The organism is Granulicatella adiacens ATCC 49175 (genome assembly GCF_025150565.1).
Lineage (GTDB): Bacteria > Bacillota > Bacilli > Lactobacillales > Aerococcaceae > Granulicatella > Granulicatella adiacens.
Genome location: NZ_CP102283.1, coordinates 230686 through 288356, shown reverse-complemented (window position 1 = coordinate 288356; position 57671 = coordinate 230686). Strand labels below are relative to the sequence as shown.

General features: G+C 38.0%; 63 protein-coding genes and 3 pseudogenes (2 of these 66 only partly in view). 11 read left to right on the top strand and 55 right to left on the bottom strand.

All coding sequences use genetic code 11. The features are described from left to right. Window positions 1-645, top strand: partial view of a LysR family transcriptional regulator gene (locus NQ540_RS01525; RefSeq protein WP_005607546.1) — the 3' portion only. Its footprint begins 246 nt before the window's first position; only the last 645 of its 891 coding nucleotides appear in the window; its start codon lies off the left edge, out of view; its stop codon occupies window positions 643-645. Window positions 646-910: 265 nt separating this feature from the next. Here the strand turns inward: NQ540_RS01525 and NQ540_RS01520 are convergent, their stop codons facing one another. Next, the gene (locus NQ540_RS01520) at window positions 911-1906 is read right to left on the bottom strand and encodes a Fic family protein (RefSeq protein ID WP_005607547.1); all 996 of its coding nucleotides are present in this window, start codon (window positions 1904-1906) and stop codon (window positions 911-913) included. A 202-nt stretch (window positions 1907-2108) separates the two neighbouring features. On the opposite strand from NQ540_RS01520, the gene NQ540_RS01515 reads away from it, so the two are divergent. Both NQ540_RS01515 and NQ540_RS01510 read left to right on the top strand, forming a co-directional pair. Further along, window positions 2109-2630, top strand: a complete 522-nt coding sequence (locus tag NQ540_RS01515) for a hypothetical protein (protein ID WP_005607549.1) — start codon at window positions 2109-2111, stop codon at window positions 2628-2630. Between the two features lie 12 nt (window positions 2631-2642). Next, entirely contained in the window at window positions 2643-3161 is a 519-nt protein-coding gene (locus NQ540_RS01510; RefSeq protein ID WP_005607551.1) for a transcription repressor NadR, read from the top strand. A 41-nt stretch (window positions 3162-3202) separates the two neighbouring features. On the opposite strand, the gene NQ540_RS01505 is transcribed toward NQ540_RS01510, so the two are convergent. From NQ540_RS01505 to NQ540_RS01485, 5 genes and pseudogenes are all read right to left on the bottom strand, one after another. Then, the gene (locus NQ540_RS01505) at window positions 3203-4216 is read right to left on the bottom strand and encodes a DNA/RNA non-specific endonuclease (protein ID WP_005607553.1); all 1014 of its coding nucleotides are present in this window, start codon (window positions 4214-4216) and stop codon (window positions 3203-3205) included. A 205-nt stretch (window positions 4217-4421) separates the two neighbouring features. Next, window positions 4422-5033, bottom strand: coding sequence for an LPXTG cell wall anchor domain-containing protein (locus tag NQ540_RS09760; protein WP_223429390.1), 612 nt, complete (start codon window positions 5031-5033; stop codon window positions 4422-4424). Window positions 5034-5117: 84 nt separating this feature from the next. After that, a pseudogene (locus tag NQ540_RS01495) lies at window positions 5118-9215 on the bottom strand (beta-N-acetylglucosaminidase domain-containing protein); the annotation flags it as partial. Window positions 9216-9476: 261 nt separating this feature from the next. Next, a pseudogene (locus tag NQ540_RS09755) lies at window positions 9477-9584 on the bottom strand (YSIRK-type signal peptide-containing protein); the annotation flags it as partial. Window positions 9585-9805: 221 nt separating this feature from the next. Next, window positions 9806-10330 (bottom strand): NUDIX domain-containing protein, encoded by a 525-nt coding sequence (locus NQ540_RS01485; RefSeq protein ID WP_039849283.1) that lies wholly within the window; start codon window positions 10328-10330, stop codon window positions 9806-9808. Window positions 10331-10764: 434 nt separating this feature from the next. Between NQ540_RS01485 and NQ540_RS01480 the strand changes: the two genes are divergently transcribed. The 3 genes from NQ540_RS01480 (at window position 10765) to NQ540_RS01470 (ending at window position 12891) form a co-directional block, all read left to right on the top strand. Continuing rightward, window positions 10765-11418, top strand: coding sequence for a hypothetical protein (locus tag NQ540_RS01480; protein WP_005607561.1), 654 nt, complete (start codon window positions 10765-10767; stop codon window positions 11416-11418). Between the two features lie 153 nt (window positions 11419-11571). Beyond that, window positions 11572-12198 carry a hypothetical protein gene (locus NQ540_RS01475; RefSeq protein ID WP_039849236.1) on the top strand — a complete coding sequence of 209 codons (627 nt, stop codon included), beginning with the start codon at window positions 11572-11574 and terminating at the stop codon, window positions 12196-12198. 36 nt (window positions 12199-12234) lie between these two features. Then, complete coding sequence (locus NQ540_RS01470; protein ID WP_005607566.1) at window positions 12235-12891, top strand: hypothetical protein; 657 nt, start codon at window positions 12235-12237, stop codon at window positions 12889-12891. Window positions 12892-12947: 56 nt separating this feature from the next. Here the strand turns inward: NQ540_RS01470 and NQ540_RS01465 are convergent, their stop codons facing one another. The 27 genes from NQ540_RS01465 to NQ540_RS01335 form a co-directional block, all read right to left on the bottom strand. Next, window positions 12948-13505, bottom strand: a complete 558-nt coding sequence (locus NQ540_RS01465) for a GNAT family N-acetyltransferase (RefSeq protein WP_005607567.1) — start codon at window positions 13503-13505, stop codon at window positions 12948-12950. Further along, window positions 13493-13777, bottom strand: a complete 285-nt coding sequence (locus NQ540_RS01460) for a rhodanese-like domain-containing protein (protein WP_005607569.1) — start codon at window positions 13775-13777, stop codon at window positions 13493-13495. Before NQ540_RS01460 ends, NQ540_RS01465 begins: the two co-directional genes overlap by 13 nt. Before the next feature lie 36 nt (window positions 13778-13813). Then, on the bottom strand, window positions 13814-14383 hold the full coding sequence (locus NQ540_RS01455; protein ID WP_005607572.1) for a DNA-3-methyladenine glycosylase I: 570 nt from the start codon (window positions 14381-14383) through the stop codon (window positions 13814-13816). Between the two features lie 217 nt (window positions 14384-14600). Next, window positions 14601-15635, bottom strand: a complete 1035-nt coding sequence (locus NQ540_RS01450) for a S66 family peptidase (RefSeq protein WP_005607573.1) — start codon at window positions 15633-15635, stop codon at window positions 14601-14603. A gap of 43 nt (window positions 15636-15678) precedes the next feature. Continuing rightward, window positions 15679-16149: a GNAT family N-acetyltransferase gene (locus NQ540_RS01445; protein WP_005607575.1), complete on the bottom strand. Its 471-nt coding sequence runs from the start codon at window positions 16147-16149 to the stop codon at window positions 15679-15681. 2 nt (window positions 16150-16151) lie between these two features. Beyond that, on the bottom strand, window positions 16152-16691 hold the full coding sequence (locus tag NQ540_RS01440; RefSeq protein ID WP_005607577.1) for a putative immunity protein: 540 nt from the start codon (window positions 16689-16691) through the stop codon (window positions 16152-16154). 67 nt (window positions 16692-16758) lie between these two features. Further along, window positions 16759-18006 carry an MFS transporter gene (locus NQ540_RS01435; protein WP_005607579.1) on the bottom strand — a complete coding sequence of 416 codons (1248 nt, stop codon included), beginning with the start codon at window positions 18004-18006 and terminating at the stop codon, window positions 16759-16761. Next, on the bottom strand, window positions 17996-18856 hold the full coding sequence (locus tag NQ540_RS01430; protein ID WP_005607580.1) for a CPBP family intramembrane glutamic endopeptidase: 861 nt from the start codon (window positions 18854-18856) through the stop codon (window positions 17996-17998). The genes NQ540_RS01435 and NQ540_RS01430 overlap by 11 nt, the downstream gene beginning before the upstream one ends. 3 nt (window positions 18857-18859) lie before the next feature. After that, entirely contained in the window at window positions 18860-19465 is a 606-nt protein-coding gene (locus NQ540_RS01425; RefSeq protein WP_005607582.1) for a TetR/AcrR family transcriptional regulator, read from the bottom strand. Window positions 19466-19724: 259 nt separating this feature from the next. Continuing rightward, complete coding sequence (locus NQ540_RS01420) at window positions 19725-20045, bottom strand: TfoX/Sxy family protein (RefSeq protein WP_005607584.1); 321 nt, start codon at window positions 20043-20045, stop codon at window positions 19725-19727. A gap of 55 nt (window positions 20046-20100) precedes the next feature. Further along, window positions 20101-21006, bottom strand: coding sequence for a DUF4300 family protein (locus NQ540_RS01415; RefSeq protein ID WP_005607586.1), 906 nt, complete (start codon window positions 21004-21006; stop codon window positions 20101-20103). 51 nt (window positions 21007-21057) lie between these two features. After that, window positions 21058-21846 carry a C39 family peptidase gene (locus tag NQ540_RS01410; RefSeq protein ID WP_005607589.1) on the bottom strand — a complete coding sequence of 263 codons (789 nt, stop codon included), beginning with the start codon at window positions 21844-21846 and terminating at the stop codon, window positions 21058-21060. 352 nt (window positions 21847-22198) lie between these two features. Then, window positions 22199-23533: an Nramp family divalent metal transporter gene (locus NQ540_RS01405; protein WP_005607591.1), complete on the bottom strand. Its 1335-nt coding sequence runs from the start codon at window positions 23531-23533 to the stop codon at window positions 22199-22201. A gap of 259 nt (window positions 23534-23792) precedes the next feature. Beyond that, window positions 23793-24791 carry a LacI family DNA-binding transcriptional regulator gene (locus NQ540_RS01400; protein WP_005607593.1) on the bottom strand — a complete coding sequence of 333 codons (999 nt, stop codon included), beginning with the start codon at window positions 24789-24791 and terminating at the stop codon, window positions 23793-23795. Window positions 24792-24838: 47 nt separating this feature from the next. Further along, the gene (locus NQ540_RS01395) at window positions 24839-25210 is read right to left on the bottom strand and encodes a hypothetical protein (protein ID WP_005607594.1); all 372 of its coding nucleotides are present in this window, start codon (window positions 25208-25210) and stop codon (window positions 24839-24841) included. A gap of 110 nt (window positions 25211-25320) precedes the next feature. Next, entirely contained in the window at window positions 25321-26034 is a 714-nt protein-coding gene (locus tag NQ540_RS01390; RefSeq protein ID WP_005607596.1) for an MgtC/SapB family protein, read from the bottom strand. A 2-nt stretch (window positions 26035-26036) separates the two neighbouring features. Next, window positions 26037-27728, bottom strand: a complete 1692-nt coding sequence (locus NQ540_RS01385) for an ABC transporter permease (RefSeq protein ID WP_005607598.1) — start codon at window positions 27726-27728, stop codon at window positions 26037-26039. A gap of 11 nt (window positions 27729-27739) precedes the next feature. Next, complete coding sequence (locus NQ540_RS01380; protein ID WP_005607600.1) at window positions 27740-28750, bottom strand: ABC transporter ATP-binding protein; 1011 nt, start codon at window positions 28748-28750, stop codon at window positions 27740-27742. A gap of 105 nt (window positions 28751-28855) precedes the next feature. Then, window positions 28856-29944 carry an extracellular solute-binding protein gene (locus NQ540_RS01375; protein ID WP_005607602.1) on the bottom strand — a complete coding sequence of 363 codons (1089 nt, stop codon included), beginning with the start codon at window positions 29942-29944 and terminating at the stop codon, window positions 28856-28858. A 34-nt stretch (window positions 29945-29978) separates the two neighbouring features. Beyond that, complete coding sequence (locus NQ540_RS01370) at window positions 29979-30641, bottom strand: DUF1868 domain-containing protein (RefSeq protein ID WP_039849237.1); 663 nt, start codon at window positions 30639-30641, stop codon at window positions 29979-29981. A 144-nt stretch (window positions 30642-30785) separates the two neighbouring features. Next, entirely contained in the window at window positions 30786-31796 is a 1011-nt protein-coding gene (gene galE / locus NQ540_RS01365; RefSeq protein ID WP_005607605.1) for a UDP-glucose 4-epimerase GalE, read from the bottom strand. 12 nt (window positions 31797-31808) lie between these two features. Then, a complete protein-coding gene (gene galT / locus NQ540_RS01360; RefSeq protein ID WP_039849238.1) occupies window positions 31809-33284 on the bottom strand; it encodes a UDP-glucose--hexose-1-phosphate uridylyltransferase in 1476 nt (491 codons plus the stop codon). 55 nt (window positions 33285-33339) lie between these two features. Beyond that, complete coding sequence (locus NQ540_RS01355; protein ID WP_005607608.1) at window positions 33340-34086, bottom strand: PP2C family serine/threonine-protein phosphatase; 747 nt, start codon at window positions 34084-34086, stop codon at window positions 33340-33342. Beyond that, a complete protein-coding gene (locus NQ540_RS01350; RefSeq protein ID WP_039849239.1) occupies window positions 34076-36181 on the bottom strand; it encodes a glycosyl hydrolase family 28-related protein in 2106 nt (701 codons plus the stop codon). The genes NQ540_RS01355 and NQ540_RS01350 overlap by 11 nt, the downstream gene beginning before the upstream one ends. Before the next feature lie 188 nt (window positions 36182-36369). Next, window positions 36370-36777, bottom strand: a complete 408-nt coding sequence (locus NQ540_RS01345; RefSeq protein ID WP_050755107.1) for a hypothetical protein — start codon at window positions 36775-36777, stop codon at window positions 36370-36372. Between the two features lie 29 nt (window positions 36778-36806). Beyond that, window positions 36807-37622, bottom strand: coding sequence for a YhfC family glutamic-type intramembrane protease (locus tag NQ540_RS01340; protein ID WP_005607614.1), 816 nt, complete (start codon window positions 37620-37622; stop codon window positions 36807-36809). Continuing rightward, window positions 37619-38344, bottom strand: a complete 726-nt coding sequence (locus NQ540_RS01335; RefSeq protein WP_005607616.1) for a MerR family transcriptional regulator — start codon at window positions 38342-38344, stop codon at window positions 37619-37621. Before NQ540_RS01335 ends, NQ540_RS01340 begins: the two co-directional genes overlap by 4 nt. 216 nt (window positions 38345-38560) lie before the next feature. Between NQ540_RS01335 and NQ540_RS01330 the strand changes: the two genes are divergently transcribed. From NQ540_RS01330 to NQ540_RS01320, 3 genes are all read left to right on the top strand, one after another. Next, window positions 38561-39601, top strand: a complete 1041-nt coding sequence (locus NQ540_RS01330; RefSeq protein WP_039849240.1) for a bifunctional glycosyltransferase family 2/GtrA family protein — start codon at window positions 38561-38563, stop codon at window positions 39599-39601. A gap of 70 nt (window positions 39602-39671) precedes the next feature. Next, a complete protein-coding gene (locus tag NQ540_RS01325) occupies window positions 39672-40562 on the top strand; it encodes a phosphodiester glycosidase family protein (RefSeq protein ID WP_156780477.1) in 891 nt (296 codons plus the stop codon). Further along, complete coding sequence (locus NQ540_RS01320; protein WP_005607622.1) at window positions 40543-40935, top strand: hypothetical protein; 393 nt, start codon at window positions 40543-40545, stop codon at window positions 40933-40935. The genes NQ540_RS01325 and NQ540_RS01320 overlap by 20 nt, the downstream gene beginning before the upstream one ends. Before the next feature lie 38 nt (window positions 40936-40973). On the opposite strand, the gene NQ540_RS01315 is transcribed toward NQ540_RS01320, so the two are convergent. From NQ540_RS01315 to NQ540_RS01245, 15 genes are all read right to left on the bottom strand, one after another. Next, the gene (locus NQ540_RS01315; RefSeq protein ID WP_005607624.1) at window positions 40974-42482 is read right to left on the bottom strand and encodes a hypothetical protein; all 1509 of its coding nucleotides are present in this window, start codon (window positions 42480-42482) and stop codon (window positions 40974-40976) included. Window positions 42483-42485: 3 nt separating this feature from the next. Continuing rightward, window positions 42486-43121, bottom strand: a complete 636-nt coding sequence (locus NQ540_RS01310) for a hypothetical protein (protein WP_005607626.1) — start codon at window positions 43119-43121, stop codon at window positions 42486-42488. An 11-nt stretch (window positions 43122-43132) separates the two neighbouring features. Continuing rightward, entirely contained in the window at window positions 43133-44137 is a 1005-nt protein-coding gene (locus tag NQ540_RS01305; protein ID WP_005607628.1) for a DUF6994 family protein, read from the bottom strand. A gap of 20 nt (window positions 44138-44157) precedes the next feature. Continuing rightward, the gene (locus tag NQ540_RS01300) at window positions 44158-44808 is read right to left on the bottom strand and encodes a hypothetical protein (RefSeq protein ID WP_223429382.1); all 651 of its coding nucleotides are present in this window, start codon (window positions 44806-44808) and stop codon (window positions 44158-44160) included. A 266-nt stretch (window positions 44809-45074) separates the two neighbouring features. Continuing rightward, a complete protein-coding gene (locus NQ540_RS01295; protein WP_005607631.1) occupies window positions 45075-45467 on the bottom strand; it encodes a hypothetical protein in 393 nt (130 codons plus the stop codon). Next, entirely contained in the window at window positions 45454-45666 is a 213-nt protein-coding gene (locus NQ540_RS01290; RefSeq protein WP_005607633.1) for a helix-turn-helix transcriptional regulator, read from the bottom strand. The genes NQ540_RS01295 and NQ540_RS01290 overlap by 14 nt, the downstream gene beginning before the upstream one ends. Window positions 45667-45825: 159 nt before the next feature. Further along, the gene (locus NQ540_RS01285) at window positions 45826-46641 is read right to left on the bottom strand and encodes an AAC(3) family N-acetyltransferase (RefSeq protein ID WP_005607635.1); all 816 of its coding nucleotides are present in this window, start codon (window positions 46639-46641) and stop codon (window positions 45826-45828) included. Between the two features lie 10 nt (window positions 46642-46651). Beyond that, window positions 46652-47098 carry an NUDIX hydrolase gene (locus tag NQ540_RS01280; RefSeq protein WP_039849241.1) on the bottom strand — a complete coding sequence of 149 codons (447 nt, stop codon included), beginning with the start codon at window positions 47096-47098 and terminating at the stop codon, window positions 46652-46654. A 148-nt stretch (window positions 47099-47246) separates the two neighbouring features. Continuing rightward, the gene (locus NQ540_RS01275) at window positions 47247-47810 is read right to left on the bottom strand and encodes a hypothetical protein (RefSeq protein ID WP_005607639.1); all 564 of its coding nucleotides are present in this window, start codon (window positions 47808-47810) and stop codon (window positions 47247-47249) included. Window positions 47811-47876: 66 nt separating this feature from the next. Beyond that, window positions 47877-48668: a hypothetical protein gene (locus NQ540_RS01270; protein WP_005607641.1), complete on the bottom strand. Its 792-nt coding sequence runs from the start codon at window positions 48666-48668 to the stop codon at window positions 47877-47879. A gap of 206 nt (window positions 48669-48874) precedes the next feature. Further along, the gene (locus tag NQ540_RS01265; protein WP_005607643.1) at window positions 48875-49399 is read right to left on the bottom strand and encodes a cysteine hydrolase family protein; all 525 of its coding nucleotides are present in this window, start codon (window positions 49397-49399) and stop codon (window positions 48875-48877) included. A gap of 51 nt (window positions 49400-49450) precedes the next feature. Continuing rightward, the gene (locus NQ540_RS01260) at window positions 49451-50017 is read right to left on the bottom strand and encodes a hypothetical protein (protein WP_005607645.1); all 567 of its coding nucleotides are present in this window, start codon (window positions 50015-50017) and stop codon (window positions 49451-49453) included. 181 nt (window positions 50018-50198) lie between these two features. Then, entirely contained in the window at window positions 50199-50816 is a 618-nt protein-coding gene (locus tag NQ540_RS01255) for an SAP domain-containing protein (protein WP_039849287.1), read from the bottom strand. 85 nt (window positions 50817-50901) lie between these two features. After that, entirely contained in the window at window positions 50902-51726 is an 825-nt protein-coding gene (locus NQ540_RS01250) for an ADP-ribosylglycohydrolase family protein (RefSeq protein WP_005607648.1), read from the bottom strand. Window positions 51727-52002: 276 nt separating this feature from the next. Further along, window positions 52003-52740, bottom strand: a complete 738-nt coding sequence (locus NQ540_RS01245) for a LysR family transcriptional regulator (RefSeq protein ID WP_005607650.1) — start codon at window positions 52738-52740, stop codon at window positions 52003-52005. A 108-nt stretch (window positions 52741-52848) separates the two neighbouring features. On the opposite strand from NQ540_RS01245, the gene NQ540_RS01240 reads away from it, so the two are divergent. Then, a complete protein-coding gene (locus tag NQ540_RS01240) occupies window positions 52849-53367 on the top strand; it encodes a DUF4865 family protein (RefSeq protein WP_005607651.1) in 519 nt (172 codons plus the stop codon). Between the two features lie 45 nt (window positions 53368-53412). Here NQ540_RS01240 and NQ540_RS01235 read toward each other — a convergent pair whose 3' ends face one another. The 5 genes and pseudogenes from NQ540_RS01235 to NQ540_RS01215 form a co-directional block, all read right to left on the bottom strand. Further along, window positions 53413-53550: a hypothetical protein gene (locus tag NQ540_RS01235; protein WP_005607653.1), complete on the bottom strand. Its 138-nt coding sequence runs from the start codon at window positions 53548-53550 to the stop codon at window positions 53413-53415. A gap of 74 nt (window positions 53551-53624) precedes the next feature. Beyond that, window positions 53625-54167 carry a GNAT family N-acetyltransferase gene (locus NQ540_RS01230; RefSeq protein ID WP_039849243.1) on the bottom strand — a complete coding sequence of 181 codons (543 nt, stop codon included), beginning with the start codon at window positions 54165-54167 and terminating at the stop codon, window positions 53625-53627. A gap of 139 nt (window positions 54168-54306) precedes the next feature. After that, a complete protein-coding gene (locus NQ540_RS01225; RefSeq protein WP_039849244.1) occupies window positions 54307-54705 on the bottom strand; it encodes a VOC family protein in 399 nt (132 codons plus the stop codon). Window positions 54706-54750: 45 nt separating this feature from the next. Further along, window positions 54751-55008: pseudogene (locus NQ540_RS01220) on the bottom strand (recombinase family protein); the annotation flags it as partial. A 37-nt stretch (window positions 55009-55045) separates the two neighbouring features. Further along, entirely contained in the window at window positions 55046-55435 is a 390-nt protein-coding gene (locus tag NQ540_RS01215) for a bleomycin resistance protein (protein WP_005607663.1), read from the bottom strand. A 765-nt stretch (window positions 55436-56200) separates the two neighbouring features. Between NQ540_RS01215 and NQ540_RS01210 the strand changes: the two genes are divergently transcribed. Beyond that, window positions 56201-56365: a hypothetical protein gene (locus tag NQ540_RS01210; protein ID WP_005607666.1), complete on the top strand. Its 165-nt coding sequence runs from the start codon at window positions 56201-56203 to the stop codon at window positions 56363-56365. 66 nt (window positions 56366-56431) lie between these two features. Here NQ540_RS01210 and NQ540_RS01205 read toward each other — a convergent pair whose 3' ends face one another. Both NQ540_RS01205 and NQ540_RS01200 read right to left on the bottom strand, forming a co-directional pair. Continuing rightward, window positions 56432-56848 (bottom strand): helix-turn-helix domain-containing protein, encoded by a 417-nt coding sequence (locus NQ540_RS01205; RefSeq protein WP_005607670.1) that lies wholly within the window; start codon window positions 56846-56848, stop codon window positions 56432-56434. Between the two features lie 31 nt (window positions 56849-56879). Next, window positions 56880-57671, bottom strand: partial view of an alpha/beta fold hydrolase gene (locus tag NQ540_RS01200; protein WP_005607672.1) — the 3' portion only. The gene runs 267 nt beyond the window's last position; 792 of the gene's 1059 nt are visible here — the last part of the coding sequence; its start codon lies beyond the right edge, outside the window — the gene reads right to left on this strand; it ends in the stop codon at window positions 56880-56882.

The following is a 57671-nucleotide window of genomic DNA, read 5'->3' as shown; positions in this document are numbered from 1 at the left end:
GCTGTAAAGAACACTCATGATGGACGTATTAAAATCGGGATTACCGCAGCTCTTTCGCGTTTCTTCGATTTAACAAAACATATTTCATCGCTAGAAGAGATTTTCAAAACTGAAATCGGCTTATTAGAAGATGGCTCTAAAGAAATCACAAAGAAAATCATTTCGAATAAATTAGATATTGCTTTATTCGGAACGAGTAAAGAAGTTTTTAGCAGCCAAATTGATTTGAAAAAAATCGCAACTTTCCCGTTTAAATTAGCCGTTTCTAAAAAACATCCGCTATCAAAAGCTTCTCACGTTCATCTCTCACAAGTAGAAAACGAGAAATTTATCCTCTTTAATGAACATTTTATTCATCATGAAGTATTCTGGAAATTTATGAATTCATACGGAATCATCCCAAATATATTGGCCGAAGTTAGCGATATTCAAGGATTCGAAAACTTTATCCAACAAAAAAACACTATTGGACTTCTCGTTGACTTCTTAAAACTGGACCATATTCATTTAATTGAACTGGACGAACCAGAACCTGTCCAATTTTATTTATATTTAGCCAAACAAAAAAATGGAAAGATTACAGATGAGGCATTTAATGAGATGGAGTTGTATATTAAAAATCAAATATACGCTTTAAAAAATTAATTCTAATAGGCTACGTATTCACTTTAAAAGACAATAGATGCGAAAAGGAACCTTTTATCGAGGTTCCTTTTTCATTGTTTTTTTTAATTGTTGCAGTGACGGATAGGCTGCTCCGTTAAATAAACCCTTTATACGATGTCCCCTCCGTTAACCGTCACCAGTTCTAAGAAAGACCTAGTATAATGAAACGCACCTAAAAGTTAAACAAAAGATCTGACTTTCAGGGTGTTTTTATGAAATGAACTTATGAGGAGACAGTTTGAATCTAAATAGAATCTAATGAATATAACTTTCCTTTCGTACTTCCGCTAGAAGTCAGCAATCCAACTTTGACAAACAACGATAAGTAGCGTCGAACGGTTGCGGCACTGAGCCCTGTGAGTTCTTGTACTTGCTGATTACCGATATTCCCATACTGTTCAAGATAGGCCTTTACTTGTTCAAAGACTTCTCGCTCTTTTGGTTTTAAGGATTGCAAAACGATATACTCCGTATTTTCTTCTTCGATACGGTCTTGCACTTTCACCTCTTCCAATGTTTCCAAAATCACTTCAAGCATAAACTCAACAAAGACCGTTGCGTCATTCTCCTTGTTACTGATAGCGAGCGCATCATAATACCCTTGCTGATGCGCATGAATCACAGACTCAATCGGAAGCCATTCGAATAGCGGATTCCAACGACTCAAAATCAAACTTTGCCACAATCGCCCCATACGACCATTTCCGTCTTCAAATGGATGGATCATCTCCAGTTCAAAATGAACGAGACATGATTTCACCAAATCCAACAGCTGACTATTCTTTGCCCAGGAGAATAACTCTTCCACAAGACCTGGAACAAATTGCGGACGTGCGCCTATGTGAACCAGTCGTCCACTGGCATCATAAACACCGACATCACTCAAGCGAAAATGCCCGGGATGTTTCACAAGACCGTGTGTTAACAACCGGTGTGCCTCCAAGAAATCCTCCACACTATACGGATCCATCGAAAAGACCCGTTCATATGCCTCATACGCATTTTGCACCTCATGAATATCCTTTGGTGATCCAAGCACCCTGTGACCCTCGATAATATCTGTCACTTGTTCAAGTGTCAAACTATTATTTTCAATTGCTAGCGAGGACTGAATCGAGCGAATTCGATTCTCCTTACGTAATAATAGCGGACGTTTCTCGATGGAATAGGTTGTCAGAAGTTCTGCAATATTGTGTACTAGCCCTAACATCTTCTCTGTGATTTGAAAATTCGCTTGCATCCCTCTCACCTCTCTTTTCTTTATTGTACTGATATTTTTCGAAAGAATCAAGCGAATTATGAGCGGAATATAAGCGAAAAATAATCTCGTATCGAGATTTCCTTTTCATTTATTTTTGAAAAGGGAGTTTTTGCTATTGATTTATTGTATACACAGAACTATACTACTGTATATACAGTAAATAAAAAGGAGTTTTATTCTGATGAAAAATGTTCGTTTTATGACACTTACCGCACTATTAACCGCGATTGCTATTTTTATTCCTATCGCGATGCCACTGAAATTGGTGATTCCACCAGCTTCATATACCCTCGGAAGCCACGTTGCAATTTTTATTGCAATGTTTATCAATCCGTGGATGGCCATCTTCGTCGTTCTTGGTTCCTCATACGGGTTCTTTATCTCTGGTGCTTATCCGCTCGTGATTGTCTTCCGTGCGTTGTCACATATTCTCTTTGCGACACTGGGGGCCTTTTTCTTACAAAAGCATCCAAAGACGCTTGAAAACCGCAAAGCATCCTGGATTTTCAACTTCGTCCTTGCGCTTATTCACGCAGTTGGTGAAGTATTGGCATGTGTGCTCTTCTACTCGGTTTCAGGGACAGATCTTCAAAGCATGTTTTACGTCCTCTTCGTCCTAGTCGGATTTGGTACAGTGATTCACAGTATGGTAGACTATGAATTAGCACTAGTGGTGTATAAAGTTTTACAAAAAAGACGTTAAAAGAGGTCTACTATGCCAAAAGAAAGAAAAGCAGAGTTATTAAAACTCTTGAAAGGAGCTCCAAAACCGCTCAATGGTCAAAGCTTAGCGGAACATTTCCACGTTACCCGACAAATTATCGTTCAAGACATCGCGCTTCTTCGTGCTGATGGGGCAACGATTCTCTCGACCAATCGTGGATATGTCTACAAGGAACAAGAGAGCTCGCCGTACGTTCATCGTCTCTTCAAAGTCAAACACGATACCGAGGCTATTGAAGCCGAACTGTTAGCGATTGTCGATAATGGAGGTCGTGTCCAAAATATTCAAATCGACCATCCAGTCTACGGTGAAATTCAGACACTTGTGAAACTGACCTGTCGCCGCGACGTCCAACACTTCTTGGAACAAATCCATCAAGAAGACTTTCGCCCTCTGTCATCCTTAACAGACGGCATACATTATCATCTAGTTGAGGCTGAAAACCAACAAGACCTCGACTATATCGAAGATGCCCTTGATAAATTAGGGTATTTAGTGAAGGAAGATTAAATGAAATGAGCGCCACTCAATTTGTGTGGCGCTCATTATACTTATGGTCTGTATCTCTTTTCTTTAGACGTATGAACTTTCCCCTGGCGTTTTGCTTCTGCCTCTGTCATTTCTACAACATTCTTTTTGTTTGTGTTTGCTGGCATGTTTTCCTTATAGTACCAATAAACATCTGACTTACCTTTTTTAGCTACATAGACTGTAATATACTCTTCTTGATTTACCGTCGTTTCAGTCACCACTTCTGTCTGAGCAACAGTAGTTTCAACTTTCTTCTTAGCAAATAATGGTTCCGCATTCCCCGTTGCATAGTCAATTTTTGCATTTGGTGATGTATTCTCCAGAATTACATGAGTTACACCATCATCATCTGTTTTCTCTTGTTTGGTCCCAAAAGAAATCTTCATCAAAGTTCCATCACTTTTTATTCCCGCATACTGCAATTCAACTTGACGTGGAATCAATTCATCCCCTTGGTAGATTGGCGTTACTTTATAATCTAACCAATCATTCGGATGCGCATTAATCCAATCCGCAAGATTATTCTCATAGAACAACATTGCAGTTTGATTTGCGGAATCCTTGTCAGACAAGCTTCCCGTATTTAATAAGGCTGTCATCGGTGTTAAATTACGCAACTCGTTATCTAGTCCGCTGAATTGATATCCAACTAAATGACCGCGATTCATAAGCCATGCTTCTTTCCCACTCCCCGAATCATCAATCGGCATCTTATAATTATGCCATCCAACTGGATCCACACTAATTTTTGGTTCTCTCTTGGCTTTTGGCTTATCTTTAATATTCAGTTGAATATGTGCTGACGTAGAACGCTCCAGTTTATCCAGTTCTCCCAATACCAATTGTTTCTCCTTCTTAAAAGGAAGCAAAGAATCTGGTAATTTAGCAGGTGCCACTGTCGTTGCTTCAACGGTCGTGACTTTCACTTCCGTCTCTGTCGTTGACTTCGCCTCTTCTTTATGCCCCCCACATGCTGCTAAAGAAACACCAGCCAGAATCAATAACCCCAATTTCCAATTCGAATGAATCTTCACCCTAATTCCCCCTAATATACTTTATTAAAAACTCCCTATTTAATTTCAGTATAGACCTCCCTCAACTCGAATACAATAGTGGTTTTGACTTATTTTTGAGTTATCCCATTACAAAATATACCTTGCGAAGATGTTTTCTGAATCTATATGAAAAGACCTAGCTTTTTCAGCTAGGTCTTTTCTCTTACTGTCTTACTTTTTGAGATTACGCTTCTTCTTTCCCTTTTTTATAGAACAATGTTCCAAGAGCAAGCGCTAAACTTGCGACAAAGAGAGAAGTGTTTGCATCGCTTGTTCCAGTAGCTGGAAGTTGATTTGCAACAGCTCCATTGACGGTTTCAGGTTTAGCAACTGGTTTTTCACCTGCTGGAGTCGTTCTACCTGGTTCTCCGGAAGCTACTGCTGGAGGTGTAGAAGGAGTTGTAGGAGTCCACGGCGTTACTGGCGATGTTGGACTCGTCGGTGCCGTTGGTGTTGTCGGTGCTGTTGGGTTCGCTACAGCCACGGCTCCTTTATACACAACTGCGTAAACACTGAAGTGAGTCGTATTAAAGGTTACTTTTCCATCTTTTTGAGTAGATGCTAGAGCTTCCAATCGTTTTTCAGGAGTAATGTAGTAAATCGTTTCTACTTCAGCATCAGCTTTCACTGGAACCGTCACAGCAACTGTTCCATTTGGCTGAACAAAGCCACCTGCCTTTCCTCCTAAACGAATATCATACGCATCATATTTTTTGCCATCCAATGTTTGATCAAGAACCTTTTGAACTGCTAAGTCTTTCACTGGTTCTAAGGCGGTAGTTGACCCCGAAATCATCACACCTGTAGCCTCGTCTTTCAACTCTCGTTTAGCGACAGTCGAATCAATTGGCGTTAATGGCGTTACTGGTTTGTCTGGTTCAGGCTGTTGAATTTCATCTGGAGTGACTTCTTTAGTAAAGGTTGATAATTCGTAGAACTCTGCAGGTCCACCTTCCCAAGAAACTTTCACGTCAAGAATTCGTGGATTTTCTCCTGGAAGTGCAAATGTTTGGAAGCTAGATTTTACTTTGCCCAGTTCTTTCCACACAGATTCTCCTGCTTCATTCAATGTACGCACTTTGACTTTTACAGTGGTTCCTTCTGGGACATCTGCAATTAAACGAACGTGATTTACAGCCGTTTCTTCTGATAAGTGGTAAACCAGTTCTCCCTTATTCTCTGTTGTCGCATAACTAGTTAATACATTTCCATCCGTTAAATGTTTCTTCAAGTTATCTTTGTCTTCTGTTCCACTTCCTGTCACTGTAGGATTATTTTCAGGATTGATAAACTCACCATCATTGATTTCGATTTCGCTAAAGCCTAAGAAACGTGCATTATAATCCGCTGTAAAGAGCACACGCATAAACTTAGCAGTAACTGGTTTATCCAGAACTCCTTCAATATAACGGTTTCCAGGTTTAGCCGCATCATGTGTCCAACCATCCGTTAGAGAGTTGTCACGAATTTCATTTTCGACCCCGTCACCCACTGTAACCACATCGGTCCAGTTCTTACCATCTTCACTGACTTGGATCTTACCATCTCGTAAATAATTCCGTTCCGCATCTTGGATGTATGCACGAATCTTCTTCACTTGACGAGTGGTACCGAGTTTCATCACGATTTCACCATTTTTACGTTGATAATCGGAAAACTCAACGAAATTGTTGTAATCTCCATCAAATAATTGACCTATATTGTGAATGCGACGTACGTCATTTGCTCCATAATATTGGTGGATGCCCATTGTGGTTGATTGAAGTTCGGTTGGTTCCACTTCTTTTGTCTTCACAATTAACTTACCAGCAGGAAGTGCTTGGTCTTTATCCGTCTTATTCACGAGACGAACATAACGAACGAAGGTATGTTCTGGCAATTCGTCTGCACGATACCATTCGACTTCATTGGCAGAGTACTCTAGTGTTAATCCTGTTTCTCCTGCATCTTCCAGAGTAATCGAAGAAGCTTCATGTAGGCGGTCTAATTTCATTCCAAGATATCCATTTGCTGGAATATTGGTTCCTTGAGGTAATGTCATTTCATAACGTCCACGGCTATCAGCGACTGGCGTTTCCTTCAAGCTATCCACACTTGTAACGGTCAAATCCGTATTTGGAGTGAAAACATCTACCGTGAAGTCCGCGATTCTCCACCATTTATTCAAGGTTTGTGTATTGCGAACACGCACAAATTGCGCTGTAAATTCTTTGATAATATCACTCGTTCTTTCTCCAGCTAATGTTTGAAGCGTCGTCCAATTAGTTCCGTCTGTCGAATATTCGATGACACCCGCTGCTAACTTGTCGCGTTCTCCTTGAACAAGGTGTACTCGTTTGATAGCTTTAGCAGCCCCTAAATCCATTTGTACCCAAGCATTTTCTGGGGTGACATTGGTTTGGTTTGCATGTGCCATCATAGATTCTGTTGTCGCATTTCCATCTTGCATTTGAACGACACTAGTTCCATATTTATATACTAGATTAGAACTTAAAGTGATATTTGCTTTTACCTTCTTGCTACCCGTTTCTAGTGGTCGATTGACGGCGATTTCGCGCATGGCAAGCCAAGCATTATCCTTTTTAGCAGTTGCACGCATCCGAACGGCTTGTGCAGTAATATCCAGATTATTGAATTCAAGGGTACGCTCTCTACCTGTATAGGCTGGAGTCGTGAGCGCTACCCAATCCCCTTGCTCATTTTGATATTCAACAACGGCATTACCGAATGTGTAGTTATCGGCCGTCTTGGTTCCTGTAGCAAATCCGAGCGTATGAATCTTAATCGCTTTGTTGAAACGTAATCCCACATAGTCATCTCGTTCAATTACGGTTGTCGTCTTCACAATTACATGTGTATCGTAATCTCCGTCTGTGACTTCAGCAAGTCCGCCTTCAGCACCCGCACGGTTTGTAATAAATGTAGTTACCAGTTTGTCTGGGCGAAGCATCGTCTGAATATGCGTTGCTAAATATTCTTTGAGATTATTAATAAACGGGCGAATATGTTGAACGCCAAATTCAGCACGTTCATAGTGATCTACATAGAAGAATGCATAACTAATGGATTGGTCATAATGCTTCAATCCTGCGTAGTAGTTATCCCACACTTTCGCATCATTCTTTTCTGCCAGTCCTTCTGTTGCCGTTAATAGGGCTTCGAGCGCATTCATTTGATCTACTGTATTGTCTAACCAATAGTGAATTTGGTGAATAAGTTTCTTATCTGCTTTTTCTTTTAGAAGAATTGCGTCAGCTTTCAATTGGGCAAAAATTTCTTTTAATTCTTTTCTTTCTACATCCAAGTTTTGACCTGACTTCAATTTGTTATAAAAGGCGGTCAATTTAGGTGCAAGTTCTACTGACTCTTCTAATTTTGTAACATGAGGAGGTCTGTTTTGGTTTCGCATATGTTTTCCAAGTTCGCGGAAGGCTTTGGAAACTTCACTGTCTTTAAAATTACCATTGACCACATAGTTAAAGGCGGTGTCATTAATTTGTTCTGCTTCTTGTGCACTTCTCCATTGCTTCCAGCCGTATTGAGCCATATCAAAGAGTGCTACTTTGGAAGCTTCTGATTGTTGCATTGGATTCAGCATAATTCCATTTGAAAGCGACAAATCAACATTTGGATGCAAGAATTTTTCTCCGCCACCAAGAATTAAGTGTTGTTTTGTATTGTCATTACATGGCCAGTTAATCCAGAAGTGAATTGGACGATATTTCTTTCCACCTTCTGTCAAATTTCGTTTCAAGTTCGTTAAGAAAGTTTGATCCACAGCTCCCCATACTTTCCCACCTGTCAATGTTAAATGGACTGTTTCTGGAAGGTGTTCGTTTAGTGTACGAAGTTCATCCTCTGTCCCTTGTCCCATATACCAAGCAGGCACAAAAATCATATCTTTACGAAGACCGCTATATGTTTTTTGTTTTTCCGTTAACCAATCTGTCAAATCACGCATTAAACGGATATAGCTATTGTATCCACCGACTGGCCAAGCCGCATCATCGGCAAGCACCCCAAATTCACGAACCCCTGCATCGAGTAATTGTGTAAATTTATTTTTGATGACAGAAAGATCTTCTTTATATTTCTCGTCGTTTTCAAAGCGCATTTTGTTATGCATGAATGGATGGATTGTCCATACATAGCGTGTCTTCGTTTCATTTCCGACACGAGCTAAGTCCCGAATTTCTGCTAGTTTTTCCTCTGGGTATAAGTCGCGCCACTTTTTGTTGTGATATGGATCGTCTTTTGGTGCGAAGTAGTATTGCGTTAATTTTAAGTCGCCACCATATTTCATTAAATCTTCGCGGTTTTCCTTCGTCCAAGGATTGCCATAATATCCTTCAATAAACCCACGATTCTTCGCTTCGGCATAGTCTTCTACCGTCACATCACGAAGAACAGGAGTTGGTGAATCTTTGAGCATGTGTTTCAAGGTTGTAAGGCCAAAGAACACCGCGTCTGTGTCTTTTCCGACAATGGATATTTTATTGTTTTTGACTTGTAAAACATAGGCATCAATTTTATTGTATAAATTTTTTGAAACATCTTGAACTTCTTTTTCAGCTAGTGAAGATTCCCCATGAACCCCTAGGAAGATATTCGTATATCCTTCTGCTTCTTTTTCACTTGTTGTATAAGAAACTTGATTCGCTTGTAAAATTTCTTTTGCACGATTACGTGTATAGATATCTAAACTATCGCTAAATACCAGATTTACTTTCCCTTCTAGTGCAGTTACCCCTTCTCCATAAGTGACCTTTTGTGGTGTTGGGAATACAGTATATTCCTTTTTCGTCACTTCTTTTTTTGCCGCATCGATTTCTGCTTTCGTTGCTGGCTTATCTGCTGTAAATTGGTCGGCTTTCTCCACCGTTCCATTTACTTCACGTGGCTTCGTTGTTGCTTCTGTTGCTGTATTCGGTGTCGTTGTCGTTGGAGCTTCTGTAGCAGTTACCTCTTCCGTTGGTTTAGCCTGCGTTGCAACGGTTGTCGCTTCTGCTTCAGTTGGCTTAGCTGTTTCTTCTTTTGAGGGTTGAGTTTTCCCGGTCTCAGATGCGGCCGTTCCTTCTTTTGGAGTAGCGGCAGCTTCCTCTTCCGCTTTGTTTGCTTGCCCCTCTTTTTCTGCCTTTTCAATCGCTTTTAATACTTCGTCCGGCAATTGGTTTAAGGAAGGTGCCTCACTAATAGCCCCATTTTCGGTGCTTGGTTCCCCTTCGACCTCTGCTGCTAAAGCAACCGGAGATGCAAAAAAAGTAGCCCCAATCATTACTGAAGCGACTCCTACTGAAAATTTGCGAATACTGTACTTACATTTTTTATCAAAAAATCTCTTACCCATAAGATTTTCGACTTCCTTTCGTTTTATTTTTAGTAAGCGTTTGCAACAAAACCTAAAACAATCCCTAACCTTATTGTTTACCGATTTATATGCACCTTTAATATAGCAAAACCAACTGGTAGTTACAAGTTGAATTTGTGATTTTATTAAGAAAATAATCGATAAAAAAAGTAACCATGAATAGGCTTCCCCTACTATGATTACTTTTTCTTCTTTTCATTTTATTTTACGCCACTTAACCATTTCCTTGCCCACTCAAGAACGGGTAATTCGCGGTTTGCAAGAAGGACTCCCCATGGTTTAGAAGCACACTTTTGATACTCAGAAACGGCCTCTTCATAAGTCATCTTTAATGTCGACAATTGAAATTCCTCTTGTTCTTCTGGAGTCATATCGGTTTCTCCGAAAGACTTGATCTGGCAAAGATAGTAATGATTTACATTATGACGATGAATCTGATTATAGTAGTCGCTAACTAGACCAATTGTACAAAGGATTTCTACCTTGACCCCCAGTTCTTCCTTTAGTTCCCGGTGGATGGCTTCTTCTGTTGACTCTCCTTCTTCTACACCTCCGCCAGCTGTTTCAATAAAAACGCCATTCCCGAAGATATCATCGCGGTGTACCCGCACGAAGTAAAAATACCCCTCTTCGTCTACCACAATGGCTCGCACAATTTTTCGATCATGCGTAATCGTCGTCTGCTCCCACTGCGTATCTTCTAATGTTAATGCTAATTCCTTCACTGCCAAACTCACTTTCTATAGTATTCCTCTACGTAAATATCATTAATAACACAAATAGTACAAGAAATCCAACACCTAGGATTAACTCAACTTGCCCAACTCGAATCGCATCTGTATCCTTTTGGCTCCCCGCCTTCTTCCGTGCTTTGAAATCATTGATGAGACTATACTGCTTTTTGAACAAGATGAGATATCCAAAAAGGCAAAAGGTTATCCCGATAACAAATAGGATAATTTTTAACAGGTGCATAAGTCTCACCTCATCATTAATCGTAGTTCTATTATACCATCTATTGAAATAAGCTGTTATCTTATTTCCTCTCTAATGGTTAGGGCTAACTTTTATCAAAGCAAATAAACTAATGTCTGAACTTTTAAAAAATCTTAAAAAATGATACACTAATGCTATAAATTCATATTTTAGGAGTGTAACGATGAAAAACAAAATCTTATTAGGCTCTGTTACTGTTCTTTCTGCACTTGTGTTTGCAGCATGCGGTAACTCTACTAAAGAAACAAAAGAAACGACGACCGTACAAACAACGGAAGCTGTTAAAGAAACAACCACGCAAGCAACCACTCAAGCGCCGACAACAACTGGAGCTTCTTCAGAAGAAAAAGAAATCTCACTCAACGACACTCAACGTGTTGGACGAGACGACGCTGGATACGTCAATGTTCCTAAAGATTGGGTCAACTTTAAAGATGTGAATGGTGGCCCACAATTCCAGTACTCAGCACTCGATGGGTACAACATTATTACATTAAATGGATTCACTCAAGATCAAGCAAAACCTGGTGAAGGAGAAACTTGGGGAGCAGAGATGATTGCCAATCGTCTAGCGGCTAACTGGAGTGGTCAACAAAATGTTGATAAAATCCAAGGTACTAAAACAAAAGTATCCGGAATGGATGCTTACCTCTTACAACTCTTAATGAAAGATGGAAAATACTACTTTACTTGGATTTTTGAAAAAGGGGATAAAGTCTATACCGCTTCTTTTGAAGGAGACAAAAAGACGATTGTAACGATGATTTCACTTATCGAACAAACTTGGGGTCTAGATCCTAAGAATCCTGGAAAATAATCACTAGCAACCTAAAAGAGACTAGTCCACGCGATTAGTCTCTTTTGTTATCCCCTATCTATCCTCATCTTTTGTAAAATGTTTTTTATTTAAATTCAATCCGTACCGTGATATAATACAAATATAATAAATCTGTTGAGGAGAACAACTATCTTGAAAAACAAAATTTTATTAGGTTCCGTAACGCTTCTATCTGCGTTAATGGTAGCGGCTTGCGGGAACGGCGAAAAGAATGCAACGGAGACAACCGCAGCGCCAACAACCCAAGCAAATACAACGGCAACTGTAACGACTACAACAACTGCTCAGTCTTCTAACGTAAAAGAAATCTCACTTGCAGACACTCAACGTATCGGAAATGCGGATACTGGTTATCTCAATATCCCTAAAGACTGGACCAAGAATAGCGAAAATAAAGTACAATATGTTTCACCAGATCAGTATAATGCTGTGGCACTATACAATTTCACTAAAGATAAAGTAGAACTTGGAAGCGGTGAAACATTTGGTGCTGAGTTAATGGCTAATCGTACATACGCTAAGTTTAAAAACTCAAAAGAAGTCGACCAAATAAAAGGTGTAAAAGCCAAATTCGCTGGCGAGGAGGCTTTCTTACTTAAAGTCCTATTTACAGATGGTAAATACTACCTCTGTTGGTTTTTCCAAAAAGGTGAGATAATATACGCCATCGAAGTCGAAGGTTCTGAGGATATGCTTAATGCTTTAAGACCTGTGATCGAACAGACTTGGAGCTTAGAGGCAAAAACTCCTGGACAATAATCAAAAATCTGAACTAAATGAAGGGGATTAATTATTATGAAAAACAAAATTTTATTAAGTTCTGTAACGCTTCTATCCGCATTAATGGTAGCGGCTTGCGGGAACGGAGAAAAGAAAGCAATAGATACTGTTGCAACACCAACTACTGAAGTCGCTAAAGAAACTACGGCTACACCTACTACAACTGCTCCAACAACAACTGCTGGCGCTTCTTCTACTACTAAAGAAGTTTCACTTTCAGATACTCAACGCGTTGGCCGTGAAGCATCTGGTTATGTCAATGTTCCTAAAGATTGGGTCGCATACCAAGATAAAAATACTGGTTCTCAATTCCAGTTTTCTTCACCAGATAAATACAATGTATTATCAATGAACTCCTACACTAAAGACTCTGTCAAACTTGCTAACGGAGAAACCTTTGGCGCAGAGTTAATTGCGAATCGTTTGTATGACCACTGGCAAAATGACAAACAACAGACTAGTCTACAAGGCTCAAGAGCTAAATTTGCTGGAGAGGATGCCTACTTAATGAAAATTGCATTCTCTGATGGTAAATACATGTACGAATGGGTCGTTCAAAAAGGCGAGAAAGTATACGCGCTTGCAATAGAAGGTACAGCCGATACGATTAATAGCTTAAGACCAATTTTAGAACAATCATTTGGCTTAGATCCAAAAACTCCTGGAAAATAATCACTACTTGCATATTAAAAGAGACTGATTCGCGTAATCAGTCTCTTTCTTTATTGTTATGCTCTTGTAGTCCACTCTTCGCGTAAAATTCCATATTTTACGCTGTCATAATACTGTCCTTGATAGTAACGGACTTTACGGATTTGACCTTCTTTTAGGAACCCTAATTTCTCAGCAACGGCCATCATCGCGCTGTTCCCACTCCAAGTCGTCAGGCCAATATGTTCGAGCGCATCGATTTCTTGGAAAATAGCATCCACCCACTTCGTCAGCGCGTTCGTTGCAATTCCCTCGCCCCACAACTGATCGTCATAAATCACAATCCCAATTTCTAGCCAGCGAGTAGCTTCATCCACCCATGTTTTTGAAACCATCCCCACAGGCAGGCCTCCAGCGACAATACATCGGCAATCTTCGCTCATTAAAAAGTTCGCAACCAAGCTCGCTTCAAAACTTTTGGCATCGTCAAACTTGCGATAATCATTAAAATACGGTGCGTTCCACTTCGTCCACTCTGGTTGATCCGTAGAAAAACCAATCTTCCAAATCTCTTGCAGAAAGCTTTTGTTAAATGGCTCTAGTTGAACTTCGGTCGTTTTCTTTAAGCTTGCCACTGATTCATGCCACCTTCAACATTCGTCACGTCAAAGCCTTTTTCTTCCAAAAATTGACAAGCCCTTGCTGAACGCATGCCCCCTTGGCAGATAACGTAGTATTTTTGCTCTGGATTTAATGTTGCATACTCTTGTTCCAACGTACTTAGAGGATAGTTCTTTGCTGTTGGAATATGTCCGTCTTGAAATTCTTCCTTTTCTCGTACATCTAACACCGTGATTTCACTTGTTTGGTATAATTCTTTAAACTCGTTTGCAGCGATTTTTTTCATGTTTCTCCTTCACCTTTCTCCTATTCAAAATAAATTTTAATTCTTCCCTACCCTTCTAAACTCACAGTCCAGAAGGTGGTCATTTACCATCCCTACCGATTGCATAAATGCATAAATAATAGTAGAGCCAATAAATTTAAAGCCTCTTTTCTTCAAATCTTTACTGATTTCGTCCGAAAGCTCCGTTTTTGCGGGGACTTCTGTTATGGATTTCCAAGAATTGATGATTGGGGTATGATTGACAAATCCCCATAAATAGTCGCTAAACGACCCAAACTCTTCACATATCTTAAAGTAAGCTTTGGCGTTGTTCGCAACAGATTTTACTTTCAATCGATTTCGGATGATTTCTTTATTTTGAAGGAGCTCAGCTTCCTTGTCTTCATCATAGTTCACCACAATGTCTGGATCAAAGTTATCAAAGGCTTTACACAACCCTTCCATTTTTTGAAGGATCGTAGACCAACTAAGGCCTGCTTGCATCCCTTCTAAACAAAGCATCTTAAATAATTCCTTATCGTCAAAGATAGGGATTCCCCACTTTTCATCATGATATTTTTGTTCAAGTAGACTTTGGTTAGCCCAATCACATCTTTTTGTTTCCATATTTACTCCTTTTCCATAAGAGTTTTAGTCCTCAGGTTCGGATTCCCTATACAGTAGCGATTTCATCCAATACCTAAATTTATTAGAATTCTCCTCATTATGGCATTTCTATTCCCATTTGTCAGTAAATACATCTTGGGGACTGTTTTAAAAAAATGAAAGCAGACTCCTCTTCCGCATTTGAGTCTGCTTCATTACTCTCAGTTCTGTAATTTTATTATTCATAGATAAAACGAATCAATTGGTCGTCTACATCCACTTGAGCTTCAATCCCAAAAGGAATAATACAACGAGGTGTCGCATGTCCAACATTGATATTGTAGACAATGGGTAGCTGCTTCTCCCCTAATTCTGACAGAAGAATCTCTTTATACTCATCATAGTAAGTTTCATTTTGTGGTTTTCCAACAAGCACACCAGACACCACATCAAAAAGTCCGTAGCGTTCTAGCGTTTGAATCATCTTTTGGAAGTGTTCAGGAGTCGGTTGTTCTTCACTCGTCTCTAGAAGCAAAATTTTTCCTTTCCATTCTTCTAAAGTAGGAAATAGTTGATACTGCTGCACGAGGCGAACCATATCCTCATAACTTGAATTTTCGAGACATTCCGACATGGATTCCAAACACCCTCCTAGGATTTGCCCTTTAAACTGAGCAGCCCCTGAAAGCAACTCAAACCCGTGATTTGGAAAACTTGGCATCGAAACCCCTAGTCCTTTTTCACTAAAGTCTTCTCTTTCTTGAACCCAGATGTCGCTCGGCCTGATTTCTTTAATTCTTCCCGTTGTCAGTAATTCCTCAAAATACGATTTTGTATACGAAAGCATTTCCTTCGAAAGTTCACACACATCTGGCAAAAACGCTTGCCCATAGAAACTGCGAATGCCCACCTTATGCAACATCAAATGATTGATGGTCGTATCTGAGAAACCTAGAAAGATATTTTGCTTGGCAACCTTTTTAAGCGCGTCTTGTTCAAATAAATAAGGGAGTAGTCGGTACGTATCATCTCCACCAATGGCACATAAAATCATATCTATCGAATCATCCTGAAAAGCGGTTAGTAAGTCTTGCGCTCTACATTCGGGATGTTGCTTTATAAATTCTAGCCCTTTTAATGCATGAGGTAAAAATACAACTTCTATCCCATATTCTTCTAATCGTTTCTTCCCAAGATTGAGTTCATGTTGAATGAAACTCTCCCCTAAAATTCCGCTAGACAAACTGACGATACCAATCTTCTTTACTTTCATCGAATTCTCCTCTGTGTCCTATTTTCTGTTGTAATCTTCCGCTTCATTCCCCTAAATATTTAATATAGATTTGACACGGATTCCATTCATCCCACAATGTCGGGAAGCATTCTAACTCCTTATACCCCATCGCCTTATAAAAAAGATTCGTGCGATCATACTGCTCGTAATGTCCCATTTTCACAGTCTTCACTTGAGAATAAGTGTACCCTAATTTCCTGGCTAGTTGTTCATACGCCTCATTTAATTTTTGGCCGATTCCTTTGCGGTGAAATTCCTTTTTGACTCCCATCACAAAAATATCTGCACAATCCTCACTCGTAGCATTCAACACAACATATCCTGCGAGCTTATCCTCTACAAAACAAGCTAGAAACGGCTTATCCATCGCATCATCGACATATTCCTGCGTGCTTTCTGGCATGCCAAACCATTCTGGAAGATCATATAAAACTTCTTTTGAAATCGATTCTTTTTCCTTTTTATCTATAATTTCTCTAATACTCATGTTCATCTTTAGTATCCTACTTTCTTTAAAAAGTCTTGCGCTAATGAAATTTGTCTCTCTCTTTCCACTCTTACTCGGTCTAAATCTTTTGGATCCTTCAGTTGGATGACTTTGATTGCATAATCAGAAGAAACCATCGCATGTCCTCTCATATGAGCCGACGCTATGGCTTGCGCGTACACTCTGGCAGCAAACTTACTGATATCCGCCTTCGACCGCTTTGATAAAGTGTTGGCTAAAAATCCTGCTTGACAAAGCTGATAGGCGCTTATCTTACCCTCAAGTCGCTGTTGAAATACATTCAAAGTTTCCTCTAGAATAGATTCCTTATCAGCAAAGTTTTCAATATCCTCTATAAACCTACGGGCATTTTCAACAGCCCAACGCGCAATCTCTTTATGCGGTAATTGTTCAAGGAGCTTTTCTAACTCCAGCCTCTTCTGGGGGATATCGGTGACTTTAATTTTATATTCAGACGGAACCTTCACGTCCCCATTGATATAACGATTTCGCTCCCACTCATTCCAAGAATACTCTTCCGGCTTCATTTGTTTCGCCTCAAATCTCTTTAAACTATATCGTCATTATAACAAAAAACTTAGGCAGGAATAACTTTTATTTCCCTAATACTGAAGTCATCTCTTCGTCCTCGACTTTTTTGATATCTTTTTGAGAAAATAACCAAATCGAAAAGAACATCAGTAGAATTCCAGAGATGATAATCCCCATTGCTGCTCCACTACCGACCCCTTTCCCTGTCAAAGTTCCTAATGTATCTGCTACAAGTCCAGCTGTGGCATAGGCTACTACATATCCCATTTGAGAAATGAAACCAATAATTCCCCAAGCTCGACCTTGAACATCTTGAGGGATATTAATACGGATGAGGTAATCTAAACAGTTATTTGCTACAGGCAAGGTAGAAAAGAATAAAAATCCAAAGAAACAGAGGAGTTCAATTTGCCATGAAAAACCTACAATGGCCATAAACAATCCCGCTAAGCCAAGCGATATTTTCAATGCTTTGATGTATTCTTTTTTGATTCCTTTAACTCCCAAGAAAACCGCAGTCACAAGCATCCCACTCGCGCATATTGACTCTGTAACTCCTAAAGTTTGCGCGTTAGAAAAAGACAAAACAAAAGGTTCCACTAAAATTTGAAAGACACCCATGAACAGCGTTAAGAAAGAAGAAGCAAATACTAAAGCAAGCACACTTCTTCTAGAACGAACAACTGTCCACCCATCTTTTAGACTTTTAAAAAAATTTTGCGGTTCTTGTGAGACATTTGAAGGAGTCCCGCGTCTTACAACTGCTGCGGCAAACACGGTTAGAAAAAAAGTACAAATATCTATGATGAGAAGCCATTTAACATCGCCAATCGACAAAAGGAGACCTGCAATCATCGGCGACAAAAGATACCTCGCACTTCCAGCAAGAGAAACAAGTCCGCTTGCTTTAGAGAACTCCTCTTTCGTCAGAAGGTCGGTAATCGTAGCCTTATAAGAAGGATCTAGAAGTGCTGAAAATACAGAACTAATCATCACTCCGATGCAAATTTGCCATAGTGTCACTTCTTGCATCCACATGGAGACGAGAATATAAATCACTCCAATCGCTGAGAGCCCGTCCCCAATCATCATAAGAAGCCTACGATCATATCGGTCCGCTAACACTCCAGCTGGAACGCCTAAAAGTAATGTCGGTAAAAAGCCTAATAAGGTGACGACCCCCATGCTTGCTGCGCTCCCTGTTTGATTGAAAATATAGACTCCAAGCCCAAAACTAGTGAGTCCACCTCCGATTGATGAGATAAACTCTCCTACCCAGAGCAGAAGAAATTTCTTAAAATTACGACTCATTCACGTCGGCCTCCTTAAACTGACTTTCGAGCAATCGTCCCACATGCTCTGTTTCAAAGAACAGTTCCCGATTCATTAGAACTACTAGAACTCCTGCTATCGTGATAAAAATCGTTTGAATACATTTCGTTTGAGGCGTCATAGCAATTTTTTCTTGCATGAGATTCACAAATAAATGAAAAATAATGGTTGCTATCATACTTCTGTTATTCTTTACATAAACCCATGTTTGTATAAAAACAAATGGCATCACGCTTACTAGAAAGTTCAGAACATAAAACACTCCCATTTCAGTTAATCCATGATGATACGTTCCAGGAACCCAAAATAACGGAAGATGCCAAGCTGACCAAATGAACCCAAACAGAACAGACTCTTTAAACCAACTATGATATTGTCCAACCGCATCTTCTCCGTATCCTCTCCATCCGACCTCTTCAATGACAGAGGCAAGAATCAATGTAAGAAGAGCGGGAGTTCCTGCTACAGAAAACGAAAAATCTTCTGTAAAAGTGAGTTGGTTTAAAGTTCCTCCAAATAAAACGGAAGTAGCAATAGAAGCTAGAATTACCAAACCATAAATGATAATGGCTTTCAAAAGAACACTTGGTTTTATACGATAAAAACCGATGATTTTTCGTATAAAATCTTCTTTTAAAACCTTGCTTTTAGATGTAAAGACGGTAGTAATTGCTATCAAAGCAGGCATTAATAACCCCAGTAACATAAATGTCATCATCAAATCTTTATTTTGAAAAGTTCCTGCTAAAAACCAAAATCCCCATGTTAAAGCGAATACGAGTATATAAAAACGAACAGGTCTATAAGTATAGGTTTCTTTATTATCCATTTTTTACGCCTTCTTTCGGTTAGCAATAATATCTCCTATAAACTTCATCGTTCCACGTTTTGCACCTAGTGTTTTCTCGGCTATATCGATATACACTTCTACATCTTTATGAGTGTACTTCCCTTCATCAAAAGCTTGTTGTCCCAAGATTAGTAACATTTTCACGCGTTCTTCAATATGATTGCAGTCAAAAACTTTCTTTTCTATGCCTTCTTTAGTAACTTCTACAAGAAACGGAATCGCTTCTTTGGTAATCCGTTGATTTACTCGATTATGCATGAGGAGGTTTTCTGTTGCATCAATTGTTTTTGCGATTCCCGCTTCATTTTCAGTAGGGCGAAAGGCTGCAATCACCGCAATAAATTTTTGTGAAACAGGTAAAGAGCTTTGTAATACTTCTTTCGCTCTTTGTACTTCTTCATGAATCATGAGTTCAATTACCGCTTCAAGTGTCGCCTCTTTACTTGGAAAATAATAATAGTAGGTTCCTTTAGCAATTCCCGCTGTTGCAATAATTTCGTCAACGCTTGTGTTCTCGTAGCCTTTTTCAATAAATAATTGATAGGCAATTTTTAAAAGTTCTTGCTTTCTTTTTTCACCTTTTTTCATGTCCATTCTCCTTTCTCGACTTCTGGTCGGTTTTAGAATACCTCCTCCCTGGAATCTTTGTCAACAAAATCGACTTATAGTCGAATTTTGCATCAAAAAAACAGCAAATCTTTCGATTTACTGTTTTTAAAACTTTATCATTTACAAACCTTAATATGGTCTTCTTCATTTTCTAGAAAAATTTCAAAGCCTGCTTTCAAGTTGAGGATAGTGTTGCAAAAGCCAACTTTTTAAAGAGACGAGCCCTATCTCTCAGGCTTCATTTCTTTTTCTTGGGTTTGGGAGCCGGCAGTTCATCATAGATAGCCTTAAACAAATCTGTTAAGAACTCCTTATCTTCTACATTTTCCACCAGAAGCATTTCTTTTGCCCCATCATATGGACGTTCCAATGAAGCGTCAAGCATGCGTTCTCTTGCAGATTTCACATTTTTGATTAGGAATCGATCATCATAAATTCCACCGACAACCTTTTCCCGGTAATACAAAATATATTCCCCCATCATTGCGCGATAGCGGATATCCTCTAATTCTGATAATTGTTCTAAAATATAGGCTAAGTATTCCTTGCTAGAAGCCATCCTTTCACCCTCCCTCGTTACTTCCAGATTCTATGCCAAGACGAATAACTTATTTTTACTTCATTTCTACCCATTTATTGTTATCCATAATGAATGGTTTTGCTAAGTCTTCCCCAGTATAGTCTTGATATTTCGTTGAAAGATACTTGTAAACATCTTCTTTGGAAGCAAATTTAATCGCTTGATACGGCTCCTCAAACGTTAACTTCTCAACGAAAAGGAAACCGTCACTCGTTGGCACTAATACACCGACATGGCCAATAAAGAGAGACTCGCCATCCAGATTATCATGAATCACTACGGAAAGCATTCGTGCATTCTCATTAAATTTGAACTGAGAGAGGAATTGCTCCATTTTTGCAGCATGTACTTTTACATCAGTTGTTGCTTCTGTTTTTACTCTCGAGAATAATCGATTTAACGCCTCTTTATCCTCAAAGCTAAATAACTTCCCTTTGTCAATGGCGTCATTATCAATGAAAAGGAGCGTATCATCTTTTTCAATCGGAGGAATCTCAATGCTATTTTTCAATAATGCATAAGTATTAATGCGGCAGTTCGTTCCGACAAAATCACCCATCTTCGCATTCCAGAGATTACTGATTTTCTCTACATCATACTCTGTTTTGGTGAAAGACGCAAAATCTCCTTGCAGGCCCGTCTCACCGACAATTTCATTGTACTCATTCACCAATTTTAAGAACGATTCTACACTCTCTTTATCGATGTAAGCAGAGAGTAACGCCTTCACTTCATCCATACTGCTCTGGTTCGACAGATTCGTATACGATGCCACCCATTGCGGCGTTTCCTGCTTTGTGCTTGCGACAGTTGTCGATGGAGCAGTTGTTTCCGTCACACTTTTCGACTCGGATCTTACTAATGTCTGTGCACATCCAGCTAATGTCACTAGCGTTGCCGCACATAAACCTATTTTTATTGTTCTAGAAAAATTTTTCATTGATGTTTCCTCTCACTTTCCTTCTAATCCTATTTTTATTTCATCATTCTCTTACCAAGCATAATTAGGTTCCTCGCAAGCCGCCATTGCTTCCAGCAGCTCTTCTGGCGTCACCTTTTTTAAACCGCCATAGACAGGATCTTGTTCATGTGTCATGGAATCTAAATAATAAATCGCTGAAATATCCTTCCCGTCTGGGGTCAATTCATATCCAATTCCAATCACATTATGCTCCCCATTTTTTCCAGGATAAATTTTGGAAAGGGTAAAAGTGTAATACATTGGATAGCCATCATCAATATTTTTGCGAATACGCTCCTTGAATAGTCTCATCTCTTCAGAATTTGGACTTGCATTCGTGACAGAAGCTAGGCGATATCCGGCCTGTCCTTCCTTAGGCACCGAATAGCCAAATAAATACTGATTCAACACACGAATGGCGTCTTTATTATGCGTTCCAAAAGGTACATAAGTTCCCATCTCCTGTGCCAGTTGTCGCTGAGAAACGAATTTCCCCTGAGTGGAAAGAATCATACTCACCGTTGCTGGAGCGCAGAAATACCATTCTTCTTGAATTTGCGGAGTAACGGCTAAAATCTTCTTACGTCGTTGAGGCGTTGGGGCCACAGACTCGGTTGTGGTTTCGTTTTGTGTTTCTTGGGTAGTCACTGGCACGGCAGTCGTTGTTTCACTCGTTTGCGATTGCTCTGTCACTTGCTTTGTAGTTGAGGTTTCTATAGAAGTATCCAAGGTCGTTGTCTTGTTTTGTTCACTAGGAGACTTGCAAGACGATAATAGCAACACATTCATACATAGCAGCAAAATAAGACTCTTTTTCATCCTAATGTCTCCATTCTCTCTTCTTAAGGATGACAACTATATCCCTTTGCTTTGGACCAATATTTTCTCCTCTACATCTTATGTCTTAAGGTTCAACGATTTTTTATGTGCCATTGTTCTTTGGATGATTTCTCCATGCTTCTTTTCTGTATAGAAACTGCATTGTCTTTTGAATGCGGTTCCATTCTTCTCACTTATAATCTATCCTATTCTCTTGAAAAATACAACAAAACTTCTGTGAAGATTAGGAGTTTTCCTATGAAAATTTTCACCTACATCTATGTATTTGAGGAAGCTTTATATTGAAAGCCTTCCAAACAAAAAACGAGCACCCGAAGATGCCCGTTTCGTTTTAGAATAAATCAATAATTAACTTAAAGTTTAGGATGGTTAGGATAATTGCTACCGCGTATCCAAGGAAAGTATTCCATTTGGCGTTGGTGAATTCTCCCATGAGTGATTTCTTTGAAGTGAAGTAAATCAACGGGAAGATTGAAAATGGTAACGCCACTGATAAGAATACTTGTGAATAGACCAAGAGTTGGTCCAATGTTTTTTCCTGTGCCCCAAAGAGGATTGCCACTACAATCACAGGTAACAACGCAAACAATCGTGTTACGAGTCGGATAATCCATTGTGGTAATTTCATATGCAAGAAGCCTTCCATCACGATTTGTCCAGTCAACGTTCCCGTAATGGTTGAATTTTGACCACTAGCTAACAGAGCGACCGCAAACAGAGTCGAAAGAGTGGAACTTGCGACTGCCCCAGCAATTTTTGAATCTTGCAACGCATTGTACATTTGCGAGAAGGCTGAGATTTCAGAAGCATGGCCGAAGAACAATGCGGCTCCTAAAATCAATAACAGCGAGTTCACAATGAATGCTAAACTTAACTGAATGTTCGAATCCCATGTCATAAAACGAACCGCTTTACGAATATCGTTTGGATCATTGTAATCGACTTTTCTTGTTTGAGACAGTGACGAATGCAAGTATAAGTTATGTGGCATGACCGTTGCCCCAACAATCCCGAGCGCTAATGTTAATATACTCTCGTGCCCTGGAGCTGTCTTATCAAACAACTGCGCTGTCGGTAAGAATCCTTGGAAAATTCCAGAGATACTTGGGTCTGCTAACGCTACAAGATACACGAAAATCAAAAGAATCGTAAAAATCAAGGTCGATACAATCGCTTCGATTTTCTTGAATCCCATCTTCATAATTCCTAACAATAAAAATACGTCTAGAACGGTAATAAAGATGGCTCCCATAATTGGAATGCCAAACAAGAGGTTCAGTGCAATGGCCGACCCTAGCACTTCCGCTAAATCAGTGGCCATCAGCGCTAACTCGACAATCACCCATAAAATATGACGCAACCATTTAGGTGCATGATGAGCCGTCGCTTGCGCTAAGTCCATTCGTGTCACAATTCCTAGTTTCCCAGACATTTGTTGCAACTGCATCGCAATTAATGACGAAACAAGAATAACAAAGAGCAATGTGTATTTATAAGAAGCTCCTCCAACCACACTCGTTATCCAGTTTCCTGGATCCATGTACCCTACCGCTACAAGAGCACCTGGTCCTAAGAAGGCAAATAAGTTTTGCAAAAAATGATTATTATTAGGAGTTTCTATCGATTGATTCACTTCTGAAAGTGATACTTTTTTATGTGTAGACATAATTTCCTCCTTTATATGTAAATTATTTCATTTCATGAAACTTTTCAAAAAATAGTCCATTTCATATAAATAAATATATAAAAAACAGTGCCTATTATAACACTCATGCAACCTTCGCGCAATGTGAGATGTTACAGTTCATCATACTGCTGTCTTTCCTTCTAGCAAATAAACTGAAATCAGGAAACAAAAAATGGAAATAAACTCTAAAAGCTTACTTCCATTTTAAGACATTGGTATTATTTGCACCGTGCTCTGCTTAAAACGATTGTCGTCTGACAAGAGTTGTAGAAACCTCTACAGATTTTCTTTTATCTCCATTGATAATCGCAAGAACTCCATCAATCATTTCTTTTGCTAACTGACTATAATCTGGAGAAATGGTTGATAATGCAGGTGTATAATATTGTGCTATTGGAATGTTGTCAAACCCTACAATAGCTAATTGGTCAGGAATCGAGATTCCTTTTTCGTAACACGCACGAATAATCCCTTGGACTTTTTCATCCCCAGAGACAAATATAATATCCGGTATATTCGTACCTGTTAAGTTATCGATCGCATAATGATACACAGATTCAATCGTAGCTAATCCATAAACAACTTCTAAAGCAATTTCATACTTTTTCTCTTTTACAAAAGTACGAGCACCCTTCTCACGATCTTTATTGACAAGTGACTCTCCACCCATTAGTAGCCACATGTCACAAAGCCCTTTATCAGCAACGGCTCCCATCAAATCGTACATTGCTTGAAAATCATTATTCGAAACATAAATAACACCTTCTGTCTGTGATTTCCCAAACACAATAAAAGGCATATTATTTTTCTTTAAATATTGAATTCTACTATCATCTTTACCTTCATAAAAGACAATAACTCCATCGACTAAACTTCCAGTACTTGAAATAATAGAATCCTTAATTGAATCCCCTTCACCAAAATACTCGACGATTGCATTGACTCCCATTTCTTTACAAGTTTGTAAAACCTTATCCAATAGTGTCTGGAACCAGATTAATGGGAAGGACTCCATCTTCTTGACTGAAATGAGAATATTCGTTGTTTCTTTCTTAGTCAGATTTTGTGCATACGCATTTGGAATATAAGACAGTTCATCAATTACCTTCATCACAGACTGGTAAGTTTCTGATCTAACTCCATCACCACCATTGATAACACGGGAAACAGTCTTAGGAGAGACCCCTGAAATGCGCGCAATATCATAAATAGTAGCCTTTCTCTTAAACTTTTCCATCCTTACTCCTTATAAATTTATTTTTCCGATAACTATACTAATTGTCATTATTGATGCATTCTGTTCACTCGAAATCTTAAGAGTTCACTTTTATATCCAAGCAATTCAAAATATCTGATGATCATCGTTTGAATAAACGTGTAAGATATTGGAATACCGCATAATTCTATCAAATATAATTCCGTGAGACAATTCATTTCTTTTAGTTCTTGATCTATTTGATCGATGTAACTTTCTAAAATTGGTACTAGCATTTCTTTGAAAATTACTTTTTTTATTATTTGATCCATTGGAAGATGAAATGCCCATACCCATTCGCATAACTCATGAAATGTATAAATATGACATTCTTTTTCTAGGCATTTTCTATTATAATATCGAATGCCTCCATTATCAAAATTTATCTTACATACTTTCATCCCATAATAACTCCTCTATCCATCCTATACTAGGAAATTGGCATTCGACATCTCTTTAGCGAATACTTATTCATCTAAAAAAGAGCAAGGAGTCCTTGCTCTTTCATCCGTTATTCACTAATCTCTTCAACGTAAATGACACCTGCAATATTAGAAATTTCTTCCATAAGGCGAAGATGTTCAAAACTTCCAGCTAATTCTAACGTTACAAAAGAAGCAATTTTCTTTTCTGGTACATCAAAATACTGTATTCGACTTTGATTTGCTTCCCCAAACGCAGTCCTTGAGTCAGTAATTCGAATACGATTTTCTGCACAATAAACCAATACTCGATTATATGCTTCCGTAGAATTCACTACTATATAGAGTTCCATTACTTTAGACCTTTTCTGTAAATACATCTTTAACGGTTGGAACATGGATATCACACCCCAAATAGAGATGGCTGCTAAAACCGCTCCCTGATAAAATCCGACTCCAATAGCTAGTCCAATCCCTGCAGACCCCCAAATACCTGCCGCGGTCGTTAAACCTGTAACTTTCTTTTTTTCTGTGACAAGGATTGTCCCAGCACCTAGAAAACCGACTCCCGAAACAACCTGCGCTCCTAATCTGGTCGGATCTCCTGCCCCAAACTTATACGAAACAAATTCATTTGTCATCATAATTAAACATGCGGCAACACATACGACACTATGAGTTCTAATTCCCGCAGGTTGCGACTTACCGCCTCGTTCCATACCAATAACTATTCCCGCAACTAAAGATAATGCAATTCGGATAAAAATATCTGTATTCGTTAATTCAATACCTGATGTAACCATAATTATTTTCTAGTTGTCTTTCCTCGTCTTTGTGTGAAATAAAGTACTGCTGAAGAAATAATCATCAATACGATTGTATATACAAAGACAAGTGCTTGAGCATTTGATGTTGCTGTTTCATCCCCAGCAGAACGAATAGTAATACCTAAAGGTTGAGCTAAAGGATGATATAAGAATACAGATAAGTCGAAGTCTGTTAATAAAGAGTTAAAGTTAAGAGCAATAACTGAAAGTACTACCGGTAAAATAAACGGAATAATAACCTTCATCATCGTATAGAATGATGATGCCCCCATACTACGAGCTGCATCTTCCATCTCGTCATCAACGCTAAACAAAATAGCACGAACCATACGATAAGAGAATGGAATTTTTACAATAATATAGGCAATTAGTAAGATTACAAATGTTCCCACAAGAATTTGATTAAATACAAGTGGTTGTGGTTGGTTAAATGTAAATAGTAAACTGATTGCTAATAAAGTACTTGGTAATAGCCATGGTAATAACGCACCATATTCAAAGAATGAGTCAAAGCGAGCTTTATGTTTACGAACCACACGTGCAAATACAACGGCAAGAACTGTCGCAGTGATAGCAGCAAGAATAGCATATACAAAGCTGACTAAGAATGGTGAGAACGCAACACTATTACTAAAGAATTGGTGATAGTTTTCTAGAGTAAAGTTAGCTAATGACAAGTTACCTGTTTGAATCGCCACTGGATCAGTGAACGAATACAAGACAATGAAAATCAAAGGTAACATGAACACTACGAATAAAGCGTATGCCACGATATGAGCAATAATATTCCATGGTTTTGAAGTGATTTTTTGTTTTTTCAAAGGCGCCTTTGTTTTAGAAATTGAGATATAATTTCCGCCTTTTTCTATCTTATTCATGATACTTAATAAGATTGTTGTCGCAATCCCAAGGACAATCGCAAGTAATGCAGCAAGGTCACGAGAGTTGCCCATCCCTGCAAAAGTGATAATCATCGGGTTAATTGTTTGGAATTGTTTACCCCCTACAATCATTGGAGCTGCAACTGCTGATAACCCACTTAAGAAAATCATAATTGTTAAGGCAAATAATGTTGGCGTTAATGTTGGTAAAACGATTTTTCTGAATACTGTAAATGGTTTTGCCCCCATATTACGCGCTGCTTCAATAGTGTGATAATCGACACCACGAATGGTATTTGTTAAGAATAATGTATGGTTTGCTGTACCTGAGAAGGTCATAATGAACAATACAGCACCATATCCTACGAACCAGTTTGGATCAAGGTTGGGTAGGAAGTTTTGTAGAATTCTTGTAATCATTCCATAAGGGCCGTATACGAATTTATACCCTGTAGCTAGAACCACACCACCATAAATTAAAGATGTCATGTATCCAAGTTTTAAAATCTTAGCCCCTTTGATATCAAAGTATTCTGTAAACAATACACAAAGAAGGCCGACTACGTTAACTGTAATAATTAACGAGAATGCTAGCTTAAAACTGTTCATAATACTTTGAATTGCACGTGGTGATTTAAGTACACGATTGACAGCATCTAGCGAGAATTGTCCATCTTTGACAAATACATTCACAACCAAATCAAAGTTTGGATAAATAATAAACGTTACGAGGAACCAGATAAGCCCTATACGAATGAGCCAATCTTTCCAATTTAACTTATGACGCATGTTGTACCTCCTTAATATTGCACAACATCTGAAGGTGTAATATAAAGTTCCACATTTTCCCCTACAGATTTAATTGCAAATTGACTATCAATCCGTGTTACGTTTAAAACTTGATGTTCAGACACTTTAACAGTATATCGAACCGTAACACCAGAAAATTCTGTATCAACGATTGTTCCATTAAGAACAATATCTCTTTCCGTTTCACGTTTGAAACGAATTTTTTCTAAGCGAATATATCCTTTTTTATCTTCTAAAGGAACGTTTGGATTATTTTCTAAAATCTCATGAACTGTTTCTTCAGAAAGGACATTAATATCTCCGATAAAGTCACAAACAAATTCTGTTTTAGATTGATGGTAAATTTCAGGAGGCGTTCCCACTTGTTCAATGAATCCATTGTTAAATACAGCAATTCTATCTGACAAAGTCAATGCTTCTTCTTGGTCGTGAGTAACGTACAATGTTGTAATTCCTAAATCTTTTTGTAGACGTTTCAATTCTTTTCTTAAGTCTACACGTAATTTAGCATCCAAGTTAGAAAGTGGTTCATCAAGACAGAGAATTTTTGGTTCTAATACTAACGCACGAGCTAGTGCCACACGTTGTTGTTGTCCACCTGATAATTCTGATACATTACGTTTTAATTGTTGGTCAGAAATTTTAATTTTTGCTGCTACCGCTGCAACTTTTGCTTTAATCACATCTGGAGCAACTTTCTTCACTTTCAAACCAAACGCAATATTATCAAAAACCGTCATTGTTGGGAATAATGCATAAGATTGGAACACAATTCCAATTCCACGTTTTTCAGGTTCTAATTTAGTAACATCCTTACCATTTACTTCAATGCGACCTGCCGATGGATCTAAAAATCCAACTAATGCACGTAAAGTTGTTGACTTTCCGCATCCAGAAGGCCCTAAGAATGTAAAGAACTCCCCTTCGTTAATTTCTAAATTCAAATTGTCAATCGCAATAAAATCACCGTATTTAATTTGAATATTATCAAATTTAATCATATCGTTTACTCCTTTGTGTTATCTTAAAAAGTCTCGCGAAGACTCATTCTATGGAATAGAGTAGAATCCTAGCGAGACTCTTATTGATTAATTCAACATTTAATATTATTTAACGTATTCTAATTCCGCTTTTTCAACCCATTGGTCTAAATATTTACCAACAACTTCCCAGTTAATATCTTGTGGTTTAAGTTGATTAACAAATTTCTTCGTTGCTTCTGGTAATTCTTTTACAGCATCTTTATTCGCTGGAATAGAACCAAATTTTTGGCTGTATTCTGCTTGAATTTCAGCTTGACCGAACCAGTTGATGAATTCTTTTGCTAATGCTTGTTTCTTACTTGTGTTAAGAATCATTGTTTGTTCAGTTACGAATGGAACCCCGATTTCAGGTGACATTACTTTGAATTCAACATTTTGTTCTTTTTGTCCGACTAACGCTCCAGAACCCCACATCATACCGTATTGGATTGGGCTTTCTTTATCTAACACTTTAACAACTGAGCTTTCACCTTTTTGAAGAGTATAGGCATTTGCAAAATATTCTTTTGCAACTTCCCATCCTTTTTCTGATACGCCTAAATCTCCTTTTTCATCAAGGTAACGAACTAAGATACTTGCGTAAATCGCACGTCCTGTTCCTCCTGTTAATCCATAGATAGAGTATTGACCTTTATATTTTTCTGCTAATTCAGTCCAGTCTTTAGGCATTTCTTTAGCTTCTGGATTTCCAATCAACACTAAAGGTTGAACGATAACTGGGTTATAGTATCCATTTTTATCTGCTAATGATGCATCAATCTTATCAATCCAATCTGGTTTGAATTGTGTTAAAAGATTTGCGTCACGAAGTTTGTTTGAGTCTACCGCACCAATACCAAATATCATATCTGCTACTGAATTATTTTTTTCAGCAATAACACGGTCTGCTAATTGAGCTCCTGCAATATCCACCATACGGATGTTGAATCCAGCTTCTTTTGCTTTAGCAGTTAGCCAATCTCCACGCCCATTTGAAACAGAGTTAGAATAAATTACTAATTCTTGACTCTTATCCGCTTTTTCTTCTGATTGTGCTTGAGGTGCAGTTGTTGTAGCGTTTGATGAACTATTTGCTCCTCCTGAGCATGCAGCTAATGTTGTAACTGCAAGCCCTGCAGCTAGTAAAGTTTTTAAAAATTTCGATTTTTTCATGTTGAAATCTCCTTTTTGTTTTTATTTGTAATTTTTATTTTCCAAACTTTTCGCAATATGGAACAAAACGTCTCATATCTTCAAACACAGTATAATCGATACGATTTACAGTAATGACAGGAACTTTTTCAAGTAAAACTTTTGTTAATTCCTTTTTCACTTTAGTAAACTCTTCATTTTCTTCTTCAGTTAATGGAACTCGAAGATATCCAATTGAGATATGGAATTGGTAACGATCATGATTAGGGAAACGAACACCTGCTTTTTCAGAAACATAAGTTCTAATTTCTTCTAATCGTTTAGCGGATTTTTCATCTGCTGGTTCAACTAAAATGTTTTGATTCCCCATTTCAGTCACACGCATATGAATCTCTTCGTTTAGCAATGGGAAAATTTCTAGTTGTTTTGCAAAGTAATCATGGATTTCTTGTAAAGGAGTATCCAATGGTAGATGGCTACTCCAAAATTCAGTCTCACGATTTTCATGACAAAGCAATTCAATTACAGTCATATGAATAGAATCTCTAGGGGTGAGAGTAAACTTATCAATAAAAGGTAATTCTCTATAGCGAGCCTGAATAATATCTACTACTTCCATTAAGTCTGGCTTTGTATAGAGGTTTGCAACTACCGTATTTCCTGGAAAATGATTAAACTCTCCATTTTCTTTAAACTTTATTTTTGTAAGATTTTTCATGTTATTCTTCCTTCTTTTGTTTTTGACACCGGTGTCAAACGGTAACTTCATTATATGGTGTAATCGTTTTCTTGTCAACCGTTTTCATAAATTTTTTTTATTCCTGTTTTTACTGTCTTTTTACTATTACAAATCAGAATTATACTATTGATATCCGTTTGGATTTTTCGATTGCCAATTCCATGTATCTCTACACATGTCTTCAACTGATTTCGTTGTCTTCCAATTTAATTCCTTATAAGCTTTGTCTGCATTTGCATAACAAGTCGCAACGTCTCCTGATCGTCTTGGAACAATTTTATAAGGAATTGGAACCCTATTAACACTTTCAAATGTATTTACAAGTTGTAATACACTAGTGCCTTCTCCTGAACCAAGGTTATAAATATAAACATCTGTTTTTTCAGATACTTTTTCTAACGCTTTTATGTGGCCACTCGCTAAATCCACGACATGGATATAATCTCGAACGCCAGTACCATCTACCGTATCATAATCATCTCCAAAAACACTTAGCTCTGGTCGCTTACCTACCGCTACTTGTGCAATAAAAGGCATCAAGTTGTTAGGAATTCCTGAAGGGTTTTCACCAATCAACCCAGACTCGTGAGCCCCAATCGGATTGAAATAACGAAGCAATGCAATACTCCACTCTGAATCTGCTACATGAACATCTTTTAAAATTTGTTCAAGCATCACTTTGGTGTACCCATAAGGATTTGTTGCACTTGTCGGCATTGTCTCAATGAGGGGTGATTGATTGTGAATGCCGTATACAGTCGCACTCGATGAAAATACAATCTTCTTAACTTTAAACTCTGACATCACTTCAACAAGAGCTAATGTGCTCATAATATTATTTTCGTAGTACATCACAGGCTTTTGTACGGATTCGCCGACAGCTTTGTATCCTGCAAAATGAATTGCAGCCTCAATAGATTCTTGTTCAAAAACTTTTCTCAATCCTTGTTTATCACAAACATCTAATTCGTAAAACGCAGGACGTTTCCCTGTAATTACTTCAATCCGATCTAATACCAAGATGCTAGAGTTCGAAAGGTTATCGACAATTACGACTTCCTTCCCTAAATTTAATAATTCTACTACGGTATGGCTACCAATATAACCAGCTCCGCCTGTCACTAATATTGCCATTTGGGGTTCCTCCTAATTAATTCCAACCGACTTAACAAATCTCATAAATGCTTCGTGTCCAAATGGAGTATTCTTATAAACGCCAGCATCTTCGAGAACTCTCGCAAACACTTGTCCTACTTCGTGTTGAACTACGCTATTAACCTCTTCTTCTTTAACGTTAGGGTATTTTTCTTTTAATTGGTCTGCCCATTCTAAATGATAATCCTCAATTGTGTTATCTTTGCCTAGAAGGTATTTCTCAACTTCCTCTAACTCTGTCTTCAAACGAGGTGGTAAAATAGCAAGTCCCATCACTTCAATTAACCCGATATTTTCCTTTTTAATATGCTGAACATCTTTATGAGGATGATATACGCCATCTGGATATAACTCTGATGTGTGATTATCTCTCAAAACAAGATCCATTTCAAATTGACCATCCACTACACGAGCAATCGGAGTGATTGTATGGTGCGGAATTTCTCCAGTTGTAGCAATAATATCTGCCTCTAAATCGGTATACCCTTGCCATGATTTTAAAATCTTCGAAGCTAATTCCACTATTCTTTGTTTATTCGTACCACGTAATCGAAGAACAGACATTGGCCATTTCACAATACCAGCCTGAATATCTTCGAACCCTGAAAATATGAAGGTTGTTTCACATTCTGCTACTTCCATTGGGAAAACGTATTTTCCACCTTGATAATGGTTGTGACTTAAAATAGAGCCACCTGCAATAGGGAGGTCTGCGTTTGATCCTGCAAAATAACCCGGAATAATATCTACAATTTCTAATAGCTGTTCAAATGTTTTAGGCGTAATCGCCATTGGAATATGCTTTGTATTTAGAAAAATGGCATGTTCATTAAAATATGAATATGGTGAATATTGTAGTCCCCACTCTTCATTGCCCAGTTTCATTCGGACAATTCTATGATTCGCACGAGCTGGATAATTGACTCTTCCTTGATACCCTTCATTTTCCATACATAAAAGACATTTTGGATAATTTGAAGCTTTCATTAATTTTTCAGCAGCAATTGCTTTAGGGTCTTTTTCTGGTTTAGAGAGGTTAATTGTAATCTCTAGAGACCCATATTTTGTTTCTGCACGGAACGCAATATTTTTAGCAATTGCTGAAAGTTTGATATAGTCATTATCTTTACTTAGTTGATAAAAATCATTTACAGCCTTTTCAGGTGATTCTTGATAAGTACTCCAGAATTTTTCATTAATGACACTTGGGATTGGAGTAATAAAGTTCATTAACTCTGCACCTAAACAGTCTTTTTCTTCTGCCAAGGATCCTACTTTTCCATTCGTTTCAGCTAATTCAACGAGCATATCTTTTAATTTTTTTATATCTGTTTCACTTGTAGGTGTATTAGCTCCTTCCTCTCCGACTAGAGCAAGTACTCTATTCTTTACATATGAGTAATCCATAGGTTTATACAACCCAGATTGAATTACTTGTTCAACAAAATTATTGATTACTGTTTGCATCATTTTCTCCTCTTAATCTACTTGACTATTCAATTATTTCCTTCTTTTCAGGGCTTCAATCCGTTAAAAGATCAACGATTAGTATACTTGCATCATCTTTCTTTCCATAAATAGGATCGACCTCCTGTGATTGTTTTCTCATTACAATTAGATCATCCAATTTATTCTCTGGATGTTGAGAATAGAACTCATAAAAACCATCACTCATTAATACAATTAGAGGACTAGTCACTTCTGTACTCCCATAAATAGCATGTTCCACACAAGATTCATCTAGCGATCCAATCCAATATCCATTTGACGTATTGGCCAGTTCTCTAATTTTTTGTAAGATTATTTTTCTTTCGGGGCCTTCCTTACTCGAAAGTGCAATTTCGTTTTTTCCTAAATCAAACAAACGATCCACACGATGGTCGGTTACCTCTTGGTCATTTACGAGCATGACACAATCTCCAAGAATCATGTATTCCAGTTTTGTTTTTGTTAATTTTGCAAAAACAAAGGCAAACGTCGGCAGTTTACAATATTCTTCATGGTTAGAATCATCTAACCCTATAATCGAACGGACCTCCTTAATACTTTCAGAAAAAATTTCTTTTAACGTTTTTGATTCTGCACAATGTTTTGCAATCACCTTAGACAATAAATGCGTTACTTCAGAAACCGAATATCCAATCGATTTTTTTGCATTATATAAATCTGTGGCTCCATCAATCACCCAAAAGAAATTTCCAAAACTACCAAGCGCATCTTCGTTTTCAACCGCCGTACCTTGAATAGAACAAATGCTTTTAATTTTCATGACGTTTCTTCACTCCTCCGACTCCAAAAAAAACTCCTAATCCAACAAGGGAAGCAATAGCACCTAAGTAACTATTCGTTCCTGTTTGTGGTAATTCTTTTTGATTTCTGTTTGCTTCAGCTTGAACGAGTGCTTCTTTTGCTGGGGTGTCGGATTTCTTGACTTCTTCAGAAACCTTACGGAACTCAAACTGTAGATATCTTTCAAAACGTTCTCCTCGCGCGATTGGAACGAACACCTCTCCAATTTTGTCAATTAAATTAGCTAATTGATCATCGGAGTAGGTTGCAAGATAATAATACCCATTTTTATTTCTTGCAATCACATGATAGTTCCTATTTTCTGTATGAATATCAGCATGTCCAAGCCCTAAAGCTACTACGGAAATATTTCCACTATCTCCAGAATTTAGCAATAAAATGGAGTTTCCTGTTAAGTTTGAAAAAGAATTATCGATTGCTGTAATGCTGCCTGTAGAGTTATTGATGACAATCCCATCTTTTCCGCCATTAATAACGTTGCCTGAAACAGTTAATCCATCACTAATGCGGAGAAGTTCAATTGAAGGAACTTCAGAATCTTGAGCTTGATTATTAATAATATTGTTTGTTACTTCAATATCTTTTACTTTTCCTAAGTACTCTTCACTATCTCTGGCTACTCGGATTGCTTGTGTTTTAGGGTCTTTAATATTGAATCGATTATTTGTAATTACTACTTTCTTATTTAAGTCCAGAACATCTTCTGTATTTTTGTAACTAAAGGCATTTACAAGCGCTCCACCCTCTTCTCTGTATCGAACACTTTCTTCCTTTGTCTTTTTATCAAATACATTATCTTTAATCACAATATCTGTGAATCCAGTAAATCGTATCCCTGAATAAACTAAGTTGTCGAAATGATTGTTCAAAATCTTAATATTCGAAGGATTTTGAGTAGTAACAGCTTGATAATGCGTACCAATTGCAGTTACCAATTCACCAGACTTGTCACTCTTTCCAAAGTATGAATTTTGAATGGTTACATTTTCTGACTTCACACCAGTTTCGTTTAATGCGTACGGGAATCCTTTTCTTGTCATCGGTTCGATTTGAATCGACTCTTTTGTAATCATCGCATTATCTTTAATCGTTTTAGGTAATGCTTGACCTAAGAAACGAGATTGATCCACCATTACATTTTTAGACCCCGCAATTTGAATGGCATGCCCTTGATAACTATCTTTAAACGTTACATTGCGGATAGTAACATTTGAGCTATTCCCAATCGCAAAACCACCAGAAGAATTAATAAACGGTAAATTCTTTGGTTTAGTGCCTTCTTCATTCAAAGCACCATTCATATCAATCGTACCACCCGTAAAACTAATATTTTCTGTTGGCTCCCAGAAAATCTTATCTCCTCCATTAATGAAAGGACCCGTCATAAATACGATTGAAGGACGTCCTTGGAAATTAATTCCGTTAACAATCGTTGCATCATCATGCAAGCGAATATCGATATTACTCTTTAATTGGACCATTTTCTTTACAAGATACGTTCCTTGAGGGAAATATAATTTTCCTCCACCTAGTCCTTGAGATGCAGCATCGATAGCTGCCTGCATAGCATCATGATCATCCGTAACTCCATCCCCAACTGCACCGAAATCTTTTACATTTAAAGTATCAGTTGTAGGTTGATCAGCTTCTACCCCATTCGCACTTCTTTCCGATACAGAACGAAGAGCGTTAGCTGGTACATTTAACTTTTCGTTACTTGCATCATTATTTACTTTTTCTACTTTTTCACCGGCATCAGCCTTCTTAGGAGTTTCTACATTTTCTTTTGGAATTGCATCTTCTACCGTAGTTTCTAATTGGCTGTCCTTTTGAGCAGGAGTTTCTTTTGCCTCTTTCTCACCCTCTTGACCTTTTCCAGGAGATGCCTCCGTTGTTACTAGTTTGTTTTCTTCTGTAGTTGGCTGAGTCGAAGTAGCTACTTCCTCTGCTAATACATTTTTCGTACCCACAAAAGAAACCGCTAACAAAATAGAACAAACTCCAACTTTTAACTTACGAATTCCAAATACTTTTTTGCCGTCTAAACGTTTCATAATGACCTCCATATTTTCTGACCTAATAGATATTCACTTTTTGACACCGGTGTCATTTTATGACGATTACATCTTACCGCTCAAATGATTAAATGTCAAGCGCTTCCAGAAACACTATTAGTATCCGTATTTTCGAAAACAAAAAAGAATGCTGATTATCAACATTCTTTTTCATTCTATTTTTATTCTTAGTTCATCTGAATTCGTATCGGATACCGCTTCACCGCTTGAGGCAACTCCTCTAGCAGCGCATCGTTGATTTTGCTCTTTCCCATGAAGAACATAGTCGTAGTTCCATCCTTTTGTTCTATCCTAACAGAGTATCTACTCCCGCCACCATTTCTGCCTCGCATGAAATCAATCAAAATCCGGCGAATCGATGATAGAGGAATACGACGCTTTTTGAAACAGAACGCCACATGAATGTAAAATGTTCCATTCGCGATATGAAAAGCTGCCATGAACGGACCTCCGCTCTGTTTTGCGGCTGTCCATCGGCGAACGAAAATGACAAGCACACATGTCGCAATAAACCCAATACTCACCAGGAATACCAACGGAATCCCAAATATCGCTCCACTTTCTATTGTTGCCATCTTCATTCCTCCCTTGCATCAACGATTCGTTATGCCAATTTTTTATATATTTTTATCGCAATCCATACAATGACGATTGCCATAACTAAAATTCCAGTTTCAGCGATTCCAGCTCCCACGACATTTCGTTGATAGAACGCTGCAAAGCAATCCGCCATCATATGTAGTAAAACGGCACCACATAAATATTTTTTATTTTCTGCAATGATACTGTAATACACGATGATGGTACAGCCAATATGAATCCCCATTGAACTGATTCTTTCGAGAACGGTCATCACAGCTGTTTCAACATTAAACTGTGCTGCAGCTTGAAAGCTCTGCATGGCCACGTCTGCATTCTTTTCAGTAACATGTAGTGCTGCAAGCGCAGAATCTACACTTCCATTCTGAAGGGATGTCGCAATCACTAAGTAAAGCAAAATCGATGGAAGGACAACTGTTAGAATTTCAATTACTCCGTGCCCAATTCCATACAAAGCTGCATTTTCACGGATGCGGTGTTTTTTCATAATGTATTTTAATATGATATAGCGACCACATTCCTCAAAAATCCCTGCCATCATCATTCCATATAAAATGAATGCTACAGTATTCCCGTTTAGAAACTGAGAAATTGGATTATCAGCCAGTAAAAAGAAATAATGGAAGCCTGATTCAAGAATACGGGCAGAAACAATAAACCCTAATGCCCCAGCAATGAAATAACTGATTTTCACTTGTCCTTTATGTCTTCTCATCCAATAAACGGTAGGTAGAATTCCTATCAAAAGAAGCAAGACCACTGTCACGATTAATGAAGGAATCGCGGTTTTTCCAAGAACGATTTGATTAAATCCACTCACGCTTGGTCACCGTCCCAAATTTCAATACAGAATCCTTTATGGCCACACTCTGAGCAAGTTAAATTCCGGGTTGTTGGCGTATGCTTTGCAAAAAAAGCTTCTTTCTTTCCTGGTTTAAATTCTTGATGGCACTCAGGGCAAATATATTTTACGTGTTTGTAATAATAGTTACATACCCAAATAAGCCATACCGTTGCCAAAAGAGCCCATAGCGCAAATCCCCACCACATTCCTTTGAAAATCCAGAATGCAATAGACACCCACTGAAGCGCTCCAACCACCAATCCTGTTGAAAGTATAATCCGGTAAAGTTTTTTGAGTTGTTTCTTACCTTTCATCACTACTGCTATGTCCGCGATGGATTCAAGTGAGAAGGATTCTTTGTTTTGGACTGTCGACTGTAATTCACGCAATTTTTCTAATTGCTCTTGTTTCTCTTGAATTTCTTCCATCAATAAACTTTCCTGTTGTTCTATTAAAATCGAAATCACTTTTTCAGGATGTTCTTCTTCTAATAATTGAGAAATGGCATCGATGGGTACATCCACCTCCCGAAGAAAACAAATGACTTTTAGACGTTGAAGATCACTTTCAGAATATAATCTTCTACCTCCTTCAGAAAGTTCTGTCGGAATTAAGATGCCTCTTTTGTCATAATACTGAACGGTTCGAACAGTCACATTGCAAAGTTTCGCAAGCTCCCCTGTCGTATATTTTGACATAGCTTTCACCTCCTTAATGCCTGCATATTACTACATTACGTAGCGTTACAAGCAATGCCTGACGCTAGGGGATTTTTCATTTTTCTTTTAAATACTATATTAAATGCTAATTTTATTTTTTTCCACCTCTTTTAAGTACGTTTTAGGTTCATGGTGCAAATTATAGTTAATCAAACGGAAAGGGGAAGCTCCCCAAACAGGCGAGCAGTGACAACCATGAAAACAATCGTCATTATTCCAGCATATGAACCAGAGGAAAAATTAATTCCTTTAACGCAGCAACTCATCGCCAAAAACTTAGAGGTCATCGTAGTGGATGATGGTAGTGGGGAGAACTATCTTCCAATCTTCACAAAGCTTACAGGAGCGACTGTTTTAACGCACCCTGAAAACAAAGGAAAAGGCGAAGCACTCAAAACCGCTTATCGATATATTAAAGAAACTCATGCTCATGAGGAAGTAGCGATTGTGACGGCAGACTCTGACGGACAACATAGCCCTGAAGACATCGTGCGCATCGCCAACCGAGCTGCCCTTGAACAAGATAGCCTCGTACTCGGCGTTCGAAACTTCGACGCTTCCCATGTCCCACTTAGAAGCCGCCTTGGAAACAAAATCACCTTGAAAATTTTCGAACTGACCAGCGGGACGAAACTTAGCGATACCCAAACAGGTCTGCGTGGATTCTCAAGTACGCATTTAGACAAAATGCTTGAAATCTCAGGATCACGTTTTGAATACGAAATGAACGTGTTGATGGTGTGGGCGAAAGAAAAACGTCCTTTCTGCGAGCTAGACATTCAAACGATTTATGAGAACAAAAATGAAGGGTCACACTTTAACCCTCTTCACGATTCATTCAGAATCTACAAAGAGATTTTCCAGTTCGCCCTATCATCCTTTCTCTCGTTTTTTCTAGACTACACCCTCTACGCCTTCCAGATTTTTATTGGCGTGCCACTCGTAACGGCTAACGTGATTGCAAGGATGATTAGTGCAGGATTCAACTTCTTTGTGAATAAGAAGTTCGTCTTTGCCAGCGACAAACCGTTTCTAAAAGAACTTGGCGGCTATATTTTACTCGCCAGCTTCTCATTAACGCTGAACACGCTCATCCTCATGGGCCTCAGCTACGGACTGGGTATCGGACCCTTCATCGGTAAAATCATGACCGAAATCGGGATGTTCTTCTTTAACTGGTTTGTACAAAAGAAACTGATTTTTGGACAAGAGAAAGGTGTGCATTATGTCAAATAACAAAAAAGGAAAATCACTCAGAAAAATCTTATCGACCGCTTATACGGCCGTCCTCATCGGGGCTTCAGGGATGGTCATAGCCGATACGCTCTTTATCTCTAAGAGTCTCGCAAAGTTCAGTAACGAAACGGCAGCGACAACGAACACGGCCACAGGAACTGGCGCAAGCGGCACGGGAACGTCTAGTAACTCGAGCAGTTCAAGTAGCGGGGGCGCGTCTACAACGCCAACTGTGAGTACGGCGACCGCCTACGAGGACGACACGAAATCCATCTCGATTGAGACTTACGAGCGAAATAACACGCAAATCCACGTCGCAACCGTAAAAATCAAAGGCAACTCGTCAATTAAGACCGCCTTGGCCAACGAAACGTACGGTCGAAACGTAACGGCGAAGACTTCTACAACCGCTAAAAGCGTAAACGCGGTCCTTGCGATTAATGGAGACTACTACGGAGCCAGAGATGCTGGATACGTTGTTCGTAACGGAAAATTACTACGAAGTGAGAGCCAGAGTGCCGACCAAGAAGACTTAGTTATCTACAAGGACGGAAGCTTCGGCATCATCAAAGAAGGCGACATCACAGCCCAACAGTTAGTGGACAACGGCGCGATGCAAGTCTTGTCATTTGGCCCAGCGTTGATTGAAAACGGACAAGTAGCCGTTGATAGTTCAGACGAAGTTGGGAAAGCCATGGCGAGCAACCCGCGTACAGCCATCGGAATCATCGATGACAGCACTTATGTATTCGTGGTGTCAGACGGACGTACAAGCGAAAGCCAAGGATTATCGTTGAAACAATTAGCTGATTTTATAAAAGAATTGAACGTCACAACCGCTTATAACTTAGACGGCGGCGGATCATCAACCATGTACTTTAACGGACAAATCATTAACAAACCGACTACAAACGGTCGAAACATCGAAGAAAGAGAGGTGAGTGACATTGTCTACTTATAAAAAGAAAACGGGACTGATATTCTACACAGTTGCAACGGTGGTGACACTAGTTGTCGGAATGGTGTATGAATTCTTTAGCCACCAAGTCTACTCCCCATTCATGTACTTGCTCTTTATGATTCCACTCGTTCTTGGAGTGGTGCCAAATCTTATAGCGAAAATGACCGGGAAAACCTTCCTGGAGTCAGAAGACGCACAAGCAGCCTACAAGATGGGTGTCCTCACCTTCATCTTCGGCAGCTTCCTCAAAGGAGTCTTCGACATCTACGGAACCAGTTCCGTCTACCCAACCCTCTACTTACCAGTCGGTGCGGTGCTACTAGTCGCGTCGCTGGGGTTAGAGATGTACTACAAGAAGGCAGTTGCTAAATAAAAAAGGCCGGAGCCCTTTACGGGGCTCCGGTTTGTTGGTTATTCAAAGCCTATGCAGTTAATGCCTATTACGCCTCTTCGTAAGAAAACCATATCAATTCTTGTTGGTTCAATTTTTTCTGGAGTGAATGTAGCAAATTGGAATGCTTCTATCTCCACACTTGAATAATCAAATTTTTCATATTCAAATACTTCGACTCCAATTTCTTTCAGAACATCTTCAGGCAATTCATAATTTTGTTCTACCAATCCAAACATTGTAAATCCAGAATCAACACAAAACGAGATAACTGGAGAGTATGCTGCATCATAGAAGATTGAACCTGCTAACGAACCTACAAAACTCCCCATCATATATCCAAGTAAAGGAATCTGTATAAACGACTGTCCAGCGGCCCCCATACTTAAAGCACACGTACTAACAAACATTTCCTTTATTAGTTCATTTACCATTTGAGTTCTGCTCATTTCACCAATAGCTACTTTATAGGAATTCTTCATGGAGTTCATTACCAAAACTGTTGTTGCCCCAATAACACTAGGATCAAGAGATTTTAATGCACTACCACATAAACCAGCCTTGCAACTTCCTGTAATAGCAGCAGAAACTGTTCCTCTGATAAAACCCTCGCTAGAACTAGTCAGCGCTTTGAACCCAAGAACCTTAAATTGTTCTTCATCAATTTCTCCATTTTCTATTAAATAATGAATTGCTTTCAAAATTTCAGGACTCGTTTTTAAGACCATAGTAATAACCGCGGCACTCATTCCCGCTTTACAAGACTGTCTGAGAATATCCTTAAATCGAATCAACTCTTCCGTTGTAAGGTTCAACTTTTCAGCAGTAACATCTCCTTCTTTTGAAAGTTGCGCAAGCTTTCTAGCTTCTGTCTCTGTCAACTCGATTGATTCATTTCCTTTATTATCAGATACTTTAGACCTTAACATATCAAGTGTCTCTTGGTACCGACGAACTTCTTCGGGCCTTTTTACAGATTCTTCTTTTATCCTTCTTTCAAGCCATTCCGTAGCAGCTTTAAATTGGTCTGAAGGTATTACTCGATATTGACCGGCATATAAAGGGTCACTTAAGACTTTGTCGGCAGAATATCCTCGTTTTTGAAGATAGTTTTCCAAGCTTTCTTTGCCACCATTTGATTTGTATTCCTGAAATTTTTCAAAAATACTTTTTGCTTGCTGTTTAGCACTTTCTGCACCGTTTTTATAGTATTTAAGGCCAAATTTTGATTCGAAATTCTTACCCCTTATATCTACTGACCCCAGTTCATGACTGCGTTCAACCTCTACTCTATGATTAGAACCTTTAACTACAGCATTGATATTAAATGTACCAGCATGCCAAAATTCTGCAACATCGCCTTTAAGAGTAGCCACCCCCGCCTTATTTGAGGAAAACTGATTTAGATTTTTGACTAACTTTGTAATTTCGGTTTCCACAGAATCAACATACCGTACGCCCTCAGACACTCCTACGAAATTTCCCGCATGGCTTTGAAAGAAATCATAGCCTTCTCTAAAGCCTTCCATAGCTTATCCCTCCAGAAATTCCGTTAATCCGTCAGTGTAAAGAATTGCTGTTAACGCTCGATACTGTTGGTCTCTTAATTTCTTACGATCTTTCAGCATATTAATCCCTGCAACCGCACCAAATACACCTGGATTTACCACTAATTGTGCCAAAGTAGCTGCTTTATTTTTCATAAGAGCAACGACTCCTTTTTCTTTTTCATCCTTATCCTCATATTTAAGAACTCGTTCTAGTGACATTGCTTCGATTTTTTGCTCATAACCTTGACAAAATTCAATAAATTGATCGTAGGTTTCTTTATCCTTGATACTGTCTGATACCATCATCATCGCACGTTTTCCTAACCAACCGTACTTCATTCCGAACTTATCAAACTTAACTGACATAGAAGGAGTTTCTTTTTTACTTACTTTATTCTCACCGACAAAAAGGATATGCTCTTTTGAAGAAATCGTCGCCATATTAGCAACATAGTCCTTTTCAAGCCACACTGCGACTTCAACCGTTCCGTCCTTAACTCCAACAATTTCGTCAGAAGTATCATCTTTCATACTCACCAATTGGCGTAAATAGTTTGCATACTCTGATGTCTTCTCATCGCATACAATAATCAATTTTGTTGTTTTTTCCCCTAGCATATTTATGCCTCCTATTTCGTTTTGCTGTTCTCGTTACATTCGCTATAAATAATTTGTTCCATTTTTTCCGAACGAATAAGTATCTTTTTGTTCAGTTCCTTTAACATTTCTTCAATAGTATTAAATTCAAGGTCTGAAGTTATTTCAATTTTAGGATTCTCTCCTTTTTCACCCCACTTAGGTTCTTCATTCTTACCAGTTAAAATATTAATCGGTCTAAGGTTAGCACTTTTTATTGATTTTTCTTTACTTACAAATGCCTCAAAGCAGAAAAATTCTATATAAGTTTCAAAGTCTTTAAAGTGAGATAACCACTTCTTCAAATCTTCTTTTGCTTGCTCATTTTTAACCCTTGTCATTATTGTCGATTTCTCGTTTTTGTTATACCAATAATAAATTTCCCAAAGCGTTAAATCAACACGATCCTGTATATAATGACTTCGATTAGATTTTATAGTTCCTCCTTTACGCATATTGTAGGTTTCATAAAATGAAAACGGCCAGAGGAAAGAACCACCTATAATTCTTGAAGAAATAACCCACTCGGCAACTTGACTTACTGCACATTCTGGACTCTCGCTTCTTTTAATGTACAAATCATAAGGATGAATTTTTGCGCTAGTTGGGACAGAAAATCCCAACTGGTCCGATCTTAGATAAAACAGTTTTTTTGTTTTATTCTTTCTAACCTCAATAACTTTAATACCTTGTCCTTCTTCGAATATATATTTGTAAATTCCTTTTAATTTTTTTCTAAATTTTGTTTCTTGTACATTTAAAAAAATAACTAATCTTTCGAAAAAGTGATGGTCATAGTCTTTTTTATAAGTCGTATCAGGGTCACAATAAAAGGCTCTTACTGTATTCGGTATTTGTAATTCCGAAATATATGATTTCTTGAAACTCTCTACATATACTTTCTTCCAGTCGTTCATTTCACTAATCTTAGCGATAATATTTTTTCCATCTTTATCCAATGCACAATAAGTAAAAAGTTCGTTAATTCCCTCGTTCATAAATAAACCTCCACTTAAAATTAATTGCCCGTATTTGATACGCTCAAGTTCCCCATCCTCACAACATACAATCTCTCATCTTCACCAGCAAGCTGGCTCAGCAGCTCCGTTGCTCGCTCTGTATCACCTTTAATTGCAGCGTTCAACGCCTTGTAGTAGATGATTTCTAGTTGTGGGTACTTGTATTCGTTCGTTAACGTTTCGAAGTAGTCGTTGCTCTCGTTCGCAATCGTTAAATCATAGAGAGCCACACTTATCTTTTGCGTCTTCTCGGCCATCGTAGGGTCTGTTATCGTCAGCTCACCTATCATCGCATCCAGTTCTTCACGGCTCAACTCCGGCTGGCTCAACACGACTGAACGAATCCGGTAGCTTTGCAAGACATTTCGGAATTGCGGTTGAAGTCCGTCTCTATTCAAGATTTCTTCGGCCTTTCGAATCGCCGTCTCGAAGTCCCCTGTCATGTACGCCAAGGCAACTTCCGACGTTGCGGAGACTGATCGGAGGACCGCTCTTTTTCCCTCTTTATTCATCTCTATATATTGTCTCCACGATGCTAAATCCAAATCTACATGCAACAATTTTTCCACGGTGGTTAAATACCATTTATTAATCAAATAGATGGTAAGGACTAATCCGGCGATAATCACAAGAAGGCTCCCCGTTTGCATCGTAAATTCACTTACTACTAGCGAAACGCAAAGAATGAGAACAATTGCGAAAATCCCCGCGCATCTCGTATAGAGCGTATATTTTTTTCGTACTGCTTGATAATCCATATCGTTCCTCCAAAGGCACAAGCCGCATGTATATGATTGCGGTTACAAAATTATTTATATCTTTAATCAAAAATAACTGTCTTAGCCCATTATCTCACGTTCCAGTTGTTGCTTCAACGGCAAAATGCATATTCTTCGGGTATTTTTTCGATACTCGTCTAATATTTTTGCTCGTAAAATTTGCTAATAAAAAGCATGATTATCGGAGAACATCCAACAGAAATTGCTAAAAGAGCTGCCGGTATATATGCCCCTACTGCAATACAGACAAGTGCAATAATTTCCATCAGAATCATTAGAATTGGAGACATCGTTGCATTGACTTTATCTCTGATTTTTTCATTCCGTTCATCATTCACACTAATTTTGTAATCACGGTCCTTTGCCAATAGTCTATAGTGTGTGAGTTGTACATATGAAACAGATACACTAATGGAAGACACAAAAATCAATAACAATCTAACCACTTCATTCAAGTTAAGTGTAAATACTGCCAGTAAACTGCAAATTCCTACTAAATATCCTAGATACCATAATTTATTTGTCTTCATTTTGATCCTCCTCGTAAATAAATACTTCTTCAATGGATACCTCAAAGAACCTCGCTATTTTAAATGCCAATATAATGGACGGGTTATATCTTCCGTTCTCTAAAGATCCCACCGTCTGCCTAGACACTTCAAGCGCATTCGCAAGTTCTTCTTGTGTGATTCCTTTTGCCTTTCGAATTTCCTCAAGTCTATTTTTCACATCACATCACCTCTCAAGATGGAAAGTTTACTTTACATACAATATAATTATTTTCTAGCAAAATGTCAAGTTTACTTTCCATCGTTAAGCAAAAAATACCGGAGCCCTTTGATGGGACTCCGGTTTGCATCAGAAATCAAACATCGATACTTACGCTGATTATTTTAGATTTCTTTCAATGTAATAGTTTCGTGTAAAATCGACGCATTTTACCATATCAATTAAGAATAATTCTGCCCCGTTCAGAGTTTCTTTTCCAACGTGATGAGCCTTCATAAATTCTTTCTGGATTTCTAAATAATCATCATAACTATCTAAATCGACATTTTTAAATTCAATCCACTCATCGCCATTGGTCGTTGAAATTTTACTTCGCTCTATCAATACTTCTCGATTTAATCTGTTTTCAGCTAGGTGTAAAGAGGTGTTGGTCTCAAAATTTGTGCCAACCATTAATATTTTAGCCTTTAACGCATACATCTTCCCAAGTGGCGATTGTTCTCCAAATGGAAAATCAAACCCTTCATTTTGAGCAATTTCATCCGCTCGATGACCGATTGCTGTAAAGGAGTACATCGGATGTTCTCCTCTAATGGCTTGAGGTAAAATTCCAATAAAATTACTAAAACTTCCCATTGATTTAGAAAACGACAATTTCTTGTTATAAGCTGGCAAATCCTCTCTAATGCTATCATGCCACTCTACAGGAACTGGAGGATGATGCCAGCTCACAGGATCTGAGATTTCTACAGTTTGAGACGGTACAACTATTGTTCCTTCTTCACCAACAACGTTTCTCAAAGCATTATAAAGACTCTCTGCCCCTCCTATCACATATCCCATAGAGGACATCGAAACATGTGCCAGTACAATATCGCCTCGCTTTATTCCTAGATTTATAAATTTTTGTTCCAAATCTTTACTCGTTACTGGGGTAAGACCCTTTTCTATTGAATCATTCATATATTTAAACATCTTCTGCCCTCTATTCTATCCCTATATCGATCTGTTTTATTCCAGCTTTCCAAAGGGGTAATTCTTTTGTTAAATATTGAGATCGTATATCATACTCACTTAATCTTTGGAGATCTATCCATTCACATTCATATTTTCCTTCATCCAACGTATGAGACGGAACCTCCCCTAGAAGAGTCACTTTATAATGAAATTCAATCATATGATGGAGTTCGCCTTTATAATCAAATCGATTCTCCACAACAAACATTAACTCTTCGACTTCACAATCGACACCTAGTTCCTCTTTCACTTCTCTGGCTACAGCTTTCCGGCTTGCTTCGCCGACTAATATCGCCCCACCCACTAAGTGATTTTGGCTTTCTACTTTATAAGTAAGCAACTTTCCATCCTTCACTACAATGGCTGATACTCTAACGCCATATCTATAAGTATCTCCTATTACTCTAAAATCCATGGTCATCACTTCTTTCTGAAAAATGAATACAACTATTATAACACAGTTCTTATCCTTGTGGATTCCGCATAAAAATAACACCTTATCCTACTGACAAGGTGTATCTATTCGTCTATATGAACTTCCACACTTTCCTTTGTTGAAACAACTATTTTTTCTCTTTTTTATTCTTAATAAAGACGATAATCACTATACATATCACTAAGCCTGTAGCTGCTGGTTTAACGAGCGCCATTCCATTTTCTCCACTAGAAAGGATACTATGGACGACCTTTAATACAGCTCCAGCGATTACAACCCATAATAATTGTCCCCATTTTCGATTCCACGTAGTATAAATCATAAAAATAAAGAATAATAGAATCAATGTACAAACAACGATTTTCTCCGTTGTCCAACCACTCGTTAAGTAGTTCTTTTCGAACTCTAAGAATAAATGAACCTGTTCATCCACTGCCTCTGGTTTCGGAAACCAAAACATACTTGTAAATAGGCAAAAAATCGACATAAACAAAATTGAAAATGATTGTTTATAAGCACCAATAACAATTGGAATTATAAACAATGGTCTGATATACCAACTGAGAATATTTTGGTGTCTTGAAAAAGCCCACGTAAAAAAATCTCGATTTGTAAAAAACATATAAATCAATACTACTGTTGAAATCGCAAAAAATAATCCCATTATTCTATCTAATTTTTTAATTTTCATTCTCTATCTCCATTAATTCAAAAACTTATTTATCTTTTTACAAAATAATTTGTAATGATACTTCTTTTATCTTTCAAGTGTCCCATTCAATAGAACCTTTGCCATTCTCACCACATACAACTTTTCATCTTCATGAATGAGCTTGCTTAGTAATTCATTTGAGCGAGCTGTATCGCCCTTAATTGCGGCATTCAAGGCTTGATAGTAGATAATTTCTAACTGTGGGTACTTGAATTCATTCGTCAAAGTTTCGAAGTAGTCGTTACTCTCATGCGCGATGGTTAAGTCATAGAGAGCCACACTTACTTGTTCGGTTTTCTTGGCCAATGTCTCTTCTGTAATCGTCAGCTCGTTAAGCAGTGCATCCAGTTCTTCTTGGCTCAACTCCGGCTGGCTCAAAACGACCGAACGAATCAGATAGCTTTCCAAAATATCCTTAAATTCTGGTTTAAGGTCCTCCAATTCCAAGGCCTCTTTGGCTTTCTGAACCGCGGTTTCAAAATCTCCCGTCATGTAGGCGTAAGAGACTTCTGTCGTTTTTGCATCTATCTGAAGTGCCGCTCTTTTGGCCGTTTTATTGAACTCGATATATTGTTTCCACGATGCTAAATCCAAATCCACGTGAAGTAATCTCGCTACATTGCCTAAATACCATTTATTGATTAGTTGGATTCCCAGCAATAATCCTGCGAAGACCACTAGGACCCCCACTGTTTGAAGAAGCGTATCGCTGATCACCACTGCGATACAAAGAATCAGAACCATGGCTAAAATTCCTGAGCCTCTAGTATATAGTGTGTATTTTTTTCGTAATGCTTGATAATCCATTGTTCCTCCTCCAAACTCTCTTATTGACACTTAAAATCTGCTTATTTAGCTTTCACAGCAATCTCATTTTAAAAACTATCCGAATCCATTATCTCACGTTCACCATTTTGCTTCAATTGTTTTGTGGACATTATTGTATAAATGCAAAAAAGCAAACAAATTTTACTTCGCCTGCTTCTGATTTTCAAATCTGTCTATAGCCCCTCATCAACTCTTTAGAGACCACAAAGCAACTGTTACCGTCTCTCTTTGAACTCATCGAAGTATAGGACCTCGACTTGCCCAGACCAATCCAAGACGCAGCCAACGAAATCCACAAGGTCGAGCCCTGGCATTTCATAAGTGTCGCCGTCATTGACGCTGCCCGTTGCATCTTCAATGTAAGTCACCTTGTAGCCTCTGTCTGACGCGATAATGGCAGAGAATAAGCAGCAATATTCCGCGTTCAATCCCGTAATCACCACTTCATCTACCGGATGGTTCGCAAGAATCGTCTTTAACTCTTCACTCTGGAAAATATTTGGCGAGTCTTTTTCAACGATAAAATCCGCATCCGCAGAAAGCTCTTCGTCAAGCGCTCCTCGCTCGTCGCGATTGTAAATAATACTCTCTTCATTCTCATCAATATGACGCGTATGAATAATAAGGTCCCCGCTCGCTTTAAACATCTCTTGTAACTTCAAAATATTCTCTCGAAGCTGGTCAAAATTCCCTCTAGCTAACATCCCTTTTTGACAATCTAAAACAATTAGTGCTTTCACTTATGGTGCTCCTTTAATTTTAATCGGACAACTATGTCTTCGCAACATCCTTTAGTTTAACGATTGAAGCTCTTCTTCCACATATCCCCCTACATCTTCAACCTCTACAAACAGCGGGTCTAAGTGACACAAGAAGTGCCAATCTTCAGTGCCTCGTTTTCTGTAGAGAATCGCTTCGCCATCTTCACTTCCAAAAAAGCTTCTGTCGACTTCGTACCCACTGCGTTCTAAGAAGTCTTTTGCCTTGCGGAAGTTTGCTTCTCTGGCTTCGACATAGGCTTTCACTTCATCGTTGTTAACGACATACGCGTCGATTTTTGAATAGCCTTCAATCACTTTATCGTTTTTAACGGATAGATTCGAAATCTCTTTCCAAATTATATCCACATTTTCCTCAGAATTAAACGAAAATCTAGATAAAGGCACAATATTTCCATTGAAGACAATTTCCATATAATCCGACAAGTGCTTAGGATTTACATACTCCACTTCAAAACCATCTTCGTTTTCTAAAGTATACCCTGGGATTTGAGCGACAAAGGCTTTCCCTTCTTCTAAAGAATCAAAAGCGACTAAATCCTTTTGATAATCACCTTGATACAATTCCAATATAACCATCGATAACCCTCCTAAGCTTTTTCGTTCTAAACATTATTATGCTGCCGTCAATTATCATGAAACAAGCGCTCACGATGTACATCCAGTAGACCTGTCTTCATGAGGAACCCTATCTATAATCCTTTAAAAGGTACGTAGAGGCTTTCGCAACAACGGATCAGATAGAAGAAAGAGGAGTTGCTTACTTACGATACTCCTCTATTTTGTGGCTATGTTCTTTCAGAAGCTGTTTGGAATAAACTTTTTCATTCTTTGAATCTCGAACTTCCCTCCAAAGGATAGCAGCAACGGTTAACTTGTTAGCATACTGATGGCTACTTTCATCTGCACAAAAGTCTTTTAAAAATTGATTCCACTGACAAGCCGAATGATCATACTTGGCATAATCTGACTCTCCATAATAAATTTTAATCATATCTTGAATCGTAAATTGTAGATTATTATCCCTTTTTACTTTTCGCCAAGCAGTTGCCATATCCGCATTGAATTTAAACGGACTAACCCCTGTTACCGCTGAAAAATAATCTCTAAACTTCTGGTTAAAAGAAAAACCACAGTTCAGGAGCGGAGTCTCTAAAGTGATTACTTCGGATTGAGTTTTACGGCTTTTACTCAAAGATTTCTCTATTTTATTTCCTTGAAAATATTGTTCAATTATAAAAGTCAATTCTTTCTTCGTACCTCTGTACTCTAAACCAAGAGACTTACAAATTTGGGAAAGTTCCTCTCGATACCAATAGTATTGGTTAAATTCTTCAAATGATTTTATCTCTTCAAAACTAGGTCTGTTTTCCGCCAAACCATCACCTCCACCCTTCAAATCTACGACAATAACATCAATTCGCATGCCCTCTCAAAGTATGGTCATACACCAATATATACGATTATTTGATTACAACGAATTCTTCCCATCGTCTGAGCACATCTTTTAGTGGCTCATCTAAATAGGTATAAACCTTATCCTGAATCCAATCCGGAATCCCATAAGCTGCCTCTGCGATACTTCCTGTGATTGCAGCAAGGGTATCACTGTCCCCACCAAGAGAAATCGCATTTCGAATCGCATCTTCAAAATCTGTACTCTCCAGAAAGGCAACGATAGCTTGAGGAACCGTATCCTGACACGTTTCATTGAATCGATACGTAGGACGAATTTCATCTAACGTTTTCGAAAGATCATATCCATACTCTTTCTCGATATGTTCCTTAATACGTCTTTTAATCTCCGCAGGATTATCACTACCGTCGCCACCAAAGAAATAACGGCACATAAAGATTGCATCCGCTGTTGCCATTGCGCCTTTGATTCCTTCTGGATGGTTATGCGTCACCTCTGAAGAAAGTTGCGCCAGACGTTTTCCCTCGGACGGCAACTCGCCTATTGTAGCCTCCATCACCCAAGCACACGGAGAAACACGCATCGCAGACCCATTCCCAAAACTATTGTAAGGCTCACGGTTGTCAGTCATAAGCCACCGGTTAAACCTGGCACCGTAATCCGCGTTTGGATACATTCTTCCGTACTTCTTCATGGCATCAATGAAGTCATCCTTCTGTCCACCATTCATGATTGCTTCCGCCACAGCACAGGTCATGACCGTATCATCTGTGAAAAAACAATCGTCCCTAAACAAGGGAAAATCCTTCGTTTTAATATTGTTCCATTCATAAACGGAACCCACAACATCTCCTACCATTGCTCCTAACATATATATTCCTCCTTTTACAAAATTAACTATTTTTGTCAAAAAATGTATATAGACATTTCAAGCTCCTATGACAGTCCTCCTTCTTATACTCTATATCTATGAACCCTCGGAACTATATCCCTTAACTAGAACAGCCCCAAAAAATAGAGAGTTACCGATTATTTCTTAATTTAACATAAGAATATATATCATAAACCTTTTTATTTAAATAAACTCATGGAAAATCCCTAGTTTGGTTATTGGATACCTTTGCTTTATCTATATAAAATAGTTATTTTAAACTTTCTTTCCATACTGATAAAAAGGAATGTTAACAAAATCTTGAGTATAAGGTTTTATGTTCAATCTATTTTTCAACCATGTGGGTAACAAGGCAATTCCTTGTCCTTTTTCAACTAAGGTAATAATATTTTCAAATGAATCAATTTCTACAAACTCTTTTAAATGAGCGAACTCTCTTACGGTTCTTTTTCTAAAAGGACAATTTTCATCTTTATTAATTAAAAAAGGTGTCTCCTTGGCAACCAATTGATTGCTTGAGCAAAAATACATTGCTTCAATGTTTCCTAGAATTTCATCATAATTTTTAAGATTTTTAATTTCTTGAAAACAAAAAATCTTATCAAAATCTTCTTGCTGAGCGACACTTGGTATTTCTGAAGTTTTTTTGATAGTGATATCACTTATACCTAAATCAATTGTGTGCAAATTATTAATATCATGATTTAATAATAATTCTGAAATTAAAACTCTTACTTTTGCTTTTGAAATCCTCTTTTTTAAATTCTCCAAATTATTGGAAGTTTCCTTACAAAATTGATAAAACAAGTCTCCTTTTTCAGTTGGAACCAATCCATTATAATTTCTAAGAAATAGCTTGGCCCCCAGTTCAGTTTCAATCACTTTTAATCTAGCGCTTAAATTTGATTGTGCATATTGTAAAATCTTTGAACTTTTATTTATAGATTTTGTTTCATAGATTGTCACAAAGATTTTCATATCATTAAAATTCATCTAAAACACCTTATCATTTTTTATGATAATTATATCATAATTAAGTATTATTCAAAATTACAGAAATCATATTTACTATAATTAATAAATTAGAAAAGAGGTACTTCCATGCAAGCAATGCAATACACTATAAAATTACCAGCTGATTATGATATGAATATCATTAGACAACGTGTCCAAAAGACAGGGCATTTGATGGATGGTTTTGAAGATTTATTTTTAAAAGTCTATTTAATCTCTGAAAAATCTGAAGGTCAACTATTTAATAGTTATTGTCCATTATATATTTGGAAAGAAACTAATGGAATGACCAAATTTATATTTGATGGTTATTTTGATAATATTTTAACTTCTTTTGGTTGGCAAAATATTGAAATTGGAGTAACCACATCAGTCGAATTGTCGGATCATTTTGATTCGGCCAAGTATGTCACATTAGAAGTCGTTGATATAAAAGTTTCTGAAACTTTAAAGACATTTACTATTTATGAGCAATTACAAAATGATGAAAGTGGTAAAATTGTAGTTTTTAATCCCGATAAATGGAAAAAATGTATCTTTACATTTTATACCAATAAACCTGATAAACACCTACCGACTTTTGAAATTCTATATATTTCAAAATAATCAAAATATAAGTAGCGATGAAGAAAAAGAGCGATGAAAATTTTTTCATTGCTCTTTTTCTATAGCGATAATATAACTGTTATCTTCCTTACCGCCTAATTTTTTGAAATAAGTTTCATACTTAAAAGCAAGATTTACTTTAAGTTTTATTACAACGGTTTCCCTCAAATCACTTTTTAACATTCTGTTGTACCTTGTCACATTAATGAAACATCTACTTCTACTTCACTGATGCCTCAGCTCGTACAAGCAGTGATTTACTTAAATGAAATCCATTCTGGCTTTGATAAACAGGTTATATGTTCTGTGCGAAGAACACCTTCCAAAGCACATGGAACGTTCTCTTTTGTATGATGATAACGGAAGCCGCATTTTTCCTGAACTCTCTGTGACTTTGTATTGCCGTCAAAATAACCGCACCACAATTTCTCCAGATTCAAGTCATCAAATGCATGTCTCATTATCTCTCGAACTGCTTCTGGGATAAGACCCTGACCCCAATACGGAACTCCTATCCAGTAACCAATCTCCGCCTCCGTATCAGGAATCCCTATATGACTTGCAGAGCCAATCATCAATCCTATGCTACCCACTGGCTGCATGGTTTCTTTTAAAACGATGGCGTATGTCTCAGGTGCTGAAAGAACACTTTTTATTATCTCCCTACTGTTTTCAACACTAGTATGTACTGGCCAACCTGTAATCGGACCAACCTCTGGATTACTGGCATATTGAAATAAATCATGGGCATCTTTTTCTTCCCATGGACGAAGAATCAATCTTTCCGCTTCTAAAACCATTTTTCTCTCCTTAAATTCCAGCTGTTTGTAAAATTGCTTACGATGGAGGATTTTCACGATTTAACTCTTTTTAACGATAGCATAAGGTTATCGTTAAAAGGGTTTACCTCTACAAACTAAAATTTAGCATTGATGATCATTACTGAAAATTTTTAAGTTCATCCAAGCAAATTTCTATTTTAATCCTATCCGGATCTTCAAAATAGACTGCATAATGTTCAGCACCACCGGCATATGGATATTTATCATCATAAAGCAAAACTATATTTCTCTGAATAAGATTCTTCCGAATTTGATCGATTTTATCCTTAGTTTGACAACGGAAAGCAAGGTGATTTAAGCCAATATTACATCTATTGTATTTGTTATTAAGATACTTTTCTTTTGTCTGTACAAAAACAATATAAAATTCGTCCTTTTTATAGGAAAATCCGTCTTTCCATACTTGGAACAACTCAAAACCTAAAACGCTCAGTATCCAAGAATAGAATTCCTTGGTGTTCTCTAAATTACTTACATAAATCTCAATATGATGCATCGTTTCCCCTCCATCTGGTGCTGGAAATATCAATATACTCAATTTTTACTTCGCTGTTGCCTCATCTCGCACAAGCAACGCTATACACTCAACTTGCTCATTATTGTCCAAATCTATATTCAAATCTTCGTCTATGATAGGAAACTTGAAAGTAATTGACTTTAGCCACTGTCCATTAGGCTGCTTCTCTTCATAAATTTGAATTTCAGCTATCAAAGCTTCTATTAACTGACCTTCTAATTCTTTAATGAGCTTAAACTTTGTAGAATGACTCTTTCTTAGCTCTTTTTGATAATTCTCTATAAATTCAAATTATCATTTCTCGCTAAATTGACATTTGTTAATTTGTAAATCTTAACAAATACCCGTTTGGATCTTGTATTAAAAACTCTATTTGCGTTTCTTCTATTCCATTAACTTGATATATGTTTCTAGTTAGTTCTCTGTATAATTCTATATTCAAACTCTTCACTAATTGATAAAGTTCTTCAATATTATCGACAGCTATTGAAAAATTTATTCCTCTTCCTAAAGGATATACTAACTCACCTATATTCCAACCATCATCGTGAATTTGTTCAAACATAAACTGACTATCTTGAAAAGATATGAAAACAAATTTATCTTCAGAACGTTCATATTCAATTTTAAATCCTAATTCACTATAAAATTTTTTAGTCCGACCAATATCAAAAACTGATAATTCAGGAATCATCCTATTAAAATCCATATTCTCTCCTCAACAAATTTAGATTTATCTATTCTTATAGTTTAGTAGCATTCCATCACAATATTTTAACGCTTGTAGTCATTTACTTTTTAACTTCAAATAACTTAACATCTTTATTTGAATACTCCTCAAGTATATTTTTTGTTACCGGTATAATACAAAAAAACTGGCTTTGACCCAACGAGAAATATGTATATATTCCATCATTTCCTCTATAAAACAACGCATATGGTGCTTCATTTTGGTCGTACCATTTATCTCTGGAGTATTATATCCGATATCCATAGCATTAGAGTAAATTTCTTTAATTTCGTCATCTTGAATATAAAACTAAGATTATATAATTTATTCAAAAATAATTTACTGGACTGCTTTAAAATTTATTTATCTATCTTAACATTATATCATTTTTAGGTATTTTTTCTATATCAGCTTCCTACGGTGCTTGAAAGTCCCCTAATAAAGTTAAAACATCTTCCCTTTTTGAATTCCTATAATTATCTTTTGTTCTCTCTTTTTTCTTTTCGTATTTTTCCTGTTGCTCTTGGTACTTTTTAATCTGTGCAATTACACTTGGTTTCTCTCCACGCTTAATCGCCTTGTCAGGTTCGTTCCAATCATTTAGATTTACTTTTCTTGATTTATAGTTTCCACTTTTAATTTTTATCTTTTCTCCGTTTTTATCAAAGATATATTCTTATCGCGGACGAGATCTTACGGCTAAGGGAGCAAGCTACCGTCGACAGAAACAGCCGCGAAGAATCCATGAAGCGGATCAAGGAACTGCAGGACTTCATCGGCCAGCAGGCAACAGAGGTCACAGACTTCGACGAGGAGATTGTTAGACATCTCATCGAAAAGGTCACCGTTTTCGCCGACCACTTTACGGTCGAATTCAAATCCGGTGTAAGCGTCGATATTACAGAATAAGAGCAAGCTGCCCTTGGGATTAACCGTAAGGGCGCTTGCTCTCTTTCATTTGTGATCTATATTTTTTCACTTGTTGGTATCCATCCCAGCATTTGCAAGGAAGTCTTTTATCTTTGTCTCAAATTTGTCGGCCCTGATCAAAGCCAACCCTTCATTCTCATCTCCAAGAATCACCAGCTTGCATCCGCCGGTCAGCCCGAACAATTCCCGCGCTTCTTTAGGAATCACGATCTGGCCACGTTCGCTTATTGCGACTGTCCCGAATATATGCTTACCGGCAGGTGTCGGTGCTAAAGGCGTATTCTCTACACGATGTTCCCGGATCAGACTGTCAATAGTGACCCCGTAGACGTCAGCCAGAATGGCGCACTTCTCTATATCCGGTATTGTCTCACCGCTCTCCCATTTTCCATATGCCTGACGGGAAATATCTATTTTCTCTGCTATTTCCTCCTGCGAAAAGTCTTTTAATTTTCGCAGCATAATCAGATTCTCTTTCAGCAAACCAAATTCCTCATTTCTGTAATGAATTAACTGACTGGATATAAAAATCGCTATGAACGGTATGTATTACATGATCACTTGTATCTGTCTCCACAAGACTGCAATTTTCTCCGATGTATGAAACGGCACGCTCTGCCTGTTCACTCGATGCGGCGCACAGGTAAGTTCCGTCATAAGCCACCTGTTCTTTTGCATGGATGTACACACAAGGAACTTCAATATCCGACAGAATATCTTCATGCTTTAAACCATGATTCCAGCTCAAGTCGTAAAACCGTTCCCCATATGCAAAATCATACTCTCTTGCATATTCAAACACAGACCATATGGAAGAAGGAAGGAATCCGATCTTTACGGCTTTATCAGGATGCTTGTCATGATACCCCTGGGCATAATTTGCAATACCGGGCATCGCGTTTTTCATAAACAGCTGTCCCCAGTAACAGTGACGGAGGTAATAAGCTTCCCAGCACTCCGTCTTGTCTGACTTATTGTATTCATGCAAAGACTTAAACGTGTCCTTATAGGCAAAGCTGTCCTCCCAGCCTTCTCCCTCCGTCGAAAATATCGGAGGATCTTCAAGCACCACGCCAGCAATGTTTTCACCGCCGTATGCCGCAACATATGCCGCCGTGATGGCTCCGTTAGAATGCCCTGAAACAACTGTAGGCTTCCCGATGACATTGTTGATAAACCAAATCAGATCGTCGCCGTTCACATCAAGATAATAGAGGCTTTCATCATGTGATGATTCACCATGTCCGTATACATCGACGGCGTAAATATGCCAGTTCCTACTGAG

What these genes read in the sequence shown, in the direction of transcription:
- NQ540_RS01385 (WP_005607598.1), bottom strand. Translation starts at nt 27,728, where the DNA reads ATGCGTCATAAGTTAAATTGGAAAGATTGGCTCATTCGTATAGGGCTT.
- NQ540_RS01510 (WP_005607551.1), top strand. Translation starts at nt 2,643, where the DNA reads ATGCCAAAAGAAAGAAAAGCAGAGTTATTAAAACTCTTGAAAGGAGCT.
- NQ540_RS01450 (WP_005607573.1), bottom strand. Translation starts at nt 15,635, where the DNA reads ATGAAAGTAAAGAAGATTGGTATCGTCAGTTTGTCTAGCGGAATTTTA.
- NQ540_RS01345 (WP_050755107.1), bottom strand. Translation starts at nt 36,777, where the DNA reads ATGGCAACAATAGAAAGTGGAGCGATATTTGGGATTCCGTTGGTATTC.
- NQ540_RS01460 (WP_005607569.1), bottom strand. Translation starts at nt 13,777, where the DNA reads ATGAAAAAAATCGCTGCAAACGAGTTTAAAGAATTATACCAAACAAGT.
- NQ540_RS01455 (WP_005607572.1), bottom strand. Translation starts at nt 14,383, where the DNA reads ATGGAAACAAAAAGATGTGATTGGGCTAACCAAAGTCTACTTGAACAA.
- NQ540_RS01285 (WP_005607635.1), bottom strand. Translation starts at nt 46,641, where the DNA reads ATGTTTAAATATATGAATGATTCAATAGAAAAGGGTCTTACCCCAGTA.
- NQ540_RS01310 (WP_005607626.1), bottom strand. Translation starts at nt 43,121, where the DNA reads ATGCTAGGGGAAAAAACAACAAAATTGATTATTGTATGCGATGAGAAG.
- NQ540_RS01375 (WP_005607602.1), bottom strand. Translation starts at nt 29,944, where the DNA reads ATGAAAAAATCGAAATTTTTAAAAACTTTACTAGCTGCAGGGCTTGCA.
- NQ540_RS09760 (WP_223429390.1), bottom strand. Translation starts at nt 5,033, where the DNA reads ATGATTTCGGGGTCAACTACCGCCTTAGAACCAGTGAAAGACTTAGCA.
- NQ540_RS01425 (WP_005607582.1), bottom strand. Translation starts at nt 19,465, where the DNA reads ATGAAAAAAGGTGAAAAAAGAAAGCAAGAACTTTTAAAAATTGCCTAT.
- NQ540_RS01390 (WP_005607596.1), bottom strand. Translation starts at nt 26,034, where the DNA reads ATGGTTACATCAGGTATTGAATTAACGAATACAGATATTTTTATCCGA.
- NQ540_RS01420 (WP_005607584.1), bottom strand. Translation starts at nt 20,045, where the DNA reads ATGGCTTCTAGCAAGGAATACTTAGCCTATATTTTAGAACAATTATCA.
- NQ540_RS01215 (WP_005607663.1), bottom strand. Translation starts at nt 55,435, where the DNA reads ATGGATTTTAATAGGATGATTCCTGAATTATCAGTTTTTGATATTGGT.
- NQ540_RS01415 (WP_005607586.1), bottom strand. Translation starts at nt 21,006, where the DNA reads ATGAAAAATTTTTCTAGAACAATAAAAATAGGTTTATGTGCGGCAACG.
- galT (WP_039849238.1), bottom strand. Translation starts at nt 33,284, where the DNA reads ATGCAAACAGTAATCAATAATTTTGTTGAACAAGTAATTCAATCTGGG.
- NQ540_RS01370 (WP_039849237.1), bottom strand. Translation starts at nt 30,641, where the DNA reads ATGAAAAATCTTACAAAAATAAAGTTTAAAGAAAATGGAGAGTTTAAT.
- galE (WP_005607605.1), bottom strand. Translation starts at nt 31,796, where the DNA reads ATGGCAATATTAGTGACAGGCGGAGCTGGTTATATTGGTAGCCATACC.
- NQ540_RS01435 (WP_005607579.1), bottom strand. Translation starts at nt 18,006, where the DNA reads ATGAGTCGTAATTTTAAGAAATTTCTTCTGCTCTGGGTAGGAGAGTTT.
- NQ540_RS01260 (WP_005607645.1), bottom strand. Translation starts at nt 50,017, where the DNA reads ATGGTTATATTGGAATTGTATCAAGGTGATTATCAAAAGGATTTAGTC.
- NQ540_RS01400 (WP_005607593.1), bottom strand. Translation starts at nt 24,791, where the DNA reads ATGGAAAAGTTTAAGAGAAAGGCTACTATTTATGATATTGCGCGCATT.
- NQ540_RS01230 (WP_039849243.1), bottom strand. Translation starts at nt 54,167, where the DNA reads ATGGTTTTAGAAGCGGAAAGATTGATTCTTCGTCCATGGGAAGAAAAA.
- NQ540_RS01250 (WP_005607648.1), bottom strand. Translation starts at nt 51,726, where the DNA reads ATGTTAGGAGCAATGGTAGGAGATGTTGTGGGTTCCGTTTATGAATGG.
- NQ540_RS01205 (WP_005607670.1), bottom strand. Translation starts at nt 56,848, where the DNA reads ATGCTGCGAAAATTAAAAGACTTTTCGCAGGAGGAAATAGCAGAGAAA.
- NQ540_RS01480 (WP_005607561.1), top strand. Translation starts at nt 10,765, where the DNA reads ATGAAAAACAAAATCTTATTAGGCTCTGTTACTGTTCTTTCTGCACTT.
- NQ540_RS01355 (WP_005607608.1), bottom strand. Translation starts at nt 34,086, where the DNA reads ATGAAAATTAAAAGCATTTGTTCTATTCAAGGTACGGCGGTTGAAAAC.
- NQ540_RS01515 (WP_005607549.1), top strand. Translation starts at nt 2,109, where the DNA reads ATGAAAAATGTTCGTTTTATGACACTTACCGCACTATTAACCGCGATT.
- NQ540_RS01445 (WP_005607575.1), bottom strand. Translation starts at nt 16,149, where the DNA reads ATGAACATGAGTATTAGAGAAATTATAGATAAAAAGGAAAAAGAATCG.
- NQ540_RS01210 (WP_005607666.1), top strand. Translation starts at nt 56,201, where the DNA reads ATGAAGCGGATCAAGGAACTGCAGGACTTCATCGGCCAGCAGGCAACA.
- NQ540_RS01325 (WP_156780477.1), top strand. Translation starts at nt 39,672, where the DNA reads ATGGTCATAGCCGATACGCTCTTTATCTCTAAGAGTCTCGCAAAGTTC.
- NQ540_RS01305 (WP_005607628.1), bottom strand. Translation starts at nt 44,137, where the DNA reads ATGAACGAGGGAATTAACGAACTTTTTACTTATTGTGCATTGGATAAA.
- NQ540_RS01235 (WP_005607653.1), bottom strand. Translation starts at nt 53,550, where the DNA reads ATGTTAAAAAGTGATTTGAGGGAAACCGTTGTAATAAAACTTAAAGTA.
- NQ540_RS01520 (WP_005607547.1), bottom strand. Translation starts at nt 1,906, where the DNA reads ATGCAAGCGAATTTTCAAATCACAGAGAAGATGTTAGGGCTAGTACAC.
- NQ540_RS01350 (WP_039849239.1), bottom strand. Translation starts at nt 36,181, where the DNA reads ATGAAACGTTTAGACGGCAAAAAAGTATTTGGAATTCGTAAGTTAAAA.
- NQ540_RS01410 (WP_005607589.1), bottom strand. Translation starts at nt 21,846, where the DNA reads ATGAAAAAGAGTCTTATTTTGCTGCTATGTATGAATGTGTTGCTATTA.
- NQ540_RS01240 (WP_005607651.1), top strand. Translation starts at nt 52,849, where the DNA reads ATGCAAGCAATGCAATACACTATAAAATTACCAGCTGATTATGATATG.
- NQ540_RS01440 (WP_005607577.1), bottom strand. Translation starts at nt 16,691, where the DNA reads ATGAAGCCGGAAGAGTATTCTTGGAATGAGTGGGAGCGAAATCGTTAT.
- NQ540_RS01335 (WP_005607616.1), bottom strand. Translation starts at nt 38,344, where the DNA reads ATGTCAAAATATACGACAGGGGAGCTTGCGAAACTTTGCAATGTGACT.
- NQ540_RS01405 (WP_005607591.1), bottom strand. Translation starts at nt 23,533, where the DNA reads ATGTCTACACATAAAAAAGTATCACTTTCAGAAGTGAATCAATCGATA.
- NQ540_RS01300 (WP_223429382.1), bottom strand. Translation starts at nt 44,808, where the DNA reads ATGCAAACGGGGAGCCTTCTTGTGATTATCGCCGGATTAGTCCTTACC.
- NQ540_RS01315 (WP_005607624.1), bottom strand. Translation starts at nt 42,482, where the DNA reads ATGGAAGGCTTTAGAGAAGGCTATGATTTCTTTCAAAGCCATGCGGGA.
- NQ540_RS01330 (WP_039849240.1), top strand. Translation starts at nt 38,561, where the DNA reads ATGAAAACAATCGTCATTATTCCAGCATATGAACCAGAGGAAAAATTA.
- NQ540_RS01275 (WP_005607639.1), bottom strand. Translation starts at nt 47,810, where the DNA reads ATGAAAATTAAAAAATTAGATAGAATAATGGGATTATTTTTTGCGATT.
- NQ540_RS01280 (WP_039849241.1), bottom strand. Translation starts at nt 47,098, where the DNA reads ATGGATTTTAGAGTAATAGGAGATACTTATAGATATGGCGTTAGAGTA.
- NQ540_RS01430 (WP_005607580.1), bottom strand. Translation starts at nt 18,856, where the DNA reads ATGGATAATAAAGAAACCTATACTTATAGACCTGTTCGTTTTTATATA.
- NQ540_RS01470 (WP_005607566.1), top strand. Translation starts at nt 12,235, where the DNA reads ATGAAAAACAAAATTTTATTAAGTTCTGTAACGCTTCTATCCGCATTA.
- NQ540_RS01225 (WP_039849244.1), bottom strand. Translation starts at nt 54,705, where the DNA reads ATGCATCATATTGAGATTTATGTAAGTAATTTAGAGAACACCAAGGAA.
- NQ540_RS01395 (WP_005607594.1), bottom strand. Translation starts at nt 25,210, where the DNA reads ATGAAAGTATGTAAGATAAATTTTGATAATGGAGGCATTCGATATTAT.
- NQ540_RS01245 (WP_005607650.1), bottom strand. Translation starts at nt 52,740, where the DNA reads ATGAATTTTAATGATATGAAAATCTTTGTGACAATCTATGAAACAAAA.
- NQ540_RS01380 (WP_005607600.1), bottom strand. Translation starts at nt 28,750, where the DNA reads ATGATTAAATTTGATAATATTCAAATTAAATACGGTGATTTTATTGCG.
- NQ540_RS01295 (WP_005607631.1), bottom strand. Translation starts at nt 45,467, where the DNA reads ATGAAGACAAATAAATTATGGTATCTAGGATATTTAGTAGGAATTTGC.